59 protein-coding genes and 1 pseudogene (1 of these 60 running past the window's edge) are annotated in these 55,493 nt (G+C 72.2%); 30 read left to right on the top strand and 30 right to left on the bottom strand.

Annotation, left to right across the window (positions count from 1 at the left end; translation table 11 throughout):
* From ACFSHS_RS10730 to ACFSHS_RS10695, 8 genes are all read right to left on the bottom strand, one after another.
* Positions 1-972, bottom strand: partial view of a glycosyltransferase gene (locus ACFSHS_RS10730; RefSeq protein ID WP_376875117.1) — the 5' portion only. Its footprint begins 147 nt before the window's first position; the window shows 972 of its 1,119 coding nt (coding positions 1-972); the start codon lies at positions 970-972; its stop codon lies beyond the left edge, outside the window.
* Between the two features lie 83 nt (positions 973-1,055).
* Positions 1,056-1,499, bottom strand: coding sequence for a hypothetical protein (locus ACFSHS_RS10725; RefSeq protein ID WP_376875114.1), 444 nt, complete (start codon positions 1,497-1,499; stop codon positions 1,056-1,058).
* The gene (gene mshB / locus ACFSHS_RS10720; RefSeq protein ID WP_376875111.1) at positions 1,496-2,395 is read right to left on the bottom strand and encodes an N-acetyl-1-D-myo-inositol-2-amino-2-deoxy-alpha-D-glucopyranoside deacetylase; all 900 of its coding nucleotides are present in this window, start codon (positions 2,393-2,395) and stop codon (positions 1,496-1,498) included. The genes ACFSHS_RS10725 and mshB overlap by 4 nt, the downstream gene beginning before the upstream one ends.
* A gap of 102 nt (positions 2,396-2,497) precedes the next feature.
* Positions 2,498-3,646 carry an ABC transporter ATP-binding protein gene (locus ACFSHS_RS10715; protein WP_458199628.1) on the bottom strand — a complete coding sequence of 383 codons (1,149 nt, stop codon included), beginning with the start codon at positions 3,644-3,646 and terminating at the stop codon, positions 2,498-2,500.
* Entirely contained in the window at positions 3,639-4,691 is a 1,053-nt protein-coding gene (locus tag ACFSHS_RS10710) for an ABC transporter ATP-binding protein (RefSeq protein ID WP_376875108.1), read from the bottom strand. Before ACFSHS_RS10710 ends, ACFSHS_RS10715 begins: the two co-directional genes overlap by 8 nt.
* Complete coding sequence (locus ACFSHS_RS10705; protein WP_376875105.1) at positions 4,688-5,659, bottom strand: ABC transporter permease; 972 nt, start codon at positions 5,657-5,659, stop codon at positions 4,688-4,690. The genes ACFSHS_RS10710 and ACFSHS_RS10705 overlap by 4 nt, the downstream gene beginning before the upstream one ends.
* Complete coding sequence (locus tag ACFSHS_RS10700; protein WP_376875102.1) at positions 5,652-6,575, bottom strand: ABC transporter permease; 924 nt, start codon at positions 6,573-6,575, stop codon at positions 5,652-5,654. The genes ACFSHS_RS10705 and ACFSHS_RS10700 overlap by 8 nt, the downstream gene beginning before the upstream one ends.
* A gap of 143 nt (positions 6,576-6,718) precedes the next feature.
* Positions 6,719-8,377 (bottom strand): peptide ABC transporter substrate-binding protein, encoded by a 1,659-nt coding sequence (locus ACFSHS_RS10695; RefSeq protein ID WP_376875099.1) that lies wholly within the window; start codon positions 8,375-8,377, stop codon positions 6,719-6,721.
* A gap of 378 nt (positions 8,378-8,755) precedes the next feature.
* Between ACFSHS_RS10695 and ACFSHS_RS10690 the strand changes: the two genes are divergently transcribed.
* Positions 8,756-8,926, top strand: coding sequence for a CsbD family protein (locus ACFSHS_RS10690; protein ID WP_376875096.1), 171 nt, complete (start codon positions 8,756-8,758; stop codon positions 8,924-8,926).
* Positions 8,927-8,999: 73 nt separating this feature from the next.
* Here the strand turns inward: ACFSHS_RS10690 and ACFSHS_RS10685 are convergent, their stop codons facing one another.
* Together ACFSHS_RS10685 and ACFSHS_RS10680 are read right to left on the bottom strand one after the other, a co-directional pair.
* Positions 9,000-9,893, bottom strand: a complete 894-nt coding sequence (locus tag ACFSHS_RS10685; protein ID WP_376875093.1) for an endonuclease domain-containing protein — start codon at positions 9,891-9,893, stop codon at positions 9,000-9,002.
* Positions 9,894-10,014: 121 nt separating this feature from the next.
* Complete coding sequence (locus tag ACFSHS_RS10680; RefSeq protein ID WP_376875090.1) at positions 10,015-10,767, bottom strand: (deoxy)nucleoside triphosphate pyrophosphohydrolase; 753 nt, start codon at positions 10,765-10,767, stop codon at positions 10,015-10,017.
* A 27-nt stretch (positions 10,768-10,794) separates the two neighbouring features.
* Between ACFSHS_RS10680 and ACFSHS_RS10675 the strand changes: the two genes are divergently transcribed.
* The 6 genes from ACFSHS_RS10675 to ACFSHS_RS10650 all read left to right on the top strand — a co-directional run bounded on the left by ACFSHS_RS10675 (position 10,795) and on the right by ACFSHS_RS10650 (position 15,104).
* Positions 10,795-11,277: an RrF2 family transcriptional regulator gene (locus tag ACFSHS_RS10675; protein WP_376875087.1), complete on the top strand. Its 483-nt coding sequence runs from the start codon at positions 10,795-10,797 to the stop codon at positions 11,275-11,277.
* A gap of 50 nt (positions 11,278-11,327) precedes the next feature.
* A complete protein-coding gene (gene cysC, locus ACFSHS_RS10670; RefSeq protein ID WP_376875084.1) occupies positions 11,328-11,873 on the top strand; it encodes an adenylyl-sulfate kinase in 546 nt (181 codons plus the stop codon).
* A gap of 237 nt (positions 11,874-12,110) precedes the next feature.
* The gene (locus tag ACFSHS_RS10665) at positions 12,111-13,784 is read left to right on the top strand and encodes a nitrite/sulfite reductase (protein ID WP_376875081.1); all 1,674 of its coding nucleotides are present in this window, start codon (positions 12,111-12,113) and stop codon (positions 13,782-13,784) included.
* A gap of 127 nt (positions 13,785-13,911) precedes the next feature.
* Entirely contained in the window at positions 13,912-14,079 is a 168-nt protein-coding gene (locus ACFSHS_RS10660; protein WP_376875078.1) for a hypothetical protein, read from the top strand.
* Positions 14,076-14,786 carry a phosphoadenylyl-sulfate reductase gene (locus ACFSHS_RS10655; RefSeq protein ID WP_376875075.1) on the top strand — a complete coding sequence of 237 codons (711 nt, stop codon included), beginning with the start codon at positions 14,076-14,078 and terminating at the stop codon, positions 14,784-14,786. Before ACFSHS_RS10660 ends, ACFSHS_RS10655 begins: the two co-directional genes overlap by 4 nt.
* Positions 14,787-14,810: 24 nt before the next feature.
* Entirely contained in the window at positions 14,811-15,104 is a 294-nt protein-coding gene (locus ACFSHS_RS10650; protein ID WP_376875072.1) for a 4a-hydroxytetrahydrobiopterin dehydratase, read from the top strand.
* A 70-nt stretch (positions 15,105-15,174) separates the two neighbouring features.
* Here ACFSHS_RS10650 and ACFSHS_RS10645 read toward each other — a convergent pair whose 3' ends face one another.
* From ACFSHS_RS10645 to ACFSHS_RS10630, 4 genes are all read right to left on the bottom strand, one after another.
* On the bottom strand, positions 15,175-17,157 hold the full coding sequence (locus tag ACFSHS_RS10645; protein ID WP_376875069.1) for a PhoX family protein: 1,983 nt from the start codon (positions 17,155-17,157) through the stop codon (positions 15,175-15,177).
* A 206-nt stretch (positions 17,158-17,363) separates the two neighbouring features.
* Positions 17,364-17,768, bottom strand: coding sequence for a DUF3037 domain-containing protein (locus ACFSHS_RS10640; RefSeq protein ID WP_376875066.1), 405 nt, complete (start codon positions 17,766-17,768; stop codon positions 17,364-17,366).
* The gene (locus ACFSHS_RS10635) at positions 17,765-18,607 is read right to left on the bottom strand and encodes a HipA family kinase (protein ID WP_376875063.1); all 843 of its coding nucleotides are present in this window, start codon (positions 18,605-18,607) and stop codon (positions 17,765-17,767) included. The genes ACFSHS_RS10640 and ACFSHS_RS10635 overlap by 4 nt, the downstream gene beginning before the upstream one ends.
* A 391-nt stretch (positions 18,608-18,998) precedes the next feature.
* Positions 18,999-19,631 (bottom strand): hypothetical protein, encoded by a 633-nt coding sequence (locus tag ACFSHS_RS10630; protein ID WP_376875060.1) that lies wholly within the window; start codon positions 19,629-19,631, stop codon positions 18,999-19,001.
* A 194-nt stretch (positions 19,632-19,825) separates the two neighbouring features.
* On the opposite strand from ACFSHS_RS10630, the gene ACFSHS_RS10625 reads away from it, so the two are divergent.
* Positions 19,826-20,371, top strand: a complete 546-nt coding sequence (locus tag ACFSHS_RS10625) for a DUF1990 family protein (RefSeq protein ID WP_376875057.1) — start codon at positions 19,826-19,828, stop codon at positions 20,369-20,371.
* Between the two features lie 14 nt (positions 20,372-20,385).
* Here the strand turns inward: ACFSHS_RS10625 and ACFSHS_RS10620 are convergent, their stop codons facing one another.
* The 4 genes from ACFSHS_RS10620 to ACFSHS_RS10605 form a co-directional block, all read right to left on the bottom strand.
* Positions 20,386-21,207, bottom strand: a complete 822-nt coding sequence (locus ACFSHS_RS10620; protein ID WP_376875054.1) for a formate/nitrite transporter family protein — start codon at positions 21,205-21,207, stop codon at positions 20,386-20,388.
* Between the two features lie 96 nt (positions 21,208-21,303).
* Positions 21,304-21,909, bottom strand: a complete 606-nt coding sequence (locus ACFSHS_RS10615; RefSeq protein WP_376875051.1) for a hypothetical protein — start codon at positions 21,907-21,909, stop codon at positions 21,304-21,306.
* 261 nt (positions 21,910-22,170) lie between these two features.
* On the bottom strand, positions 22,171-22,965 hold the full coding sequence (locus ACFSHS_RS10610; protein ID WP_376875048.1) for an FAD-binding oxidoreductase: 795 nt from the start codon (positions 22,963-22,965) through the stop codon (positions 22,171-22,173).
* A gap of 4 nt (positions 22,966-22,969) precedes the next feature.
* Complete coding sequence (locus tag ACFSHS_RS10605) at positions 22,970-23,578, bottom strand: sulfite oxidase-like oxidoreductase (RefSeq protein ID WP_376875045.1); 609 nt, start codon at positions 23,576-23,578, stop codon at positions 22,970-22,972.
* 155 nt (positions 23,579-23,733) lie between these two features.
* Here ACFSHS_RS10605 and ACFSHS_RS10600 point away from each other — a divergent pair, with 155 nt between their 5' ends.
* From ACFSHS_RS10600 to ACFSHS_RS10575, 6 genes are all read left to right on the top strand, one after another.
* Positions 23,734-24,435 (top strand): succinate dehydrogenase cytochrome b subunit, encoded by a 702-nt coding sequence (locus ACFSHS_RS10600; protein WP_376875042.1) that lies wholly within the window; start codon positions 23,734-23,736, stop codon positions 24,433-24,435.
* A gap of 11 nt (positions 24,436-24,446) precedes the next feature.
* Positions 24,447-26,393, top strand: coding sequence for a fumarate reductase/succinate dehydrogenase flavoprotein subunit (locus ACFSHS_RS10595; RefSeq protein ID WP_376875039.1), 1,947 nt, complete (start codon positions 24,447-24,449; stop codon positions 26,391-26,393).
* Positions 26,390-27,211, top strand: coding sequence for a succinate dehydrogenase/fumarate reductase iron-sulfur subunit (locus ACFSHS_RS10590; RefSeq protein WP_458199630.1), 822 nt, complete (start codon positions 26,390-26,392; stop codon positions 27,209-27,211). The genes ACFSHS_RS10595 and ACFSHS_RS10590 overlap by 4 nt, the downstream gene beginning before the upstream one ends.
* 485 nt (positions 27,212-27,696) lie before the next feature.
* Entirely contained in the window at positions 27,697-27,876 is a 180-nt protein-coding gene (locus ACFSHS_RS10585; protein ID WP_376875036.1) for a hypothetical protein, read from the top strand.
* A 205-nt stretch (positions 27,877-28,081) separates the two neighbouring features.
* A complete protein-coding gene (locus tag ACFSHS_RS10580; protein ID WP_376875033.1) occupies positions 28,082-30,634 on the top strand; it encodes a putative bifunctional diguanylate cyclase/phosphodiesterase in 2,553 nt (850 codons plus the stop codon).
* 68 nt (positions 30,635-30,702) lie between these two features.
* Entirely contained in the window at positions 30,703-31,104 is a 402-nt protein-coding gene (locus ACFSHS_RS10575) for an MmcQ/YjbR family DNA-binding protein (RefSeq protein ID WP_376875030.1), read from the top strand.
* A 1-nt stretch (position 31,105) separates the two neighbouring features.
* Here ACFSHS_RS10575 and ACFSHS_RS10570 read toward each other — a convergent pair whose 3' ends face one another.
* The 6 genes from ACFSHS_RS10570 to ACFSHS_RS10545 form a co-directional block, all read right to left on the bottom strand.
* Positions 31,106-32,005, bottom strand: coding sequence for a DUF1028 domain-containing protein (locus tag ACFSHS_RS10570; RefSeq protein ID WP_376875028.1), 900 nt, complete (start codon positions 32,003-32,005; stop codon positions 31,106-31,108).
* Positions 32,006-32,051: 46 nt separating this feature from the next.
* Positions 32,052-32,210, bottom strand: coding sequence for a hypothetical protein (locus ACFSHS_RS10565; RefSeq protein WP_376875025.1), 159 nt, complete (start codon positions 32,208-32,210; stop codon positions 32,052-32,054).
* An 81-nt stretch (positions 32,211-32,291) separates the two neighbouring features.
* A complete protein-coding gene (locus ACFSHS_RS10560) occupies positions 32,292-33,281 on the bottom strand; it encodes an LLM class flavin-dependent oxidoreductase (protein ID WP_376875022.1) in 990 nt (329 codons plus the stop codon).
* Between the two features lie 93 nt (positions 33,282-33,374).
* Positions 33,375-33,992, bottom strand: a complete 618-nt coding sequence (locus ACFSHS_RS10555; protein WP_376875189.1) for an LURP-one-related family protein — start codon at positions 33,990-33,992, stop codon at positions 33,375-33,377.
* 101 nt (positions 33,993-34,093) lie between these two features.
* On the bottom strand, positions 34,094-34,441 hold the full coding sequence (locus tag ACFSHS_RS10550) for a PspC domain-containing protein (RefSeq protein ID WP_376875019.1): 348 nt from the start codon (positions 34,439-34,441) through the stop codon (positions 34,094-34,096).
* A 121-nt stretch (positions 34,442-34,562) separates the two neighbouring features.
* Positions 34,563-35,750, bottom strand: a complete 1,188-nt coding sequence (locus ACFSHS_RS10545; protein ID WP_376875016.1) for a flagellin N-terminal helical domain-containing protein — start codon at positions 35,748-35,750, stop codon at positions 34,563-34,565.
* Positions 35,751-36,293: 543 nt separating this feature from the next.
* Here ACFSHS_RS10545 and ACFSHS_RS10540 point away from each other — a divergent pair.
* From ACFSHS_RS10540 to ACFSHS_RS10525, 4 genes are all read left to right on the top strand, one after another.
* Entirely contained in the window at positions 36,294-36,437 is a 144-nt protein-coding gene (locus ACFSHS_RS10540; protein WP_376875013.1) for a hypothetical protein, read from the top strand.
* Between the two features lie 221 nt (positions 36,438-36,658).
* Positions 36,659-37,489 carry a hypothetical protein gene (locus ACFSHS_RS10535; RefSeq protein WP_376875010.1) on the top strand — a complete coding sequence of 277 codons (831 nt, stop codon included), beginning with the start codon at positions 36,659-36,661 and terminating at the stop codon, positions 37,487-37,489.
* Between the two features lie 15 nt (positions 37,490-37,504).
* Positions 37,505-39,295: a fumarate reductase/succinate dehydrogenase flavoprotein subunit gene (locus ACFSHS_RS10530; RefSeq protein WP_376875007.1), complete on the top strand. Its 1,791-nt coding sequence runs from the start codon at positions 37,505-37,507 to the stop codon at positions 39,293-39,295.
* Between the two features lie 102 nt (positions 39,296-39,397).
* The gene (locus ACFSHS_RS10525; protein ID WP_376875004.1) at positions 39,398-40,150 is read left to right on the top strand and encodes a succinate dehydrogenase/fumarate reductase iron-sulfur subunit; all 753 of its coding nucleotides are present in this window, start codon (positions 39,398-39,400) and stop codon (positions 40,148-40,150) included.
* An 81-nt stretch (positions 40,151-40,231) separates the two neighbouring features.
* On the opposite strand, the gene ACFSHS_RS10520 is transcribed toward ACFSHS_RS10525, so the two are convergent.
* Positions 40,232-40,456, bottom strand: a complete 225-nt coding sequence (locus ACFSHS_RS10520) for a hypothetical protein (RefSeq protein WP_376875001.1) — start codon at positions 40,454-40,456, stop codon at positions 40,232-40,234.
* Between the two features lie 245 nt (positions 40,457-40,701).
* On the opposite strand from ACFSHS_RS10520, the gene ACFSHS_RS10515 reads away from it, so the two are divergent.
* The gene (locus ACFSHS_RS10515) at positions 40,702-41,844 is read left to right on the top strand and encodes a hypothetical protein (RefSeq protein WP_376874998.1); all 1,143 of its coding nucleotides are present in this window, start codon (positions 40,702-40,704) and stop codon (positions 41,842-41,844) included.
* Positions 41,845-41,848: 4 nt separating this feature from the next.
* Here ACFSHS_RS10515 and ACFSHS_RS10510 read toward each other — a convergent pair whose 3' ends face one another.
* On the bottom strand, positions 41,849-42,427 hold the full coding sequence (locus tag ACFSHS_RS10510) for a gamma carbonic anhydrase family protein (protein ID WP_376874995.1): 579 nt from the start codon (positions 42,425-42,427) through the stop codon (positions 41,849-41,851).
* A gap of 453 nt (positions 42,428-42,880) precedes the next feature.
* On the opposite strand from ACFSHS_RS10510, the gene ACFSHS_RS10505 reads away from it, so the two are divergent.
* The 8 genes and pseudogenes from ACFSHS_RS10505 to ACFSHS_RS10470 all read left to right on the top strand — a co-directional run bounded on the left by ACFSHS_RS10505 (position 42,881) and on the right by ACFSHS_RS10470 (position 49,875).
* Complete coding sequence (locus tag ACFSHS_RS10505) at positions 42,881-44,041, top strand: CapA family protein (RefSeq protein ID WP_376874992.1); 1,161 nt, start codon at positions 42,881-42,883, stop codon at positions 44,039-44,041.
* A 114-nt stretch (positions 44,042-44,155) separates the two neighbouring features.
* Positions 44,156-44,667, top strand: a pseudogene (locus ACFSHS_RS10500) (inorganic diphosphatase).
* Positions 44,668-44,840: 173 nt separating this feature from the next.
* Positions 44,841-45,593 (top strand): SDR family oxidoreductase, encoded by a 753-nt coding sequence (locus tag ACFSHS_RS10495; protein ID WP_376874989.1) that lies wholly within the window; start codon positions 44,841-44,843, stop codon positions 45,591-45,593.
* 111 nt (positions 45,594-45,704) lie between these two features.
* Complete coding sequence (locus tag ACFSHS_RS10490; protein ID WP_376874986.1) at positions 45,705-46,217, top strand: inorganic diphosphatase; 513 nt, start codon at positions 45,705-45,707, stop codon at positions 46,215-46,217.
* 124 nt (positions 46,218-46,341) lie between these two features.
* Positions 46,342-47,244 (top strand): glycerophosphodiester phosphodiesterase, encoded by a 903-nt coding sequence (locus ACFSHS_RS10485; protein WP_376874983.1) that lies wholly within the window; start codon positions 46,342-46,344, stop codon positions 47,242-47,244.
* The gene (locus ACFSHS_RS10480; protein ID WP_376874980.1) at positions 47,184-47,780 is read left to right on the top strand and encodes a carboxymuconolactone decarboxylase family protein; all 597 of its coding nucleotides are present in this window, start codon (positions 47,184-47,186) and stop codon (positions 47,778-47,780) included. The genes ACFSHS_RS10485 and ACFSHS_RS10480 overlap by 61 nt, the downstream gene beginning before the upstream one ends.
* A complete protein-coding gene (locus tag ACFSHS_RS10475) occupies positions 47,777-48,658 on the top strand; it encodes an RNA polymerase sigma-70 factor (protein ID WP_376874977.1) in 882 nt (293 codons plus the stop codon). The genes ACFSHS_RS10480 and ACFSHS_RS10475 overlap by 4 nt, the downstream gene beginning before the upstream one ends.
* Positions 48,659-48,690: 32 nt before the next feature.
* Entirely contained in the window at positions 48,691-49,875 is a 1,185-nt protein-coding gene (locus ACFSHS_RS10470; RefSeq protein ID WP_376874974.1) for an NAD(P)/FAD-dependent oxidoreductase, read from the top strand.
* 94 nt (positions 49,876-49,969) lie between these two features.
* Here the strand turns inward: ACFSHS_RS10470 and ACFSHS_RS10465 are convergent, their stop codons facing one another.
* Positions 49,970-51,496 (bottom strand): hypothetical protein, encoded by a 1,527-nt coding sequence (locus tag ACFSHS_RS10465; RefSeq protein WP_376874971.1) that lies wholly within the window; start codon positions 51,494-51,496, stop codon positions 49,970-49,972.
* A 65-nt stretch (positions 51,497-51,561) separates the two neighbouring features.
* Here ACFSHS_RS10465 and ACFSHS_RS10460 point away from each other — a divergent pair, with 65 nt between their 5' ends.
* Positions 51,562-51,924 carry a DUF2784 domain-containing protein gene (locus tag ACFSHS_RS10460; RefSeq protein WP_376874968.1) on the top strand — a complete coding sequence of 121 codons (363 nt, stop codon included), beginning with the start codon at positions 51,562-51,564 and terminating at the stop codon, positions 51,922-51,924.
* A gap of 173 nt (positions 51,925-52,097) precedes the next feature.
* Here ACFSHS_RS10460 and ACFSHS_RS10455 read toward each other — a convergent pair whose 3' ends face one another.
* Both ACFSHS_RS10455 and ychF read right to left on the bottom strand, forming a co-directional pair.
* Entirely contained in the window at positions 52,098-52,655 is a 558-nt protein-coding gene (locus ACFSHS_RS10455) for a dihydrofolate reductase family protein (protein WP_376874965.1), read from the bottom strand.
* A 233-nt stretch (positions 52,656-52,888) separates the two neighbouring features.
* Positions 52,889-53,962: a redox-regulated ATPase YchF gene (ychF, locus tag ACFSHS_RS10450; RefSeq protein ID WP_376874962.1), complete on the bottom strand. Its 1,074-nt coding sequence runs from the start codon at positions 53,960-53,962 to the stop codon at positions 52,889-52,891.
* A 63-nt stretch (positions 53,963-54,025) separates the two neighbouring features.
* Here ychF and ACFSHS_RS10445 point away from each other — a divergent pair, with 63 nt between their 5' ends.
* Positions 54,026-54,658 (top strand): GDSL-type esterase/lipase family protein, encoded by a 633-nt coding sequence (locus tag ACFSHS_RS10445; protein WP_376874959.1) that lies wholly within the window; start codon positions 54,026-54,028, stop codon positions 54,656-54,658.
* A gap of 10 nt (positions 54,659-54,668) precedes the next feature.
* Positions 54,669-55,028, top strand: coding sequence for a cupin domain-containing protein (locus ACFSHS_RS10440; RefSeq protein WP_376874956.1), 360 nt, complete (start codon positions 54,669-54,671; stop codon positions 55,026-55,028).
* 87 nt (positions 55,029-55,115) lie between these two features.
* On the opposite strand, the gene ACFSHS_RS10435 is transcribed toward ACFSHS_RS10440, so the two are convergent.
* Positions 55,116-55,451: a DUF6616 family protein gene (locus tag ACFSHS_RS10435; RefSeq protein WP_376874953.1), complete on the bottom strand. Its 336-nt coding sequence runs from the start codon at positions 55,449-55,451 to the stop codon at positions 55,116-55,118.
* Positions 55,452-55,493 lie beyond the last annotated feature (42 nt).

The raw sequence follows: 55,493 nt of genomic DNA, 5'->3' as shown, positions 1-55,493 counted from the left end.
CGGCAGCGGCACGCCCAGTCCGGCGCCACGGGCGGCCACCAGCTCGGCGTTGACCCGCCGGTCGCCGGCGCCCGGCACGACCAGCTGCGGCACCCCGGCGGCGAGGGCGGTGAGCAGGGTGCCCGCTCCGCCGTGGTGGACGACGGCCGCGGCAGCGGGCAGCACGGCGGGGAACGGCACCCAGCCGGTCGTGCGCACGTTCGCCGGGAGCGACCGGCGGGCCACCCACCGGTCGGGCCGCACCAGCACCACCTCGAGATCCATGCCGGCGGCGGCGGCCACCACGGTGCTCATCAGCCGGTCGCGGCGCGGGTCGGCGGCCACGGTGCTCCTGCTCACCAGCACCCGCGGGTGCTCCCCAGGGCGCCCGAGGTCGTCGGGGGCCGGCTCGCCGGTCCCCGGCGGCACGAACCGCATCGGCCGGCCGCGGCGGCGCCCGACGAGGCTGGGCGGGGCGGTGGTCACGACCTCGGCCGGGTCGGGGATGCGGCCCAACACCCGGCGCCGCGCATAGGCGTCAGCCGCGACGGCGAACTGCTCGCCGGCGTCGAACAGGCTGTTCTCGACGACGACCGCCGGCACCCCGCGTCGCGCGGCGGCGTGGGCGGCTGCCGCCGCGAAGGGCTCGTGCACGATCAGGTTCGGTGCCTGCCGGTCGGCCAGCCGAGTCACGCCGTCCGCCATGCGCTCGTTCACCGGAGCCCACAGCAGCCCGGCGGCCCGCCCCTCGTCCCGGCCGGCGGCGGCCGTCCGCGCCAGGCGCGGGTGCCGGAACGCGAACCGCACGAACAGCGGCGGCAGGCGCAGCCTCGGCGCGACGTCGACCGGATCGAGGTCGCCCGGGCAGGTCGTCAGCGCGTCACCGGCAGTCGCGACGGTCACCTCGTGGCCGGCGTCGCGCAGTGCACGGGCCAGGGGCACCAGCGGCAGCACGTGGCCGGGCAGCGGCGTGGCGACGACGAGAACGCGCACGCGGCCAGGGTGGCCCGGGATGAGGGGCCGCGACAAGCTCCCGGGCGGGTCCCGCCCCCTGATCCGCTAGGGGCTTCCGGTGCTCACGGAGGACCGCCGGTACCACTACCGGCCGGGTCCCGGGTCGGCACGACCTCCGGCCTGACGGCGGGTCGGCGCGCACCTCCCAGGACCCGGCCGACGGAGAACGCGGCGGCCAGGACGCCGAGCATCAGGAACACCAGGTTCACCACGCCGACGGCGCCGACCCCGCTCATGATGAGGTCCCCCTCGGGCCGCCGGATCATCGCCGCGACCACGACCACCGACCAGGTGACGGCCGGCAGGACGGCGACGAGGCGGCTGCCGGAGTACCGCAGGGCTGCGGCGGGCAGCAGCAGGTTGCCGACGACGGCGACCGGGACCGACAGCGGGACGAGGACGCCGCCCAGGCGCAGGGGCAGCCAGAAGACCTCCACCAGGGCCAGCCATCCGGCGGCGACGACGGCGGTCAGGGCCCAGCAGCCCTGTTCGCCCCATCGCCTCATCCGGGCACGCCCGCGAACAGGTCGTCCTCCCAGCCCTCCGGGCCCGGGCCCGCCGGGCCGCGCTCACCCTGCACCAGCCGGTAGTACTCCACGCCGAGGACCTCCAGGCCCAGGTTGTTGGAGAGGGCGAAGAAGGGCCCGTCGACCTGGATCTGCGTCGGGTGGGCCCGCATCGCGGCGTCCTTCCGGGCCACGAACACGCGCCCGTCGACGGCGGCGGTGACCTCTGCGTCGTCCACGGCGAATGGGATGTCGTCGGCGCTCTCCACGCCCGCGAAGAACGACGCGTCGCCGGCGGCCGCGAGGGCGTCGATGCCCTGCTGCAGCACCGACCGCGGCACGCAGCACCAGTACACCTTGGCCACCGACCACGCCTTCCCCAGCTCCGGCCGGTACGCGGGATCCGCGGCGGCGGCCACCGCCCCCATGGCCACCCGGTGGGCCTGGATGTGGTCGGGGTGGCCGTAGCCGCCGTTCTCGTCGTAGGTGACGACCACCTGCGGGCGGACCTCGCGGACGACCGCCACGGCGTGCGCGACGGCCTCGTCCAGGTCGGCCCGCCAGAAGGCTCGCGGCTTGTCGTTGGCCGGCGTCCCCATCATCCCGGAGTCGCGGTAGCGGCCGGCTCCCCCGAGGAACCGCATGTCGGTGACGCCGAGCGCCGCCATCGCCGCCCGGAGTTCCCAGATGCGGTAGCCGCCGAGCTGGTCGGCCTGGTCGGCGGCCAGCTGCGACAGCTCCGGCACCAGGACCTCCCCCTCCTCACCCAGCGTGCAGGTGAGGAGGGTGACCTGCGACCCCTCCGCGACGTACCGGGCCATGGTGACGCCGTTGTTGATCGTCTCGTCGTCCGGATGGGCGTGCACCAGCAGCAAGCGGCGGGAGGGGGCGTTCACACCGCGATCCTGCCGGATCGCACCGCGGCCACGTGCCGTCGCCTACGGAGCCGAGCCGGTGGGTCGGGCTGCGCGGACCGGTCGACCCCGGTCAGGCCTTCCTCACTCCGCGTCGACCGGCACCACGGTCCGGGCCTCGGCGAAGTGGCAGGCGGACGGGTGTCCCTGGCCCCGGTCGACGAGCGCCGGCGCCTCGACGGCGCAAATCTCCTGCGCCTTCCAGCACCGGGTGCGGAAGCGGCAGCCCGAGGGCGGGTTCGCCGGACTGGGGACGTCCCCCTGGAGCAGGATCCGGTCCTTCTGGCCGCGCAGGGCCGGCTCGTGCAGCGGCACCGACGACAGCAGCGCCTGGGTGTAGGGGTGCGACGGCGAGCCGTACACCTGCTCGTCCGTGCCCTCCTCGACGACGCTGCCGAGGTACATGACCGCGACCCGATCGGAGATGTGGCGGACCACCGACAGGTCGTGGGCGATGAACAGGTAGGAGAGCCCGAAGTCGTCCTGCAGGTCCTCGAGCAGGTTGACCACCTGCGCCTGCACCGACACGTCGAGGGCCGACACCGGCTCGTCGCAGATGATGATCTCCGGCTGCAGCGCCAGGGCGCGGGCGATGCCGATGCGCTGGCGCTGGCCGCCGGAGAACTGGTGCGGGTACCGGTTGACGAAGTCCGGGTTGAGACCGACCCGGTCCATCAGCTCCTGGGTGCGCTTGAGCCGGCCCTTCCGCGGGGCGATGTCGGCGTGCACCGACCAGCCCTCCGCGACGATGTCGCCCACGGTCATGCGCGGGTTCAGCGAGGCGTACGGGTCCTGGAAGATGATCTGGACCTCGCGGCGGTACTGCTTGAGCGCGCGCCCGCCCATCGTGGCGACGTCCCGGCCCTTGTAGAGGATGGAGCCCTCGGTGGGCTTCTCCAGCGCCACCAGCAGCTTCGAGACCGTGGACTTCCCGCAGCCGGACTCGCCGACCAGCCCCAGCGTCTCGCCGCGGCGGAGGGTGAGGTTCACGCCGTCCACGGCGCGGACGTGGCCGATGGTCCGCTTGAAGACGATCCCCTGGGTGAGCGGGAAGTGCTTCTTCAGCCCCTTGATCTCCAGGAGCGGCTCCCCGGGCGCGGGCGCCGGCGGCAGCGCCGACTCGGCGTCCGGGACGTCGGACGCCGCGGTGGCTCCGGTCGGCTCGGGCAGTGTCCTCCGGTCCGCTCCTCTCTGGTTTCTCGCTGCGATGCTCCCGGAGCTGTCCTCAGACACCGAGCACCTCCTCGCTGTAGTGGCAGGCCGCTTCACGGCCGGGGACGACGAGGCGCAGCGGCGGCACGTCACCGGCGCAGTCGCGGCCAGGGAGCGCGTCGGCGCCGAAGCGGCGGCGCGAGCAGCGCGGGTGGAAGGGGCAGCCGGACGGGATCTTCGCGAGGTTCGGCGGCTGGCCGGCGATCGGCAGCAGCCGGCCGCCCTTGGCCTCCACCTGCGGCACCGAGCTCATGAGCCCGTCGGTGTACGGGTGCGCAGGGTTGGTGAACACCTCGTCGACGGTTCCGCGCTCGACGATCCGGCCCGCGTACATGACCGCCACGTTGTCGGCCACCTCGTTGACGACGCCGAGGTCGTGGGTGATGAGCACCAGGCCCATCCCCGTCTCCCGCTGCAGGTCCTTGAGTAGGTCCATGACCTGCGCCTGGACGGTGACGTCGAGCGCCGTGGTGGGCTCGTCGGCGATGAGGATCCGCGGGTCCAGCGCGATCGCCATCGCGATCATCACCCGCTGGCGCATGCCGCCGGAGAACTGGTGCGGATAGTCGTTCACCCGCTGGGCAGCGGCCGGGATGCGCACGCGATCCATGAGCTCGATGGCGTGCTGCTTGGCCTCCTTGCGGGAGAGCCCGCGGTGGGCACGGAACATCTCGCCGATCTGGAACCCGACGCTGTACACCGGGTTCAGCGCCGACAGGGCGTCCTGGAAGATCATCGAGATTCCGGGGCCCCGGACCTTGCGCTGCTCCTCCGCGGGCAGGGTCAGGAGGTTGCGGCCCTCGAACCAGATCTCACCGTGGGGGATCTGCGCGGGGGGCGTGTCGAGGATGCCCATGATCGCCTGCGCCGACACCGACTTGCCGGAGCCGGACTCGCCCAGGATGGCGAGTGTCTCACCCTCGGACACCGTGTAACTGATGCCGTTCACGGCGTTGACGACGTTCTCCCGGGTGCGGAACTCGACGTGGAGATCCTCGACCGAAAGGATCGGCGCGGTGCCACCGCCACCCCGGACGGCTGGCGTGGGGCTGGGCAGGATGGTCATGAGCGCTGCCTCGGGTCGAGGGCGTCGCGCAGGGCGTCGCCCATCATGATGAAGGCCATCACGGTCAGGGTCAGGATCAGGCTGGGGAACAGGACCAGGTGCGGCGCGGTGCGCAGGAGGTCCTGTCCGGCGTCGATCTGCAGGCCCCAGGAGATGGCTGGGCGCTGCAGTCCCACGCCCAAGTAGGTCAGGGTCGCTTCGGCGGCGATGAGCACGCCGATGGTGATGGTCGCGTAGACGAGCACCGGCGCGACGGCGTTCGGCAGGATGTGGCGCACGAGGATACGCGGGCTGGAGGCACCCATCGCCCGTGCGGCAGCCACGTAGTCCGAGCTCTTGACGGCGATGACCTGGGAGCGGACCAGGCGCATGGCGGTCATCCAGCCGAACAGCGCGAGGGCCAGCGCGACGGCACCAGGCCCGCGGCTGCTGATGACGGGCAGGTCCGTCGACGGACCCACCCGCAGGAGCACCAGTGCGCCGAGGATCAGCGGCAGGCCGTAGAAGATGTCGGCCACGCGGGAGAGCAGCCCGTCGGTGAAGCCTCCGACGTAGCCGGCGATGGCGCCGACGACGACGCCCAGCAGCAGCACGACGAGGACGGCGACGATGCCGATGATCAGGGAGCTGCGGGCGCCGTAGACGACGTTGGCCAGGTAGTCGCACCCCTGCTGGTCGTAGCCGAACCAGTGCTCAGCGGAGGGCAGGTCACGTGAGTTCGCCAGGTCGCAGTCGCGCGGATCGGCGCCGCGGGCGAACCACTGCGGGGCGATCGCCATGAGCGTGAAGATGGCGCCCAGGAAGGCGCCGATCCAGAACAGCGGGTTCCGCTTGAGCGTCTTCCAGGCATCGCTCCAGAGGCTGTTCTGCCGCTCGCTGGTGACATCGACCGAGGGCGTGCCGAGGCCCGTCGTCGTCCCGGCCTCGACCTCGTCGCGCCGCAGATCCTGCTGCTGCTGCTCAGTCATAACGGATCCTCGGGTCGAGGACGGCGTAGAGCACGTCGACGACCAGGTTGAAGAAGATGAAGAAGAAGACCATCAGCGTCACGATGCCGACGACGACCGCGCCCTCCTGCTGGCGCACGGCGTTGTAGACCTCGCGCCCCATCCCGGGCAGGTTGAACACCGACTCGGTGACGATGGCGCCGCCCAGCAGCGTGCCGATGTCGGCGCCGATGAAGGTCACCACCGGGATCAGGCTGTTGCGCAAGGTGTGGCGGAGGATGACCGTCCGACTGGGCAGGCCCTTCGCCCGCGCCGTCCGGACGTAGTCGGCCCGCATGTTCTCGGCCACGCTGGTCCGCGTGAGCCGGGCGACGTACGCCAGCGAGCCGGAGGCGAGGATGAGCCCGGGCAGGAGGTAGCTGTAGAGCCCCTCGCGCGTCCCCGCGATGGGGAACCAGCCCAGCTGCAGACCGAACACGAACTGGGCCACGAAGCCGAGCACCAGGATCGGGATGGAGACGATGAGCGTCGTCGAGACCAGCACGAGGTTGTCGAAGTAACCGTTGCGCCGGATGCCGGCCAAAACGCCTGCGACGATGCCGATGAGGATCTCGAACGCCACGGCGACCAGGGCCAGCCGCACCGTGACCGGCAGCGTCCGGGCGATGATGTCCGCGACCGGCTGACCGTTGAAGGCGGTGCCGAGGTCGCCCTGGACCAGGTCGCCCACGTACTTGAGGTACTGGATGCCGAGCGGGTCGTTGAGGTTGAACTCGTCGCGTAGCTGGGCCATCACGGCGGCGGGCAGTGGGCGGTCGCCGGCCAGGGCACGGATGGGGTCGCCGGGCAGCGCGTAGACCATCGCGAAGATCAGGAACGACGCGCCGAGCAGGACCGGGATCGTCAGCAAGAGGCGGCGCGCTACGTAGCGGCCCATGTTCCCCCTCAGGTATGTGCGGGACCGCGGTCAGCGGTCACGCGAGTTCCATCGTGCATCCGGTAGGGGGCACGCGCGCCGCCGGGGGCGACTGTCCTGTGAAGAACAGTGCCCCCGGCGGGTCGTGCGGTGGTACTGGGGAATCAGCCGACGACGGTGACGTCCTCGACCCGGACCCGCTGGAACAGGTCCAGCGTGACGTTCTCGACGTTCTCGGAGTGCACCGACTGGATCTCGGTGAAGAACATCGGGGCCATCGGCATGTCCTGGATCAGGATGTCCTCCGCCTCCTGATAGGCCGCGATGGCGTCCTCGGCGCTCGAGGCCTGGTCGCCCTGGACCAGCAGCTGCTCCACCTCGGGGTTGGTGTAGAAGCTGTAGTTCGAGCCCGCCGGCGGCTGAGCCGCCGTCGTGAACAGCGGGGTCAGATAGCTGTCCGCGCTCGGGTAGTCGAAGCTCCAGCCGTAGCGGTAGGGCCCGGTGAAGCCCCGGCTCTCGCCCAGCGGCAGGTACTCGGAGAAGTCCAGGTTGCCCTGCAGGACGTACTCGACGTCGAGGTTCTCCCGCAGCTGGTTGCCCACGGCCTCCATCCACGCCTCGTGACCGGCGCCGGCGTTGAACCACAGCTCGATCGGCCGGCTCCGGTCGAAGCCGGCCTCGTCGAGGAGGTCGTTGGCCGCCTCCGGGTCGAAGGTGCAGTACTCGCAGATGCCCTCGCGGTAGCCCTCGACGACCGGCGCGATGAACGAGTCGGCCGGGGTGCGGGTGCCCTCGAAGATCGCCTCCGAGATCGCCTCCCGGTCGACGGCCATCGAGATGGCCTGGCGGACCCGCGGGTCGGCGTACCGGGCGTCGTAGGTCGGGAAGCCGAGGTAGGTGATCTGGGACGACTGGGTGCGGATGAACCGGTCGCCGAACTCCTCCTCCGCCGTCGCGATGGCGTCGGGCGGGATCACGTCGACGATGTCGAGGTTGCCGTCCTGGGTGTCGGTGTAGGCGGTGCCGACCTCGGCGTAGACGCGGTACTCGACCGCCTCGGCCTGGGCCTTGTTCTCGCCGGCGTAGTCCTCGTACCGGGTCAGGGTGATGCCCTCACCGGGGACGAACTCCTCCTCGGCCTGGAAGGGGCCGTTGCCGATCGGCCGGCTGCCGAAGCCCTCCGGGTCGTCGAAGAAGGCCTGGGGCAGCGGGTAGAACGGGTTGTACCCGACGACCGCCGGCCACTGCGCGAACGGCGAGCTCAGCGTCACCGTGAAGGTGGTGTCGTCGACGACGGCGAGGCCGCTCATCTCGGTGGCGGCGGGCTGGCCGGTGGGCTCGCCGGTCGCCTCGTCGACGGGGGCCTGCAGCTCCTCGTAGCCGGCGATGCGCGAGAGGTAGCCGGAACCACCCTGGGCGTTGGGGCTGTAGGCGGTGTAGTTCCACGCGTTGACGAAGGACTCCGCGTCGACGGGCGTGCCGTCGTGGAAGGTCCAGCCGTCCTTGAGCGTGATGGTCCAGGTCGTGTTGTCCTCGGACTCGATCGACTCGGCCACGCCGGTGTACTCGACCTCACCGTCGTTCGAGTAGCCGATCAGACCCGTCCACAGGGAGTTGACGACCTGGTCGCCCTCGCTCTCGGTCGTGTTGCCGGGCACCAGCGGGTTCTGGGGCTCGCCGATGTACATGCTGAAGGTGCCGCCACCCTCGGCGGTGCCGCCCTCCTCGGCGGCCTCTTCGCCGCCGCCGCCACAGGCGGTCATCAGCAGCGCGGCGGCGATGGCCGTCGCGACGAGCGAACTACTGCGCTTGCTGGACTTCACGTGCAAGGCCTCCCTCGTCCCGCGTGAGCGGGGGGAACGGACAGGTCGAACCGCGCCCGGCAGAGGGGCCCTCGGTCGACTGATTGGTCACGATCGGGGCGCACCCGGAAGGCAGAGACCTCCCCAGTACGACGGGTGGACCCTAGGCACGCCGCGGAGGGGGTGTCCACGGACGTCATCGAGTTGTGATCTGGGCCCACGACCCGCGCCACAACCGTAACTTCCACACCATGCGCGACCGTCGCCGGGCTGAACTTTCCTCGCGTTCGGCGTCCTCACAGGAGAGCTTCCCGCGCACGATCGCATACAGGTTCGGCGGCCGTGCCGCCCGGGTATTCGTCTCCTCCGGTACGGACGTCGAGCAGAGGAGTGCGGACCATGAGCGGCACGGACAAGCTCACCAACAAGATCGAGGAGGTCTCCGGCAAGGGGAAGCAGGCGGCCGGCGACGCCACTGACAACCCCGACCTGCAGGCGGAGGGCCAGAAGGAAGAGACGAAGAGCAACCTCAAGCAGGCGGGCGAGCACATCAAGGACGCCCTCAAGTAGCCCCTCCCCGCTTTCTGTACCGAAAGCTGCGGTTCCCAGCTCAGCTTTCGGTACGGAAAGCGGAAGACGGTGCTCAACCGGCCGTCAGGGGCAGACCCAGGGCGCGAGCGATCCGAGAGACCGCGTCGGCCAGGTCCCGCAGGTCGGCCCAACTCAGTCGGATGACTCGCCAGCCGGCGGCGACCAGTCGCTCGTAACGTCGATCGTCCCGCCGGATGTGCAGCTCGTCGAAGTGATGAGCGCCCTCGTACTCCACGATCAAGCGGGCCTCCGGCCAGGCGAGGTCCACCCGGCCCAGGAACTGCCCGTTCGCCGTCACGACGAACTGCGGCACGGGTGCGGGCAGACCGGCTCGCACACACGCCACCCTGACCAGCGACTCGGGCCGGCTCTCGCTCCGTCCGTCGGCCAGCGGTACCACCCTCGCGAAGCGCCTCGAGCCCCACTGCCCGCGCCGGTCCCGCGCGATCCGCGCCAGAGATCCGTCGTCCACGTGTCCGGCGCGGATCATGGCGTCCAGCAGGGCGACGGCCGGCGCCAACGGCTCGAGCGTGGCGATCTCCCACGCGGTGCGGAGCGGGGTGGTCAGACGCACGAGGTCGTCGGAGTCGTCGAGGGTGAGGACCTCGGCGGGTCCGATGTCCGTGCGGTGCACCCGGATGCCCCGTGGGCCCCGCCATGGGCAGTCCGGCGGGACGACGACCAGGACCGGATCGGTCGAACCAGCGAAGGGCGCGTCGAACCAGGCCGCCGCGGAGCGACCGGCGAGCACAGCTGCGGGCGGCATGACCAACATGGCTCCACGTGCGTACAGGCGGTGGTCCACCGCCAGGTGCGGATCGGCGTAGACGTCCTGGAACAGACGGCGATAGAGCCCCGACTGCAGCTGGGTCCGTGTCACCAGCCCGTCGGCGACAGCGTGCGAGCCGAGGAAGACGCCGCTGAGCGCCTGCAGTGATCTGGCCACGTGCCGCAGCGTCGCGCACGGACCGTCGCCGGCGCCGCCGTCGTCCACAACCCGTGGCCCAGGTCAGCTTCCTGTACGGAAAGCTGGATCTCGGAGCGGAGCTTCCGGTGCGGAAAGCGGGTCAGAGGAGGGTGCGGACGGCGGGGAGCAGGGGGCGGTCCGCGGGGATCCAGTCCAGCGCCTCCAGCTCGTCCGCCCGTACCCACCGCAGGGCCGCGTGCTCGTGCGCCACGGGCTCCTTCCCCACCAGCCGGGCCGACCACACCCGCAGCGTCGAGGCCCCCGGGGCGCCCCCGCCGACGACGCCGTCGAGCAGCACCTCGCCGACGAACGCCCCGGGCTCGATCGCGGCGCCCAGCTCCTCGGCGCACTCGCGGACCAGCGCCGAGAGCTCCGACTCCCCCGGCTCGACCTTGCCACCGGGGAACTCCCACAGACCGTCGAACGGGCCCCCCGCCCGCTGCGCGACCAGCACCCGGCCGTCGTCGACGATCGCGGCGCCCACCACCTGCAGGACGTCGAGGGCGCGGCGCTCGGCCGCGGCGGCGTAGGCGTCCAGGTGCGACCGCATCGCGCGGCGGATGCGCCGGCGCAGCACCACCCGGTCGAGGAGCCGGCCGAGCACACCCGGCACGTCGCTCTCCCAGTCGACCTGCTCGTCCACCCGGGTGCCGGCGCCGGTGGCCGTGAAGCGCCGGGAGTGGGTCAGCCAGCGCCAGCCGGGTGCGGGGCCGACGGCGTAGACGTCGCGCTCCGGCCGGATGGACACGACCTCCTCGAGCGGCGCCCTCCACGGCCGCCCCAGCGTCCGGGCGACGTCGAACGCCACGGTCAGCGGCGCCTCCACCACGGTGGTGAAACTCAGCTGCTGCACGGCGGGTCACCCTGCCAGACGGGCAGGATGACCTCCGTGCGCATCACCGCCCGCGTCGACTACGCCGTCCGCGCCGCCCTCGAACTGGCCGCCGCGGCCCCGGAAGCGCTGACCGCCGACCGCATCGCGACGACGCAGGGCATCCCCGCCCGGTTCCTGCAGACCATCCTCGGCGACCTCCAGCACGCCCGGCTGGTCACCAGCCAGCGCGGCCGCGAGGGCGGCTACCGGCTGGCGCTCCCGCCCTCGGAGATCTCGATCGCCCGGGTCATGCGGGTCGAGCAGGGCTTCCTCGCCGACGTGCACGGGAAGCGCCCCGAGGACGTGCAGTACCCCGGCGCGGCCACGACCCTGTCCACCGTCTGGGTGGCCGCCCGCGCCGGCTACCGACGGGTGCTCGAGGAGGTCACGCTGGCCGACGTCGTCGCCGGGACCCTGCCGGCGCACGCCGCGGAACTCGTCGCCATCGAGGACGCCTGGCGCTCCTTCGGCGACCCGTCCACCTCCTGACCGCGACCCGGCGACACCGGCTCACGGCGGCCTCCGGGACACTGGTCCGCATGCCCGCCCCGCAGGCCTCCGGCGTCACCGTCTTCCTCACCGGTCTCTCCGGCGCCGGCAAGTCCACGGTCGCCGACGCCCTCGTCGCCCGGCTGGAGGCCGAGGGCCGGCCGGTCACGGTCCTGGACGGCGACGTCGTCCGGACCCATCTCTCCAGCGAGCTCACGTTCTCGCGCGAGCACCGCGACCTCAACATCCGGCGGATCGGCTGGGTCGCCGGCGAGGTGGTCAGGCACGGCGGCACGGTCGTCGTCGCGGCGATCGCGCCGTACGAGGCCGCCCGCGAGGAGGCCCGCGCGCTGGTCGAGAAGCACGGCCGCTTCGTCCTCGTCCATCTCTCCACCCCGCTCGAGGTCTGCGAGCAGCGCGACGTCAAGGGTCTGTACGCGAGAGCCCGGGCCGGCGAGATCGCCGGCTTCACGGGTGTCAGCGACCCCTACGAGCCGCCGTCCCGCGCGGAGCTGACCCTCGACACCTCGGTCACCCCGCTGGAGGAGTCCGTCGCCCGCATCCGGGACGCGATGGACCCCCCGAGTGTTCTGTGATCTGCCCCACCCCACGGAAACGCCTGTGCTGTGGCACGCTAGAGGCATGACGGACCGCGGCCTGATGCTCGTCGCGCGTCTGCACATCGACCTGGCCCTGGTCTCCAGCGCCGTCTGTCGCGCCACGCGCTGACAACGGTCCCCCGCGCGGCTGACGCCGCGCCCTCCGATCTGCAGTGCCCTTCGCCCCCGCGGCCGGTTGCCGCGTGGCCGGAGGGCGCAGGAAGAAGCCCCGCCGTGACCACCCCCACCCGTGCCAGCAGCCGTCCCCAGCGTGGGGAGGGCCAGTGGGCGCTCGGCTACCGGGAGCCGCTCAACCCGAACGAGCGGATGAAGAAGGACTCCGATGGGCTCGAGGTCCGTCAGCGGATCCTGGACATCTACCAGTACACGGGGTTCAACGGCATCGACCCCAGCGATCTGCGCGGCCGCATGCGCTGGATGGGGCTCTACACCCAGCGCGCCCAGGGCATCCCCGGCGGCAAGACCGCCGTGCTGGAGCCCGAGGAGCTCGAGGACTCGTACTTCATGCTGCGCGTCCGCATCGACGGCGGTCAGCTGTCGGCCGACCAGCTGCGGGTGATCGCGGGCATCGCCACCGAGTTCGGCCGGAACGTCGCCGACGTGACCGACCGGCAGAACGTGCAGCTGCACTGGATCCGCATCGAGGACGTCCCCACGATCTGGGAGCGGCTGGAGGCGGTCGGCCTCGGGACGACGGAGGCCTGCGGGGACACGCCCCGCGTCATGCTCAACTGCCCGCTGGCCGGGATCCTCGAGGACGAGGTCATCGACGCCACCGACGTGGTCACCGAGACGGTCGCGAAGTACGTGGGCAGCCCCGAGTTCAGCAATCTGCCGCGCAAGTGGAAGACCTCGATGTCCGGGTGCGTGGACCACTGCACCGGCCACGAGATCAACGACGTCTCGTTCGTGGGCGTCGTGAACGAGGACGGCCAGGCCGGCTACGACCTCTGGGTCGGCGGGGGCCTCTCCACCAACCCCAAGCTGGCCCAGCGGCTCGGCGTCTTCGTCCGGCCGGACGAGGTCACCGAGGTCTGGGCCGCGGTGACCTCGGTGTTCCGCGACTACGGGTACCGCCGGCAGCGCAACCGTGCCCGCATCAAGTTCCTGATGGCCGACTGGGGCCCGGAGAAGTTCCGCCAGGTGCTGCAGGACGAGTTCCTGCACCGGGCCCTGCCCGATGGCCCCGCGCCGGCCCCGGCCAGGCACGACCAGCGCGACCACGTCGGCGTCATGCGGCAGAAGGACGGCGCCAACGCCGTCGGCTTCGCGCTCCGCACGGGCCGCACCAGCGGGTCGGAACTGGCCGCCGTCGCGGAGCTCGCCGAGCGGTTCGGCGCCGGCCGCATCCGGACGACGGCCCAGCAGAAGCTGGTCATCCTCGACGTGCCGGACGAGAAGGTCGAGGACCTGGTCGCGGAGCTGGCCGTGCACGACCTTCAGGTGCGTCCCAGCGCCTTCCGCCGCGGGACGATGGCCTGCACCGGCCTGGAGTTCTGCAAGCTGGCGATCGTGGAGACCAAGCACTTCGCGCAGGAGGTCTACCGCGAGCTGGAGAAGCGGCTGCCGGACTTCGACGAGCCCGTCGCCATCAACATCAACGGCTGCCCCAACAGCTGCGCCCGCTTCCAGACCGCCGACATCGGCTTCAAGGGCTCGATGGTGCGCGACGACTCCGGCGAGATGGTCGAGGGGTTCCAGGTCCACCTGGGCGGGCACCTCGGCATCGACGCCGCCTTCGGCCGCAAGTTCCGCGGTCACAAGGTGACCAAGGACGAGACCGCCGACTACTGCGAGCGGGTGCTGCGGGGCTACCTCGACCGCCGCGAGCCCGGTGAGCGCTTCGCCGCCTACGTCTCCCGCGCGGAGGAGGAGTGGCTCCTGTGAGGGCTCGCGACCTACCACCGGCCGGTGCCCACCTCGGCGGGCGCCGCGGAGGCGTGGCTGCCGTGAGCGCGGCGGGGTCACGTTCGCCGGGCCTCGGCCGGGCCCGCGCCGAGGAGCTCCGGTCGGTGTGAGCGAGGACGCGGGAAGCACGCGGAACCTGCCGCCGTTCCACTGCCCGTACTGCGGCGACGAGGACATCACCCCGTACGAGGACTCCCCCGACGGGTGGCGCTGTGCGTCGTGCCTGCGGGCGTTCACGGTGCGGCTGATCACGACGGGGGTGCAGCAGGGATGACGATGGCCATCCGCCCGACGCCACTGCTGGCCGAGGCCGCCGACGCGTGGTTCGACGGCATCGAGGACCCGGTCGAGCAGGCGCTGGCGGTCCTCAAGTGGGCCGGCGACACCTTCGGCGACGAGTTCGCGATCACCTCCTCCATGGCGGACGGGCTGCTCGCCCATCTGGCCAGCACCGCCATCCCCGGCGTGCACGTGATCTTCCTCGACACCGGTTACCACTTCGCCGAGACGATCGGCACCCGGGACTGGATCACCGGCGTCCTGCCGATCACGCTGGTCAACGTCACGCCGGAGCAGACCGTCGCCGAGCAGGACGCCCGGTACGGCGCGAGGCTGCACGACCGCGACCCCGACCTGTGCTGCTCGCTCCGCAAGGTGACGCCGCTCGCCGAGACCCTGTCCCGCTACGTCGCGTGGGGCTCGGGGATCCGGCGGGACGAGTCCCCCACCCGTGCGGGGACGAAGATCGTCGACTGGGACGCCAAGCGCGAGATGATCAAGTTCAACCCCATCGCCGCGTGGACCCAGGCGGACGTCGACGCCTACGTCGCCGAGCACCAGATCCCCGTGAATCCCCTCTTCGAGCTCGGCTACGGCTCGATCGGCTGCGCGCCGTGCACCCGCCCGGTCGCACCGGGCGAGGACGCCCGCGCCGGCCGCTGGGCCGGCCGCGGCAAGACCGAGTGCGGCATCCACAGCTGAGCTGAGCGCGGGCAGGATGGGCGGATGCCGCGTCCGCCGCTCCTCTCCCCCGCCGACGTCGCCGCCGCGCTGGCGGAGCTCCCGCACTGGACGGGGGACGGCGACGGCCTCCACCGCAAGGTGCAGCTGCCCACGTTCCGCGACGCCGTCGCCGCGATCGTCGCCATCGCCGACGTCGCCGAGGAGATGGACCACCACCCGGACGTCGACCTGCGCTGGCGCACCCTGCACCTGCACCTCGCCACGCACTCGGCCGGCGGCGTCACCGACCTCGACGTGCAGCTGGCCCGCCGGATCGACGCCCTGCTGCCGACCTGAGGGCACCGAGGAGCCGGCCTCTCCTCCGGGCTGCCGGTCGCACCGGCCCCGGAGGAGGGACCGGGCGCCCTCAGGTGCCGATGACGCCGCCGTCTTCCTTGGTGACGATCACGGTCGCCGACCGCGGCGTCTCGATGCCGTCCAGGCGCGGCCACGTGCTGCCGCCGTCCTCACCGGGGTGCTGGAGGTTGACGAACAGGGTCCGCCGGTCGGGCGTCGTCGCGATGCCGGTGACCTCGCACCCGACCACGCCGGTGAGGAAGCGGCGCACCTCGGGCTCGGCGCGGTACGGCGCCCGTGCATCGGCAGCCAGCATCTGGTTGTTGGCGCCGTTCGGCTGCGTGCCGTCGGTCTGGATCCAGGCCCGGCGGTCGGGATCCACCCACAGCCCGTCCGGCGACCCGAAGGCGTCCTCCGGCTCGACCGTCGACCCGTCGATCCCGTCCCCTGGGCCGGCCAGCAGGAACAGGTCCCAGCGGAAGCCGGTGGCGGTGTGGTCACCGCCGTCCTCGTCCCAGCGGACGATGTGGCCCCACTTGTTGCCGACCCTCCTGCCGTCGGCGTCCGGCGGGAAGGCGCGCGGGTTCGGGCCGTTCGGGGCGGTGCGGTCGGCGTTGTTGGTCAGCGTCAGGTAGACGGTCCCGCTGTCCGGGTCGACGGCGGTCCACTCGGGGCGGTCCATGGGCGTCGCACCCACCTCGTCGGCCGCCAGCCGGGTCTTGACCAGCACCTCACCCTGATCGGCGAACCCGTTCTCCGGGGTCAGGCCGCGCTCACCGTGCACCAGGGGGATCCACTCGCCGCGCCCGTCGTCCGAGAAGCGCGCCACGTAGAGGGTGCCCTCGTCCAGGGGGCTCTGCGCACGGCCCCGGAACCGGGGGTGGTCCCACCGGTGCGCGCTGACGAACTTGTAGACGTACTCGTTGACCTGGTCGTCACCCATGTAGACGACGACCCGCCCGTCCCGTGCGATCTGCACGGTCGCGTCCTCGTGCTTGAGCCGCCCGAGAGCGGTCCGCTTGACCGGCGTGGAATCCGGCTCGAACGGGTCGATCTCGACCACCCAGCCGAAGCGGTTGGCCTCGTTGGGGTCCTCCGGCGTGACGACGAAGCGGGGGTCGTGCGCCGCCCAGCCGTTGCGGTCGCCTCCGACCCCGTACCGCTTCACCAGCGCGGCGCTGTCGCCGTCCAGGGTGCCGTCCACCCGGAAGTACCCGTTGAAGTTCTCCTCGCAGGTGAGGTAGGTGCCCCAGGGCGTCTCCCCGTTGCCGCAGTTGTTGAGCGTGCCGAGCGGGCGGCGCCCGGCCCGGTCCGCAGTGGTGCGGACCAGCTCGTGGCCCGTGGCCGGGCCGGAAAAGGCCATCGGCGTCGAGGCGGTGATCCGGCGGTTGCGCGTCGAGCGGACCACCTGCCACTCCCCGGACGCGGCGCACGCGATCTCGACGACGGAGACGCCGTGCGCGTTCTGCGACTTGCGCACCCCTTCGGCCGTCCGGGGCTCGTAGCCGGCCACGAACGTGCCCTGGTGCAGGTAGTACTCGTCGGTGTACTCGTGGTTGAGCACGAGCAGCCCGTGCCGGTTGCCGCGGTCGCCGGAGGCCAGCGGGAAGTAGGTCATGCCGTCGTGGTGCATGCCGACCTGCTGGGCCTGCTCGTCGGCGGTGTTCCCGGTCGGGACGCCTTCGCTCGGCGTGCCCGGGCGGAACGCCGGGAAGAACCCGAGGATCGGCGTGCCCCACGGGATGAACGGACGGGCGGAGTAGCCGTCGGGGACGACGACCTCGTCGAGGCCGCTCGGCGGGATCGCTTCGAACCCGAGCAGTGAACCGGCGGTGGTCCCCGTGGACCCACCGCCGGTGAAGGCGCGGGCCGGCGGTGCGCCGACCACGCTGGTGGTGAGGAAGCCGGCTGCGGCCAGCATGCCCCCGGCCAGCACCGAGCGACGGGACAGCCGGGCCTCGGCGATCTCCATGAAGGGCCGGGCGGTCGAGGGGTTGCTGCTTCGGTCGTCCGGGTCCGGTGACTCGGTAACGGGCGGTTCGGTCAGGGTCATCGAATCTCCTGGGACGGCGGGAAGGTCAGCCGTCCCCGACGCTAGGAAGCGTCTGCGACCTCTCCATGACCGCTCGAGGGACGGTCGGTGAAGGCGGCGTTCACCGGCCGTTCACCCACGGTGGTGACGTGGCGACCGGTGGACGAGGCCCCGGCGCGAGTTCACTGCGCACCTGCCATGCCCCTGGACCGCACACCGGCGCGAGCTCAGGCTTCGACCGGGAGGACCAGCAGGCGGAGCAGACGGTCGGCCTCGGCGTCCGGGTCCTCGGTGAGCCCGGTGTGCACCGGGCCGGGCTGGATGACCGTGCTGCGGGGTGCGGTCAGCCAGCGGAACCGCGAGCCGAGCGCCTCGCGCCCCGCCGCGCCCGCACCGGGAGCCGCCGCGCAGACGTCGGTGGCCGCCTGGAGCGCCCGGCGGATCGCCTCCGCATCCGCTGTCGGGTCCAGCGCGTGCAGGCGGTCGACGTCCAGGTGCACGCGCGAGCCCAGGTAGTCGCGCTGGCGGCAGTACACGAGGACGCCGGCGTTGAACGCCTCCCCCCGCTCGACCCGCGGAACGACCCTCAGCACGGCGTACTCGAACGTGTCCCTGGTCCCGGAGCGGCTCATCGCTGGGTCACCCCCTCCGGCGGGGGCGGGCCGAGCCAGGCCGGCCGGTTCTCCCCCCGTGGCGCACGGCGCCGAGCGCCACCGCCCGCCTCGGCCGCGGCCACCAGCGGCGGTAGCCACGCGTTGCGGGCGGCCAGCCGGGCCAGCAACTGCTCGACGTAACGGATCCGGAGCGCGTCGGGCTCCTCCTCCAGCCACTCGTCGGGCACCTGGGCGAGGACTTCCTCCAGCAGCGGGCGGGTGACCCGGCCGGCCAGCGCGGCGTCGGCGGCGGCCACCTGGGGGTCGCATTCGAGGAGGGCGTGGGCGGACGCGTCGTAGGGGCGCGTGATCGCCGCCTCGGCCCCCGGCCAGTGATGGTGGAAGGTCAGTGCGGCACCGTGGTCGATCAGCTGCAGCCGGCCGTGCCAGAACAGCATGTTCGGATTGCGCCAGGAACGGTCGACGTTGCCGATCAGCGCGTCGAACCACAGCACGCGCCCGGCGAGCTCGGGAGGGACTCCGTCGGCCCCGGCCTCGAAGTCCAGCGCCCCGGGCAAGTAGTCGAGACCGAGGTTGCGCCCGGCCGAGCGCTGGAGCAGCTCCTGCACCTCGAAGTCCGGCTCGCCGACCGCGAGCTCCGGCACGACGTCGACCGTGACCAGCGCGGGCACCGGCAGGTCCAGCGCCCGGGCCAGCTCGGCGCAGATCACCTCGGCGACAAGCACCTCGACGCCCTGTCCGGCGGCCCGCCACTTGACCACGTACGTGCCCAGGTCGTCGGCTTCCATGAGGCCCGGCAGCGAGCCACCCTCGCGCAGCGGGGTGACGTAGCGGGTGGCGGTGACGGCGGTGAGCACAGTGCCGATCAACCTACGTGGTGGGACGTCGCGAGGTGGGAGCAGAAGGCGGCCTGCCCGAGGGCGCGGCCCGCTTCACCACTGTGCGCTCCCCTCCGGTGCCGTCTGGGTGGCAACTCGCCGCACGAGTACCGATCCTGCCGCGGCAGCGCCGCCTCGACGCCCCGCCGGGCGCCTGCCGTTGGGGAGAGTCCGCGCCGGAGCGCTCATCCGTGCCGAACTCCGGAGGACCCGTGCCGACGACGCCTACGGACCCGGGACCCCCCGACGCGAGGGACGGCGGGGGGACGGGATCAGGCGATCCGTTCCCTGAGGACGGCCGTGAACCGTTCGATGCACTGTTCCTCCTCGCCCTGGCCTGCGCGGCCGCCCTGGTCGCCCTCGTGGTGATCTACGTGGGCATGACCGGAGGCGGTCCCGGCGCCCTCGGCCGGCAGGCCGCGATCGGTACTACCGGGGCGACCGCGGCCGGCGGAGCGGCGCCCTTCTCGGGGGATGTCGCCGGCCCGATCGGCGTGCCGGCGCTGGCCAACGACGACCGACCCATTCTTCCCGGCGGGCGGTCGACGGCCGGTCCGGTCGGTGACGCATCGGCCGGCTCGGGGAGCGGGATCAGCGGCGCCCGGCAGCCGACCCGGGCCGACACATCGTCCACGGCGGCCGCACCCGGCGGGCCGGCAGGGGCGGCGCCGGCTCTCGCCGCGTTCCCCGCGCCGGGGGCTCCCACGACGGGGGACCGGGCGAGCACGCCGCCATCGGCCGGGCGGACCACGTCGGAGGCCCCGCCGACGACCGAGGCACCGCCACCCAGGACCGAGGCACCACCACCGACCACCGAGGCACCACCACCGACCACCGAGGCACCACCACCGACCACCGAGGCACCACCACCGACCACCGAGGCACCACCACCGACCACCGAGGCACCACCACCCACGACCGAGGCACCACCACCCACGACCGAGGCACCGCCGCCGATCACCGAGGCACCGCCGCCGATCACCGAGGCACCGCCGCCGATCACCGAGGCACCGCCGCTGCCCTGACCACGCGGGGCGGTCCCCTGGCCGGTGATCCGACGCCGTCGGCCGGTGTTCCGTGGCCGGGCGTGCCACGGCCGGAGCGCCGCAGGTCCTGGGTCACCGGTGGAGTGAGCGCCGTGTCTCGCGCCCCGCAGACTGGGTGCATGCCCTACCTGCTGCGTGCCGGGCGGTCGTGATGGGCTTGCTGCGTGCGACCGACCCCGCCCGGCTCCTCGACGCGCCGTTGACCTACGCCTCGGTGGGTGCGGCACGGACGGGCGACGTGCCCGAGGGATTCCACGGATCCCACCGCCGGGCCGTCGTCGGATCCGGCCGGGACGACTTCGAGCGGGCGGCTGCCGCCGTCTTCGGCTGGCGAGCGCAGCGCGGCGTGGGCCTGCGGGTGCGGGCCACCGGCCCGGCCGGCCGGCCCGGAACGGTCGTCGTCCTGACCGCGGGTCTGCCCCGGTTCGGCTACGACATCCCCTGCCGCGTGGTGTGGGCCGAGACCGGGGGCGACGAGCGCGGATTCGCCTACGGCACCCTGCCCGGGCATCCCGAGAGCGGGGAGGAGTGCTTCCTCGTCCGGCTGACCCCGGCGGGCGAGGTCGTCTACGAGATCCGCGTTTTCTTCCGGCTGGCGTCACCGCTGGCCCGGCTGGGCGGACCGGTCAGCCTGCTGCTCCAGCGGCTGGCCACCGATCGGTACGTTGCCGCGATCCGGCGCGCAGCACGCGGTTGACCGTCCCGGCGGCGTCAGCGACCGGCGTCGGCCTCGGCCCGCTCGCGCTGGATGAGCTGCTTGCTCCGGAGCAGCCGCAGGACGGTGACCACCAGCAGTCCGCCGGCCATGTTGAGCAGCGCGGTGTACCAGAACCAGGCCAGCCAGTCGCCGTAGCCGAGCGGGCCACCGGCGTGGATCCCGGCGAAGATGACCAGCGAGTCGAGGATCGAGTGGAACATCTGCAACCCGGCGAGCAGGAACGCACCCGCGACCGCGGCCACGACCTTGGCCGGATCCGAGGTGGTGCCGTGCTGCATGCGGGTCATCAGGGTCAGCGAACTGCCGGCCAGCAGTGCGAGACAGACCGCCTGCCGGTCGAGGGGCGCGTCGGCGAAGTGGGTCGCCGACTCCACGGCCGTCGCCCGCAGCCGTGGGAACGCCGTCACCACCAGCCACATGAACAGCCAGCCCCCCACGAGGTTGGCGACCAGGGTGCCGCCCCACAGCTTGCCGAGCTGGCCGACCCCGGCCCGGCCGGCGACGACGGCGGTGACCGGCACGAGGAAGCCCTCCGTGAAGAGCTCGCTGCGCGCCAGCAGGAGGGCGATGAAGCCGATGCTGAATGCGATCCCGGCCAGCAGGTGGTTCTGCGTCTCGTGGTACACCGCGAACATCGCCAGCACGCCGGTCCCGACCTCCAGGCCTCCGGCGAAGCCCGTGGAGAGGACCTCACGCCACGAGCGGTGCAGGCGCTGCGCCCCCTCGCTGACGATCGTCTCGAACGCCTCGGTGAGCTCGTCCTCGACGGGGGCGTCGCGCTCACCGAGCTCCGTGCGCTTCTGGTCCAGGTCCACGGCGTCTCCTCGAGTGCGGTGACGCCGAGGCCGCAACCGGCGACGCGTCCTGGCTGCGCTACCCCCACCCACCGGGCGGCCACACCTGGCCCGCGGTCAGCGCCCCGGGGGCGGCGGCGGTCGGTACCCCGCCGGAGGCGGAGGCGGTGGGCGGTAGGCAGCGGGCGGCGGGGGCCCGGTGCCGGGGGGCGGCAGGGGGCCGGCGCCCGAGGGGAGTCCGTAGCCGGGCGCACCCACGGCGGCGGGCACGTCGTCGATGAAGGGGATCTTGGTGCTGTACTGCTGGTACAGCTTGACTGCGTCCTCCATCGCCAGGTGCCCGTACCGGATAAGCGTGGCCAGCCCCTCGAGCTCGGCGTTGGCCGCCTCGGCGGTGCTGATCCTGGCGACGTCGTCATGCGCCTTGCCGATGTTGGTGAGGATCGCGGCCGACACCGACACGAGCAGGGCGAGCAGGCACAGCACCCGCCACACGTAGGACTCGCTGACCAGTCCGAGGGCACCCTGGACGCCCTCCGCGAACGTCTCGCCGCCGATCGCGGGGCCGGCGGTGAAGAGCGCGGCCAGCGAGCTGAGCACGATCGTGGCGGTGGTCCGCCGGCGGGTGCGCGGGCGCTGGTGGCGCAGGAAGGCCTGGATCGACGCGCGCCGCGCGTCGATGCGCCACAGGAGGTCCCGGCGGAGGTCGTCGCCATCGGCCATGAGCCGTCTCCCCCTCGCGTTCCCGCTGTGTCGAGCCTAGCGACGACGGTGCCCGGCCAGTGGTCGCGCGAGCGCCCGACCTGAGCCCACGTCGGGTCCTCGGGGCTCCCGGGCGACGAGCAGGTCCGGTCAAGGACGCCGTGGCTCCCGGTCCCCCGCTCCCCCGTCGTCCCGCCGCAACTCCACGACGCCGTCCCACCGGTGGAGCACGGCCTCCCGGCTCCGGTCGCTGGGCGATGACGTCGAAGCGCCCGGGCGTGGTCAGGGGCCGGAGCGGCGGGCCGTCGGGGTCGGCCGTGGCGGGCCGTTCCGGCGGATCAGCCGCTGGGCCCGAACCGCTCCACCCGGATGCCCGCCGGGGGGGACGCCCATGCCCACCAGGAGCTGGCCGGCCGCCTCGGCGAACGCCGCCGATCCGCACACGTACGCCGTCTGGCCCGGCTCCCACAGCGGCACGAGATCCGCGGCGGTGAGCCGCCCGGGGGGGCGGATGCCGTGCGGCTCCCGCGTGAGGACCAGCAGCGCGCCGGCCGCGACCAGCTCGTCGGCGTAGGGCAGCCGGTCCAGCGTCCGGGCGGACACCGCGATGCGCAGCAGGCCCGTCCGGCCGAGCGCCCGCGCGTGCCGGAGCATCCCGATGAACGGGACGACGCCGAACCCCCCGGCGACCAGCAGCGCGGGCGTCTCGCCGTCCCAGACGAACCAGCCGCCGATCGGCCCACGGACCTCGAGCTCGTCGCCGGGTTCGACGACGTCGGCCAGGTGGGTGGAGACCTCCCCGTCGTCCAGCCGCTCCACGAACAGCTCGACCAGCGGGTCGCCGGGCGCCGAGGCGATCGAGTAGGACCGCTGGGCGGTGTAGCCGTCCTCGGCGGTCAGCCGGACGACGTAGTGCTGGCCGGGCAGGTGGTCGATCCGGTCGTGCACGTCCAGCCGCAGCTCGACCGAGCGCCGGATCGGGCGGCGCACGCGGGCGACGGTCGCCGTCCGCCAGCCCCCGGTGGGCGCGCCGACGACGCCCGGACCGAGCACGGCCGCGTCCGGTCCCCCACCCACGCCCTCAATCACCCTGGTACCGCTGCTGCCGCCACGGGTCCCCGAGGTCGTGGTAGCCGTTCTGCTCCCAGAAGCCCGGCTGGTCACGGGTCAGCAGCGTCAGCCGGCTGATCCACTTGGCGCTCTTCCAGAAGTAGAGGTGCGGCACCAGCAGCCGGACCGGGCCGCCGTGCTCGATGGGGAGGGGCTTCCCGCCGAACTCCCAGACCACCCACGCCTTCCCGCCGGTGACGTGCTCGAGCGGCAGGTTGGTCGTGTAGCCGGTCTTCGAGGTCGCCATGACGAAGTGCGCCTCGGCAGTGGGCCGGACGACATCGAGGAGCGTGTCGACGCTGACCCCGGCGAAGTAGGTGTCAAACTTCGACCAGGTGGTGACGCAGTGGATGTCGCCGCGGTACTCCGAGCGGGGCAGCGCGTGGGCCTCGTCCCAGGTCCAGGTCGTCGGCGACTCCACCCTCCCGTCGACGGTGATGCTCCACGTCTCGGGGGCGATCCGCGGTGTCGGCTCGGCCGTGAGCACCGGCCAGTCGCTGCCGACGTCGTACTGGCCGGGCGGCAGCCGCGGATCCCGCTGGCGTCGACGGCCGAGGAAGCCTCGGGTGGGTCCGGGCACGTGGCGTCCTCCCGTCGGGGCCCGCGGCTCGCCGACCTCCGCCGGGGCAACAGCAGACCCTAACCGCCCGAGCAGGGGTGAGGGCACCCTTACGAGAGCTGAGTCACCCCGCGTTTACCTGGCCGCAACCACGCCAGGGACCTAGCTTTGTCCCCGTGGTGACGGTGACGGATCAGGTCCAGCGCAGGACCCCCAAGGAAGCGAAGACCAGCTCGGTCTTCAAGAAGATCGTCATGGCGGTCAGCGGCATCATCTTGGTGCTGTACCTGATCGCGCACATGATCGGGAACCTCAAGGCCTTCTCGGGCCGGGACGAGTTCAACCACTACTCCGAGTGGCTGCGCACCATCGGCAACCCGGCCCTGCCGGGCGCGACCGCGCTGTGGATCATCCGGATCGTCCTGCTGGTCGCCGTGGCCGCCCACATCTGGGCCGCGGTGTCGCTGTGGCGCCAGGCGAAGCGGGCCCGCCCCCAGGGCTACGTCAAGAAGAAGTCCGTGGCCCAGAGCTACGCCTCCCGGACGATGCGCTGGGGCGGCGTGATCATCGCCGCCTTCGTCATCTGGCACCTCCTCGACCTCACCTGGGGCACGGTGAACAGCGCGGGTGACGCCTCGCCGTACGACCGCCTGGTCGCGAGCTTCTCCAACCCGGTGTCCACCGCCTTCTACGCGATCGCGGTGATCCTGGTGGGCATGCACCTGCGGCACGGCATCTGGAGCGCCACGCAGACGCTGGGGCAGAGCAACCGGCGTCGCGAGGTGACGGTGAACTATGCCGCGACCGCGATCGCCACGGTCCTGACGCTCGGGTTCCTGCTCGTGCCCTTTTCCGTCCTCTTCGGTCTGATCGACTAAGGATCCCAGGCATGCCTCTCGACCTGTTCACCGTCGGCGAACCGATCGCCGACACCAAGGCCCCCATGGACGTGCCGATCGGCGAGCGCTGGAGCACCCGACGGTTCCGCGGCCGTCTCGTCAACCCGGCCAACCGCCGCAAGATGACGATCATCGTCGTCGGCACCGGACTGGCCGGCGGTTCGGCCGCTGCCACGCTCGGCGAGGCCGGCTACAAGGTCAAGTCCTTCTGGTACCAGGACAGCCCCCGTCGCGCGCACAGCGTCGCCGCGCAGGGCGGCATCAACGCCGCCAAGAACTACCGCAACGACGGCGACAGCGTGCACCGCCTCTTCTACGACACGGTGAAGGGCGGCGACTTCCGCTCCCGCGAGAGCAACGTCCACCGCCTCGCCGAGGTCAGCGTCAACATCATCGACCAGTGCGTCGCCCAGGGCGTGCCCTTCGCTCGCGAGTACGGCGGCCTGCTGGACAACCGCTCCTTCGGCGGCACCCAGGTCTCGCGCACGTTCTACGCGCGGGGCCAGACGGGCCAGCAGCTGCTGTACGGCGCCTACCAGGCCCTGGAGCGGCAGGTCGCGGCCGGCAACGTCGAGGAGCACGCGCGGACCGAGATGCTCGACCTGATCGTGGTCGACGGCCGGGCCCGCGGCATCGTCGCCCGCGACCTGGTCACCGGCGAGATCAGCACGCACTTCGCCGACGCGGTGGTGCTGGCCACCGGTGGCTACGGGAACGTCTTCTACCTCTCGACCAACGCCAAGGGTTCCAACGCCACGGCGATCTGGCGGGCGCACAAGCGCGGCGCCTACTTCGGCAACCCCTGCTACACGCAGATCCACCCGACCTGCATCCCGGTCAAGGGCGACTACCAGTCCAAACTCACGCTGATGAGCGAGTCGCTGCGCAACGACGGCCGCGTGTGGGTGCCCAAGGAGCGCGGCGACACCCGCGACCCCCGGGACATCCCCGAGGACGAGCGCGACTACTACCTCGAGCGGATCTACCCCTCGTTCGGCAACCTGGTCCCCCGCGACATCGCCTCGCGGCAGGCCAAGAACGTCTGCGACGAGGGCCGTGGCGTCGGCCCCGGCGGTCTCGGTGTGTACCTCGACTTCGCCGAGGCGATCCAGCGGCTGGGCCGCCCGGCGGTCGAGGCCAAGTACGGCAACCTCTTCGACATGTACGCCCAGATCACCGGCGAGAACCCGTACGAGGTCCCGATGCGGATCTACCCGGCGGTCCACTACACGATGGGTGGCCTCTGGGTCGACTACGACCTGCAGTCGACCATCCCGGGCATGTTCGTGATCGGTGAGGCCAACTTCTCCGACCACGGCGCCAACCGGCTGGGCGCCAGCGCGCTCATGCAGGGGCTGGCCGACGGCTACTTCGTGCTGCCGGCCACGATCACCGAGTACCTCGCCGACGGCCCCTTCCCCACGGTCGACGACTCGCACCCGGCGACCGTCGAGGCGCTGCAGGGCGTCCAGGCGCAGGTGCAGAAGCTGCTCACCATCAACGGCACCCGCAGCCCGGCGTCCTTCCACCGGGAGCTGGGCCGGCTGATGTGGGACCTCTGCGGCATGGAGCGCTCCGAGGAGAGCCTGCGCAAGGCCCTGGACCGCATCCCCGAGATCCGTCAGGAGTTCTGGACCAACCTGCGGGTCACCGGCGACGAGGGGTCGTTCAACCAGACCCTGGAGCACGCCGGCCGGGTCGCCGACTTCATCGAGCTCGCCGAGCTCATGTGCATCGACGCCCTGCACCGGAACGAGAGCTGCGGCGGCCACTTCCGCGCCGAGAGCCAGACCCCCGACGGCGAGGCCCTGCGCGACGACGAGAACTTCGCCTACGTCGCCGCCTGGGAGTGGACGCCGGAGGGCCAGCCCCCGGTCCTGCACAAGGAAGACCTCGAGTACGAGTACGTCCATCTCGCCCAGCGGAGCTACAAGTGACAGCAACACGTGAGGTCGACCGGCACACGAGCGTCGGAACGACCCCGTCGGACAAGCGCGGCATGAGCCTGACCCTGCGCATCTGGCGGCAGAACGGCCCGGCGGCCAAGGGCAAGATGGTCACCTACAAGGTCACCGACATCTCGCCGGACATGTCCTTCCTCGAGATGCTCGACGTGCTCAACGAGCAGCTGATCGTGCAGGGCGAGGACCCGGTCGCCTTCGACCACGACTGCCGCGAGGGCATCTGCGGTATGTGCGGCGTCATGATCAACGGCGAGGCGCACGGTCCCCAGCAGACCACCACCTGCCAGCTGCACATGCGCTCGTTCAAGGACGGCGACCGGATCGACATCGAGCCGTGGCGGGCCAGCGCGTTCCCGGTGATCAAGGACCTCGCCGTCGACCGGCGGGCCCTGGACCGGATCATCCAGGCCGGCGGCTACATCTCCGTCCCGACCGGGACCGCGCCGGAGGCGCACTCCACGCCGGTGCCGAAGAAGGACTCCGACGCCGCGTTCGACGCCGCCACCTGCATCGGTTGCGGCGCCTGCGTGGCGGCCTGCCCGAACGCCTCCTCGATGCTGTTCACCGCCGCGAAGGTGACCCACCTCGGGCTCCTGCCGCAGGGTCAGCCCGAGCGCAACGACCGGGTGGTCAACATGGTCGCCCAGCAGGACCGCGAGGGCTTCGGCGGCTGCACGAACATCGGCGAGTGCTCGCACGCCTGCCCGAAGGGCATCTCGATGGAGACCATCTCCCGGCTCAACCACGACCTGCTCGGCGCGCTCCGGGCCGGGGCGCGGCCCAAGAGCTGACAGAGGAGCGTCCCCGGCTCCCTCACCCCCCCGCGGAAGACCCCTTTCCCCCACCGCTCGCGAGCTCGCGGCGGTGCCCGGACGGGGCCGAGCCTCTGGCCGGGGGCCTACCGCCGAACGGGCGGGGATCCCACTCCGGGGTCCCCGCCCGTTCCGCACGACGGGACGGTCCCCGTCGCTGTCAGATGCAGGACCGGCGGGGTTGCCGGTGTCCACGTACAGCGGGACGTCGTCGTGCGGTGCCGCCGGTCGACTGCGCCGCCACTCCAGCTGGGGGCCAGGCAGGGATCGGTCGTGACCGCCGAGCCGCCGTTGACCCCGACGGTGGCGAACGCCGGCCCGGTCGGCAGTGACCGCCGCACTGCGGATACGACACGTCGACCGCGACCAGCCGACCGACCGAGGGTTCGGCCTGCGCCGGACCGATCGCCCAGTCGATGGGGAACCGACGCCGGCCTGGCGCAGCCGGGCGCCCTTGAGTGGGGGTGGCGTGGGCCGCGGCCATCGCCGACGAGACCGTCTGGGACGGTGGCAACTGGCCCGGGATCCCCGTGCCGGGGAGCGGCTGGAGCGGCCGGGTCCAGGGCTCGGCCGACTGGTCCGGCGACAGCTGGTCGGGAGCCGGCTGGCGCAGCGCCGACCTCGCCGGCGCGGGGTGGTGGTGACCTCGGTGGCCGACGGACCTCGCCTCCCGGGTCCGGTGCCCCGCGCTCGCCCGGCAATCAGCTGGGCCCACCACCACGGCGGAACGGCGAAACCCGAGGGCTGCCGGTACTGCCCCCTCCGGGGGAGGCCACTGCGGTCCGGCTGCATCGCCGGGTCGACCCGGCCGAGACCGGACGCAGGAAGTCTTCGCAGGGGAGGTGAGGGATGTCGGCCGACAGCACCGAGGATCAGGTGCCCGAAGACGCCGGGCGGGTCAGGCAGCGCCTGACGGTGCTCGGCCTCACCGCGGTCCTCCTCGGGCTCGCCGGCGCGCTGAGCCCCTACCTCTCCCGCGGCGATGCCTTCCTCCCCGGGCCCACGCTGCCGTGGTGGGCCCTGGCCATCGCGTTCGCCGCCACCGAGGTCAACGTCCTCCACATCCAGCACCAGCGCGAGGCGCGCACCATCTCGCTGAGCGAGCTGCCCCTGGTCCTGGGGCTCTTCTTCGCCTCCCCGGTGTCACTGGTGCTGGGGCGGCTGGTGGGCTCGGTCGCGGTGCTCGTCCTGTACCGGCGGTCCCCCGCGCTGAAGACGACGTTCAACCTGGGCCTGTTCGCGGCCGAGACCGCGGTCGCCGTCGCCGTCTTCTCCGCGATCACGACGTGGACCGATGGCCACGTGCTCGGCACCTGGCTCGGCGCCTACGCGGCCGCTCTGACCACCGGCTCCATGGGCGCCCTCGCGATCAGTCTGGTGATCGCCGCGCACGAGGGCGGCCTCCGCCTGATGTCGCTGCTGCGCGGGACGATCACGGGGCTGGCCGTGGCGCCGATGGTGGTCACGCTCGCCCTCGTCGCCGTCACCAGCCTCGGGGCCTCGCCGCAGAGCACGTGGCTGCTCGTCGCCTTCGGCATCTTGTTGCTGCTGGCCTACCGCGCCTACGCGTCCCTGGCCCACCGGCACCTCAACCTCGAGCGTCTCTACCGGTTCAGCCAGGCGGTCAGCAGCGCCCCGGAGGTCGACGAGGTCCTGCGGCGGGTGCTGAGCGAGGCCAAGGAACTGCTGCGCTCCGAGCGCGCCTCGATCGGCTTCGTCGTCGGCGACGGCGGACTGGTCGGCCGTGTCCGGCTCGGGGTCACCGACCGCCTGTCCCGGGCGGAGGAACCACCCGGCCCCGAGGACCGGTGGCTGCTCCAGCAGGTGGTCGGCGAGCGCGCTCCGCTCCTCCTGCCGCGGAACACCCGCGACCCTGCTTCCCGCCGGCTGCTGGACAAGCACGCCATGCGGGAGGCGGTGGCCGTACCGCTGCGGGGAACCGCGGGCGTTCTCGGCGTCCTCGTCGTCGCTGACCGGATGGGGGACATCCGCACCTACGACGAGAACGACGTGCTGCTCCTCGAGACGGTGGCCAACCACGCCAGCGTGGCCCTGCAGAACGGCGAGCTCATCGGCCGGCTGCGGCACGAGGCCCTGCACGACGCGCTGACCGGGCTGCCGAACCGGGTGCAGCTGCAGCGCCGGCTCGGCGAGGCCATCGACGACATCTTCCTGCGCCGGTCCGAGGGCGCGGCCGTCATGCTGCTGGACCTGGACCAGTTCAAGGAGATCAACGACACGCTCGGTCACCAGGAGGGCGACCTCCTCCTGATCGAGATCGGTGCCCGCCTCACCACCGCGGTCGGGAACGCCGGCGTCGTCGCCCGCCTCGGTGGCGACGAGTTCGCCATCCTCGTGCCCGGGACCGGCGACGAGGACAGGGTGCGGCACGTCGGGCGTCGCCTGCTGCGCGCGCTGGAGCAGCCGGTCGCCCTCGACGGCCTGGAGGTGGAGGTGCGTGCCTCCATCGGCGTGGCCCTCGCCCCCGCCCATGCGCAGGATCCGGCGGGCCTGCTCAAGCGTGCCGACCTGGCGATGCACGACGCGAAGGTCTCGGCGAAGGGCCTGCGCATCTACGAGCCGGAGCTGGAGACCAGCCCGCGCCGGGTCACCCTCGTCGCGGAACTGCGCGCCGCGCTGAACAACGGCGAGATCGCGGTGCACGTGCAGCCCAAGGCGGGACTGGCCGACGGAACGGTGACCGGCGCCGAGGCGCTCGTCCGCTGGGAGCACCCGGAGCTGGGCCGCGTCTCCCCCGACGAGTTCATCCCCGTCGCCGAGCGCAGCGGCCTGATCGGCCCGCTGACCACGCGCGTGCTCGATCTGTCGCTGGCCGCGGTCGCCGGGTGGCGTTCGGCCGGACACGATCTGGGCATCGCCGTCAACCTCTCCACCCGGAGCCTGCACGACGCCGATCTCGTCGACGAGGTGGCCCGGCTCCTGCGCCGCCACGACGTCCCGGCGGACCGGCTGACCCTCGAGGTCACCGAGGGTTCGGTCATGGCCGACCCGGCACGGGCCGTGGCGCTGCTGCACCAGCTGCGCGACCTCGGGGTGCGGCTCTCGGTCGACGACTTCGGGACCGGTTACTCGTCGCTGTCCTACCTCAAGCGACTGCCGGTGCAGGAGGTCAAGATCGACCGGAGCTTCGTCACGGGGCTCACGGAGGACGGCGAGGACGTCGCCATCGTCCGTACGATCGTCGACCTCGGCCGGCACCTGGGCCTGCAGGTGGTCGCCGAAGGCGTCGAGGAGCGGTCGACGTGGGAACTCCTCGCCTCGATGGGGTGCGACCTGGCCCAGGGCTGGTACCTCGGCCGGCCGATGCCGATCGGCGAGCTCGTCCCGTGGCTGCGGACCCGCGAGCGGGCCGAGGGCCGAGGCGGCCTGCGGGTCGTGTGAGCCCCGCCGCCCGCACCCCTGGACCGCGGACCGGGCGGGTGCCACGCTCCTCCGGCGGAGGAGGTGTGATGGCCACCTGGGCCGACGTGGCGCGGATCTGCCTGGCGCTGCCCGGGACCACCGAGGTGAGCTCCCGCGGTGGGCGGCAGTGGCGGGTGCGCGACAAGGGCTTCGTCTGGGAACGGCCGCTGCGGAAGAAGGACCTGGCCGAGCTGGGACCCCGCGCACCCACCGGTACGCCGCTGGCCGCGTACGTCCCCGACGAGGGGGCCAAGGCCGCGCTGATCGCCGAGGAACCGGACGTCTACTTCACGACGTCGCACTTCGACGGCCATCCGTCGGTGCTGTGCCGGCTGGAGGCCCTGGACGTCGAGTCGCTGACCGAACTCGCCGGTGAGGCGTGGGCCTGCCGGGCACCTCGGCGGTTGGTCGCGGAGCACCGGCTGGTCGAGGAGCGGGGCCCGCGCTGAGTCACGAGTGCTCGGGCACGATCCGCTCGACGATCTCGGCCGGCATGAGCCCGGCCCGGCCGAACCGGCGGGCGGCCTCGAGGAACTGGGGCGCGCAGGAGGCGAGCTGCTCCAGCATCTTCCTGGCCGCGTCCTCGCGGCCGGCGAGGGCCGCGACGACCGCCCGCCACAGCAGCTGGTCGGGCTCGGTGTGCGCGTCCATGGGCCGCAGCAGTTCCAGCTCTCGGTCGGCGGTCACCGGGTCACCGTCGATGGCCTGCTGGAAGGCCCGCACGACGTCCTGGTAGCGGGCGCGGGTGACCAGCAGGTCGGCCAGCGCGGTCACCGGGTCCGGGGAGTCGTCGACCCGCAGGTCCACCGCCATGTCGTGCCAGGGACGGCCGGTGGTGGACGGGCTGATGACCATGATCGCGGCCGACCGCCGGCCGCGGAAGTCGCCGCCGGCGTCCTCGGCGGCCTGCAGGGCGTTCAGCAGCCGCTGGGCCAGCGGGCCGCCGGAGTGCTCGAACCGCTCGACCATGGCGATCCAGACCGCCGCGGAGGCCGCCATGTTGGCCAGCGCCACGCAGTCGTGGCCGATCAGGTGGCCGGCGGCCTCGACGCACTGCGACCCGGTGTAGGCCGCGAGGTCGCCGGTGACCCCCAGGACGGCGACCTGACGACGCTCGGGCTGCGGGTCGACGCTGCTGAGCGCGGTCAGCACCTCCTGGGCGGTGAACCCGCCCTGCAGGAGGTCCAGGCCGATCGACCCGTACATCGGCTCGGCCATCGACTGGGTGGCGATGACGCCGTGGCCCGGGAGGGCGAACGGGACGCTGTTGCCGACGGCGAAGGCCTGCGACTGGGTCGCGACGCCCATTTCGCCGGTCGCGGCATCACGGGCGACGATCGAGTAGGTCACGAGGCAGGCCTACCCCGCCCTCCCCCCGGGGGCAAACCCCGGCGCGTCAGTCGTCCTCGTCCTCGTCGTCCTCCTCGACGTCGTTGCCGCTGTCCTCCTCGACGGTGTCGTCGTTACCGCCGCCACAGGCGGTCAGGGTCGCCCCACCCCCGGAGAACAGGGCGGTGATGGTGACCAGCGTCGCGATGGAACGTCGGATGCGCATGCGCCGACCGTAGGCGCGCCGGCCGGGAGCCGCCTTCCGGAGCAGCGCCCTCCACGCGACCACCGTCCCTGGTCGCGACAACTAGGCGCTGATCGACTCCATGGCCTCGGCCAGCAGGGTCACCGAGCGCAGCCGGGCCTCGGGGGTGGGCCCCTGGTGGGCGACGATGAGCTCGTCGGCGTCGGCGGTCTTGAGGAACCCGTCGAGGTACTCCCCCGCCTCGGCGCGGGTGCCGACGGCGGTGTGCGTCAGCATCGACCTCACGTGGGCACCGGCGCCCTGGGCGAGCAGCTGGTCGGCCTGCTCGTCGCTGAGCTGCTGTCCCCGACCGAACAGCCCGATCGCGAGGTTGCGCCGGACGGCCGCCAGGTTCCGCTGCGCCTCGTCGGTGGTGTCGGCGGCGACCACGTTCACCCCGGCGATGACGTAGGGCTCGGCCAGCTGCTCCGAGGGCCGGAACTCGCGCCGGTAGGCGGCGACGGCCGGCTCGAGCATCTGCGGCGCGAAGTGCGAGGCGAACGCGTACGGCAGGCCCAGCGCGGCGGCCAGGGTCGCGCCGAACATCGACGAGCCGAGGATGTAGAGCGGCACGTTCGAGCCCTTGCCGGGGATCGCGTCGACGCCGGGCACCCGGGTCTGCCCGGTCAGGTAGCCCTGCAGCTCCAGGACGTCCTGGGGGAAACGGTCGGCGGAGTTCGGGTCGCGGCGCAGGGCGTACATCGTGTTCTGGTCCGACCCGGGCGCGCGACCCAGACCGAGGTCGATCCGCCCCGGGTACATCGCCTCGAGGGTGCCGAACTGCTCGGCGACGGTCAGCGGCGAGTGGTTGGGCAGCATGACGCCGCCGGCGCCGAGCCGGATCGTCCGCGTCTGCGCACCGACGTGCGCGATGAGCACGCTGGTGGCGGACGAGGCGATCGACGGCATGTTGTGGTGCTCGGCGTACCAGACCCTCCGGTAGCCGTGCTCCTCCGCGCGCTGGGCGAGGGCGACGCTGGCGGCGATGCTGCTGGCCGCGGTCTCGCCGCGGGCGATGGGAGCCAGGTCGAGGACGGACAGCGGGATGCGCATGGAGAAGAGCCCTTCACGTCGGTTGCCCGGTGCAACACCCGTCTCCCCGGACGGCTTCCCGCGGTTCCTCCCGGCGCCGGTTGGCACCCCGGCTCAGCGGCTCTGCAGGGCGTCCAGTGCCACGGCCATGGACGCCGCGACGCGGAAGTCGAGGCGGGGGTCGGGAACGGTCACCTCGTAGCGGTCGCGGATGGCCTTCTGCCGTTCGCTGATCAGGACCGTGGCGCCGGTGGCGGTGTCGACGAAGTCGAAGTGGAAGACGAACGGGACCCAGATGTCACCGACCACGGGGAGGAAGTCCCAGACCCGGCGCAGGATGGCGATGACCGGGCGGCGCTCGCGGCCGACGGCCTCGATCCCCGGCGCGGACAGGTTCCAGGTGGAGCGCAGCAGGCTCGCGCCGAACTGCTTGCTGAAGTAGCCCAGCGGGTTCCCGTACTCGTCGAAGACGTCGTGTTCCGCCCCGACGTCGAGCCGCTGCCGTGCCTTGAAGGAGAACACCCGGCGGTTCTTCGACTCGTCGGCGAAGAACACGACCTCTTCCTTGAGCTTCATGCGCTTCTGCTCGGCCAGGGCCAGCAGGTGGCCCTCGCTGCCGTCGGGGTTGGCGGCGAGGACCTCGTACCGGTTCACCATCACCGTGATGCGCTGCTTGACGAAGAACTTCGGCACCACCATGGGAGCCGACGGGGGCTGCTGGCCTGAGGGCATGGTCACGGGAGCTCCTGGTTCGATCGGCGTCGGCGGGGGCCCATCCTGGCCCATGGGCGCCGGGGGCAGGGGCGTCGAGCCCCCGGCACCGCGCCCGGCGGTCAGCCCTGCGGGGGTGTGGCGCGGGATCCGTTGATCGCCGCGTGCAGGCGACCGACCAGCTGCTCGAGCGGGCTCGGTGCCCGGTCGGGGTGGGCCGGGGCGGGCGGCATGAGCACCCACAGCAGCAGGTAGAGGACGACACCCGCGCCACCGGCGAGGGTGAGGCCGACGAAGCCGACCCGCCAGAGGACGGCGTCGATGCCGCTGTACTCGGCGAGGCCGCCGGAGACGCCGCCGAGCATGCTGTCGGTGCTGCTGCGGCGAAGCTGCGGGCGGTCGATCGGCGGGGGCGGCTGCTGCCACGTCGGCTGGTCGGTGGGCGGGGTGGGCGGGACTGCGTTCGTCATGGCCGGAAGCCTGCCGGGAGACGAGTGCCCGCGACCATCGGGGAACCCCCGGATCCGACCCCGGTTCCCGACTCGGGGTGTCCATACCCGCGCCGGGGTCCGTCGCGGATCGGGACTGCCGTCAGGAAAGCAGCGCGAGAACGGTCTGCGGGCGGCGGTTGGCCTGGGCCAGCATCGCGGTCCCGGCCTCGGACAGGATCTGACCACGGGTGAACCGGGTCATCTCCCAGGCCAGGTCGGCGTCGCTGATCCGCGAGACCGACGCCGTGGTGTTCTCCAGGGTCACGGCCAGGCTGCTGCTGATGTGCTCGAAGCGGTTCTCCATCGCGCCCAGGTACGCCCGGAGCGACGAGACGCTCTGGACCGCGTCATCGATCAGGGAGATGGCCCGGCTGGCGCCGGACCGCCCGGCATAGGTGGGGGTCAGCGTGACGGCATCCGCGGCCGTCGATCCCACGCCGGGCGTCGCACCCGTGAACGTGAGTCCCGTGGCGGCTCCGGTGAAGGGGGTGTGCGAGGTCCCGAAGAAGGGCAGCGCGGCGAGGTTCAGCCTGGTGATGTAGTCGGTCGCCGTCACCGCGCCCGTGTAGTCGACGCTGCCCAGGTCGAAGGTCTTGCCGTCGTAGGTGATCGAACCGGTGAGGCCGGCGAAGCTGGCCTCGTACACACCGGAGGTCGTGAAGTCACCTCCCAGCACGACCCGGCCCGCGGTGGGGACACCCTCCGCGTCGGAGATCGCTGCGATGACGGTCGACGTCGAACTCGCCGCCTCGGTGACGTCCACCGACTCCAGGCCCAGACCGGCGGCGTCGATGCCCAGGCCGGTCGAGCCGATGACGACGGTCACCGCCTCCCCTGCATTCGCTCCCACCTGGAACGTGCCCCGGTAGGTGCCGTCCAGGAGCGGCCTGCCGTTGAAGGTGGTGGTGGTGCCGATGCGGTCCAGCTCGTTCTTGAGCTGGGCGATCTCCTTCTGGATCGCGTCTTCCGCCGAATCGGTCAGGCCACCGTCGTTGGCAGCCTGCACCGACAGGTCCCGCATCCGCTGTAGGACGGAGGTGGCCGCGTCCAGGGCGCCCTCCGCCGTCCGGACGACGCTGATGCCGTCCTGTGTGTTGCGGATAGCCTGACCCATACCGGTGACCTGGGCATGCAGGTTCCGCGAGATGGCCAAGCCGGCGGCGTCGTCGGCGGCCCGGTTGATGCGGTGACCGGAGGAGAGCCGCTCGATCGACCTGCTCATGGAGTCGGTCGCCCGGGTGACGGCGCGATGCGCGACGAGGGCCGACACGTTGGTGACGACGCTCATCCCCATTCGGACCTCCGTGGTGTCAGGACGCATCGGCGCACTTGTCGCATCCTCGCGGCAGGGCCTCCCGGACCATAACGGCGACCGAGGGTGGGCATTGAGCCGAAATGGTCGACCGCCGACGGGCAACGTGGAATCGGCGCCCCGGCGGGCCACTGGACACGCGGGCGTCGCTCGCGTCCGGAGCCGGGCGGCGGCCGGTGCGAGCGACTGAACGGCGCGGTGGCCACGACGGCGGCGCACGGGAGCAGGGTGGTGACCCCTGGGCGGGTCCTGCGTGCTCCCGCCGCGACGGGCGTGATCTCGGCGCAGACGCTGCGCACCGACCGCGACTGCTGCAGACCGCGCTCACCGTCGCGGCGCTACCCGCTCCTCAATCGCCGGTCATGGGATTGCGCTCCAGGAACTCAGCCATCGCGACGGCGACGGGCGCGGGGCTCTGGATCGGAACGTGACTTCCTCGTCCAGGAGCTCGCACGCGCCTTCGGCCTGGGTGGTCGTGGCCGGCGAGCCGCATCCGCGTCCGAGCGTGCCCGGGCCGGCGTGACCCGCGCCGTCCGCCAGGCGATCGCGCGGATCGGTGAGCACCATCCCAGGCTTGCCGAGCATCTGGGCCGCACGATCCGTACCGGTACGTACTGCGTCTACCTTCCCGACGCCCGCGTGACCGACGGCTGGCGGTTCTGACCGTGCCACTGCCCGGCCGATCCGCGCGCCGCGTGGCCGGCGCGGAGGAATCGCCGTCAAGCCCCTTTCCCCTACGGGGCGTCCATGGTCGACTGCGCTCCACGCCCTGCGGGTGGAGTTCCCAGCGAGGAGGCAGCGATGTCGTTCGTGCATGACGGGGGGCCGGGTCACCGGGCCGACGACGGCGAGGACGGCAGCGAGGCGCACAACCGGACGGAGCGATGACCGCCACCGCACCACGTGGGACGGGGGCGGTCACCCCAGGACGAGGCGATGGCGGGCCCCCGCCGCGGCGGGCGTGGATCGCAGCGCGGACGCTGCGCACCGACCGCTGGTGGCTGCAGCCCCTGCTGACCGCCGTCGCGCTCGTGCTGTTCATCATCTACGCGACGTTCCGGGCGTTCCAGAACGCCTACTACTTCTCCGAGCCCTACATCTCGCCGTTCTACTCGCCCTGCATCACCACGGCGTGCGAGGGCGACACCTTCCCGGAGCTGTTCACGGGACCGACCTGGATCTCCCCCGCCCTGTACATCCTGGTCTTCCCGCTGGGCATCCGGCTGACCTGCTACTACTACCGGAAGGCCTACTACCGGTCGTTCTGGCTGTCGCCGCCGGCGTGCGCGGTCGCCGAGCCGCACCGCCGGTACACCGGTGAGACGCGGCTGCCGCTGCTCGGCCAGAACATCCACCGGTACGCGCTCTACGCCGCGCTGGTCATCAACGTCATCCTCTTCTACGACGCCGTCCTGGCCTTCCGCGACGAGACCGGCGAGTGGGGTCACATGGGCCTCGGCACGCTGATCCTGCTCGTCAACGCGGTGCTGCTCTTCCTGTACTCGCTGTCGTGCCACTCCTGCCGGCACATCGTCGGCGGCCGGATCAACAACTTCTCGAAGCATCCGCTGCGCTACAAGGCCTGGGGCCTGGTGTCCCGGCTGAACGGCCGGCACATGCAGTTCGCGTGGGCCTCGCTGTTCACCGTCGCCTTCGCCGACTTCTACGTCTTCCTCCTCGCCACCGGCACGATCTCGGATTTCCGGTTCTTCTGACATGGAGTTCTTCTGATGGAGCTCGAACGGCACGAGTACGACGTCGTCGTCGTCGGGGCGGGAGGTGCGGGCCTGCGGGCCGCGATCGAGGCCCACGAGTCCGGCGCCCGCACCGCCGTGGTGTGCAAGTCGCTGCTGGGCAAGGCGCACACGGTCATGGCGGAGGGCGGCATCGCCGCCGCGATGGCCAACCTCTATCCCGAGGACAACTGGCGGGTGCACTTCCGCGACACCATGCGCGGCGGGAAGATGCTCAACCACTGGCGCATGGCGCAGCTGCACGCGCAGGAGGCGCCCGACCGGGTCCGCGAGCTCGAGGACTGGGGCGCGCTGTTCGACCGCACCCCCGACGGCCTGATCAGCCAGCGCGACTTCGGCGGTCACCGGTACGCCCGCCTGGCCCACGTCGGCGACCGGACCGGCCTGGAGCTGATCCGCACCCTGCAGCAGCGCACCGTCGCCCTCGGCATCGACGTCTACATGGAGTGCACGGTCACCCGGCTGCTCACCGACGATCAGGGGATCACCGGGGCGTTCGGCTACTGGCGGGAGTCCGGGCGGTTCATCGCCTGGCGGGCGCCCTCGGTGGTGCTGGCCACCGGCGGGATCGGCAAGTCGTACAAGGTGACCTCCAACTCGTGGGAGTACACCGGCGACGGGCACTCCCTGGCGCTCCAGGCCGGCGCGACGCTCGTCAACATGGAGTTCGTCCAGTTCCACCCCACGGGGATGGTCTGGCCGCCGTCGGTGCGCGGGATCCTGGTGACCGAGAGCGTGCGCGGCGACGGCGGCGTCCTGCGGAACTCGGCGGGCAACCGCTTCATGTTCGACTACATCCCCGACTTCTTCCGCAAGGAGACGGCGGAGACCGAGGACGAGGCCGACCGCTGGTACGAGGACAAGAAGAACAACCGGCGCCCGCCCGAGCTGCTGCCGCGCGACGAGGTGGCCCGCGCGATCAACAGCGAGGTGAAGGCCGGCCGGGGGTCGCCGCACGGCGGGGTCTTCCTCGACATCGCCTCCCGCCGCCCCGCCGAGTACATCCGCAAGCGGCTGCCCTCGATGTACCACCAGTTCAAGGAGCTGGCCGAGGTCGACATCACCGCCGAAGCCATGGAGGTCGGCCCCACCTGCCACTACGTGATGGGCGGGGTGGAGGTCGATCCCGACACCGAGGCCGCCCGCGTGCCGGGACTGTTCGCGGCCGGTGAGGTCGCCGGCGGGATGCACGGATCCAACCGGCTCGGCGGGAACTCGCTGTCGGACCTGCTGGTGTTCGGCCGGCGTGCCGGAGCCGCGGCCGCGGAGCACGCCCGTGGGCACGCGGACCGGATCGAGCTGCCGGACGAGGCGCTGGCCGACGCGGCGCGGGCCGCACTGGCGCCGTTCGATCGGGAGGGCGGCGAGAACCCGTACACCGTGCAGCACGACCTGCAGCAGACGATGCACGACCTGGTCGGCATCATCCGCACCGCGGCGGAGATGGAGCAGGCGCTCGACCGCATCGCCGCCCTCAAGAAGCGGGTCGCGAACCTGTCGGTCGAAGGGCACCGGCAGTACAACCCCGGCTGGCACCTGGCGCTGGACCTCCCGCACATGCTGCTGGTCAGCGAGTGCATCGCGCGGGCGGCGCTCGAACGGCAGGAGAGCCGCGGCGGGCACACCCGGGACGACTTCCCGGCGACCGATGCGGAGTGGGCGAGGACCAACCTCGTCTGCTCGCGGGCACCGGACGGATCGGTCGAGCTCACCCGCCAGCCGCTGCCGCAGATGCCGTCCGAGCTCGCGGAGATCTTCGAGTCGTGAACGAGCTCGCGAGTTCACGGATGTGCGCAGCGCCCACGCGGACGACGACCGGCGGCGAGGAGGAAGCGTGAGCGAGCTCGCGGGTTTCGGGAGGGACGAGGCATGACCTACGACGCGACGTTCCGGGTCTGGCGCGGGGACGCAGCCGGCGGGGACCTGCAGACCTTCACCGTGGAGGTGAACGAGGGCGAGGTGGTCCTCGACGTCATCCACCGGCTGCAGGCGACCCAGGCCGGCGATCTCGCCGTCCGCTGGAATTGCAAGGCCGGCAAGTGCGGGTCCTGCAGCGCCGAGATCAACGGGCGGCCGCGGCTGATGTGCATGACGCGCATGAGCACCTTCGGCGAGGCCGAGACCGTGACCGTCACGCCGCTGCGCACGTTCCCCGTCGTCCGCGACCTGGTCACCGACGTGTCCTTCAACTACGACAAGGCCGCGCAGATCCCGGCGTTCACGCCCCGGCCGCGGGAGGCCGACGGCAGCCACCGGATGCAGCAGATCGACGTCGAGCGCCCGCAGGAGTTCCGCAAGTGCATCGAGTGCTGGCTCTGCCAGGACACCTGCCATGTCATCCGTGACCACGAGGAGAACAAGGCCGTCTTCGCCGGTCCCCGGTTCCTCATCCGGCTGGCCGAGCTGGACATGCACCCGCTGGACGTCGTCGACCGGCGGGACGCCGCGCAGGACACCTTCGGCCTGGGCTACTGCAACATCACCAAGTGCTGCAGCGAGGTGTGCCCCGAAGGCATCCACCTCACCGACAACGGCATCATCCCGCTCAAGGAGCGGGTCGTGGACCGCAAGTACGACCCGCTCACCTTCCTGGGGTCGGTGATCCGGCGACGCAGGAAGTAGAAGGACCTCCCCGCCCCCCTCCGCTCGCAGGCTGGCGGGGGGGCCCTGCAGGGAAGCCGCAGCGGGAGCCGACCCGGGCCGTCAGCCGTCCCCCTGCTCGGCCGCGGCTCGCCGCTCGGCGCCGGTCTCTCCCGCGTAGCCGACGTCCTGACCGGCCACCCGGCCGACGAACGTGTCCGACTCCCCGGTGCCCGTGGTGGCTGCCCCGTCGGGCTGGTCGCTCGGGCCGCCGCCGGTCGCGCGGGACAGCGCCGCGGCGTCGTCGCGATCGACGTCCTCCTCGCCCGGCCGGGGATCGCGGTCCATGGTCGTCCTCCATCTCGCGCCGCCGCGGCGACGTCGCGCTCGAGCTGACGGGTCGCTGCGGCCATGGGTGCCCGCGACCGGCAGCCGGTCAAACGCCGCCGTCCGCGGGCTCGCCCGCACGTCCCCGGTGGGACACGCCGGGCCGGGCCCGGCCGGTCCACGAAACCCTTGCGAGCCCAGGACGGGGTCCCGATAGTTCCGATGTCACCGTTCGGCTGCTGCACCCGGTGGTGACGAGCCTGTCGATGTCCGCCGGGACGGAAGGCCTCGTGACGAACAACGAGAAGCCGAGGACCATCCGGCGGATCTGGGTTCCGCAGGTCGCCGTCGACGTCGAGGCCCTGCGGATCCGGCTGGACGTGGCCGAGGCCCGTGGCCTGGACCCGCCGGGCAGGGCGGTGGCGGGCGGCGTCCGCGGGCACCTGGAGAAGGCCAGAGCCGCCGCCTTCCGCCTGGACCCGCTCCCGAGGCGCCTGGCGAACTGGTGGCGGGGCACCCTCGTCGAGACGGCGTACCGGCACATGCACGCGGCCGAGGCGCACATCGTGGACCTCTACGACGAGCAGGACCTCCAGGCGGAGATCCCGCTGGCCGTGGCGCGCGCGCAGACGGCGCTCCATCGCGAGGACCTGCGGCAGTGGACGGTCGAGGGGCTGAGAGCGCTGCCACCGGCACAGCTGCGCCCGCAACTGCGCCGCATCCTGACCGACAGCTTCTCCGCCCTCGACGCCAAGCACGGCCAGCTCCGCAACTTCCGCAACATCCTGCTGCTCGCGGCGCTGCTGATCTCGGTGCTGGTGATCGCCACCCTGGCCGCCGTGTCGACCTGGCCCCATGTGATGCCGCTCTGCTTCCCCAACGAGATCGTGGTCGGCACCGATCCCCTCGTGAAGGAGCAGGACGGGCTGAACTGCCCCACCCGGTCGGACACCGAGTCCCCCAGTCGTGGTGACGTCCTCGTCGTCGCGCTGCTCGGCCTGCTCGGCGGGGCACTCGCCGCGTCGGTCTCCATCCGCAACCTGAAGGGCACGATGTCGCCGTACGACGTGCCGGTGGCGCTCGCCCTGCTCAAGGTCCCGCTGGGCGCGTTCACGGCGGTGCTGGCCCTGGTCGCCATCCGGGCCGACTTCGTGCCGGGCCTGTCGTCCCTCGATTCGCAGGAGCAGATCCTCGCGTACGCCCTCGTCTTCGGCTTCGCGCAGCAGCTCTTCACCCGGCTGCTCGACCAGCGGGCCCAGACCCTGCTCGAGCACCTGCCCAGCAAGGACGCGGCGGACGAGCCACCTCGCCCACCCCCGCCGCCGACCCCGGCCGTCCCCACGCCGGAGCCCGCGGAGACGCCCGCCGACCAGGAGAGGACGAGCCGGCCACGCTGGCGGCGCCGATGACGGCTCAGGGCATGCCGTCGTCGAAGAAGGGACCGGCCGGGGGCAGCGGACGGCGGATCACCGGGCGGACCTTCCGCGCGGCGGGCAGCCGGACGGTGTAGCTCTCGGCATTGCCGCGGATGTGCGCGAGGTCGTCGTCCGTCGCCTGCCGGACCACCCTGGCCGGCACCCCCGCGACCACCGACCGCGGCGGCACGGTCGTGTTCGGGACGACGACGGCGCCGGCCGCCACGATCGACCCGGCTCCGATGTGCGCGCCGTTCATGACGACGCTGCCCATCCCGACCAGGACGTCGTCGTCGATCCGCGCGCCGTGCAGGACGACCCGGTGCCCGACGGTGACGCCGCGGCCGATCGTCAACGGGAAGCCCGGATCGGAGTGGAGGGAACAGCCGTCCTGCACGTTGGAGTCGGGGCCGATGACGATGACCTCCTCGTCGGCCCGGGTGACGGCCCCGTACCAGATGCTCGACCGGGACCCCAGCGTCACGGCTCCGACCACCACCGCCGTGGGGGCGACGAAGGCGTCCTCGTCGATCTTCGGCGCACCGAACTGCAGCTCGGCGATGTAGTTGTCGGCCATCCCGCGCCCTCCCCGTCGTCCGGTCGGGAGTCTCGCGGATCGGCCGGTGTTCGTGGAGGGGATCCGTCGCGCCGGAGTCGACCTCGGCGTCGGGCCCGTGCCCGTCGGACGGCCATCCGGCCGGAGCTCCCCCGCGCGTTCGCGAGCTCCCACACCATCCTGGGCGGAGGTTCTAGCAGGGCATCGTCGTGTACGCCAGCAGCTCGCGCACCCGCCAGCACGGGGCTCGACGACCTTCCGCAGGGAAGGCTGCGCCCGCGCTCCGGACTCATCGGGGAGGCGCCGCCGAGCACGGCCGCGCGCCACCGCCTCGCCGTCCGGGTGGGTGGCAGAGCGGAACGCGGTGAGGCCCCGGCTGCGGCCGGTGCTCGCCACGCGGTGACGACATGCGCCACTCGCTCACGACGCGGCAGCGGCGGGGCCTAGCAGCCCGGCTGCCCGACCATTCCGGTCATGCGCCGTACAGGAACCGCGGCGACGTCCGCGGACCGGCACGGCGGGATGTCGTACGGCACGCGATGGTCGTCGCTGCGTCTGATCCGATTCCTGCTGACCGTGATGGTCACCTTCGTGGCCGCCGCGTGTTCGGACGCCCCGGTGGACCAGGCCGCGGCAGAGCCGGCGCCGTCCAGCGCCCCCTCGCCGCCACCCGACACGAGCGTGAGGATCAGCGCCGTCGGCGACGTCATCATGGGATCGACGCCGGAGCTGCCTCCCGACGACGGTCGCCACCTGTTCGACGGCGTTGCCGGGCAGCTCGCCGGGGACGTCGTGCTGGGCAACCTGGACCAGGCGCTCACCGACGTCACGGACTCGCCCAAGTGCGGCGGGAACAGCAGTGGCTGCTACGCGTTCCGGACGCCGCCGTCGTACGCGCACTCGCTGCGGGCGGCCGGCTTCACGGTGATCAATCTGGCGAACAACCATTCCCACGACTTCGGTGACCTGGGCCTCCGCGACACCCAGGCGGCACTGACGTCGGCTGGGCTGCAGCACACGGGCATGCCCGGCCAGGTGACGACGCAGGAGGTCGGATCGCTGCGGGTAGCCATCCTCGGCTTCGCGCCGTACCGATGGGCGCAGAGTCTGCTGGACATCGCCGCCGCCGAGCAGCTGGTCGGCCAGGCCGCCCAGCGGGCGGACGTCGTCGTGGTGACGATTCACGCCGGCGCGGAAGGATCGGACCGGGGCCACGTCCGCCCCGGGTCCGAGATCTTCCTCGGTGAGGACCGTGGTGACCCCATGGCCTTCTCGCGTGCGGTGATCGACGCGGGTGCGGACGTGGTGCTGGGTGCCGGTCCGCACGTACTCCGGGGGATGGAGTGGTACCGCGGCCGGCTGATCGCCTACAGCATGGGCAACTTCACCGGGTACCGGACGCTCTCGAACGACGGCCCCAACGGCATCGGGGCGATCGTCACGCTGGAGCTGGCACCGGATGGGAGCTGGCGCGCCGGCCGGCTGGTCGGCACGCACATGGTCGACCCGGGACTGCCGCAGATCGATCCCGACCAGCGCGCCCTGGACCTGGTGCGTGAGCTGTCCCGCGCCGACTTCGGCGACTGCGGGGTCACCATCTCCCCCGCCGGAGACCTGGGCGCGCCGACCTGCTGACGGCCGTGGGGTGACCGTCCCGGGAGGTTGCCGGCGGCCCGGCCTGACGCGGGACGTCCCCCGGGTCACGGTTCCTCCGCCGTCGAGAGATCAGCCCTGGCGCCCGGGAGGGGCGTGGCCGTGGACGTCATCGTCGAGATCCCCAAGAGGTCACGGAACACGTACGAGTACGTCCAGCAGCTCGGTCGCATCCGGCTGGACCGGATGCTGTTCACCTCCACCGGCTATCCCGGCGACTACGGGTTCGTGCCCGACACCCTGGCCGAGGACGGGGACCCGATCGACGTGGTGGTGCTGCTCGACGAGCCGACGTTCCCCGGCTGTGCATCCGCGCACGGGTCATCGCCGTGTTCTGGATGCGCGACGAGGAGCGGGCGGACGCCAAGCTGCTCTGCGTCTCGGCCAACGACCCCCGGAAGGCGCACCTCCAGGAGCCGGAGGACGTGCCGATGCACCTGATCGCGGAGATCTGGCACTTCTTCGAGACCTACGAGGCCCTCGAGCCCGGCAAGTCGCTCGCCGGCACGCGTGGCTGGGAGCGCCGGAAGGAAGCCGTCGAGGCGCTGGAGGATGCGCGACGCGGGTTCGCCGAGCAGCGCCCGATGGAGGCCACTGCGCAGGCCTGACAGCGGCCGCGCTCGCGCCGCTCGGACCGTGGAGCGGAGCGCTCGCGGACGGGTGGCCCCGCCGCGAGCACGTACGCGTTCGGCCGTCCGGTGGCCCGGGTGAGTGCACCCACGATGCGCGGCCGCGGCGGTGCGGCGAGGATGCCCCGGACGACGCAACGGAGGTGGGCGACATGGGCAGCCTGGACGGCCAGGTGGCCATCGTGACCGGTGGCGGGTCCGGGATCGGCGAGGCGACCGCGATCGCCCTCGCCCGCGAGGGCGCACGGGTGGCCGTGGCGGGGCGGCGTCCGCAGCCGCTGGAGGAGGTCGTGGACCGCGTGACCGCGGCCGGTGGCACGGCCGTCGCGACGCCGCTCGACGTGGCCGACCCCGAGGCGGTGTCGGCGGTCACCCGGGACGTCGTCGACCGATGGGGCCGGGTGGACCTGCTGGTCAACAACGCCGGGATCAACGTCCCGCGCCGGGGCCTCGAGAACATGACCGTCGGCGACTGGAACGTGGTCGTGCAGATCAACCTGACCGGCACGTTCCTGATGACCCAGGCGGTGCTGCCCTTCATGCGCAGCCAGCAGGCGGGCACGGTCGTGAACGTCTCCTCCATCGCGGGCTACCGGCCCAGCGCGCTCAGCGGCGTCGCGTACAACGCCACCAAGGCGGGGGTGAACGCCTTCACCGAGTCCATCAACCTCACCGAGCGGCGCCACGGGATCCGGGCCTGCGCGCTGTGTCCGGGGGAGGTCGCCACTCCCATCCTGGACAGGCGCCCGAAGCCACCCACGGCGGAGTCCCGGGAGGCCATGCTGCAGCCGGAGGATCTCGCCGCGACCATCCTGTTCGTCGCGGCGCTTCCCCAGCGGGCCACCGTGGAGCTGCTGACCATCCAGCCGACCGTGCAGCGGGACGTGAGCGCGGAGCTGGCCTGACCGGGCACCGGGACGGCTGGGTCGCGAGCCCGGCTTGACGCCGGAGCGCTCCCGGGTCAGGGTTCCCCCGCCGGTACGGGAGGGGCCCTGGCGCCGAGAGGGGTCGTGTCAGTGGACGTCGACGTGATCGTCGAGATCCCCAAGGGGTCGCGGAACAAGTACGAGTACGACCAGCAGCTCGGTCGCATCCGGCTGGACCGGATGCTGTTCACCGCCACCGGCTACCCGGGCGACTACGGGTTCGTGCCCGACACCCTGGCCGAGGACGGCGACCCCATCGACGTCGTCGTGCTCCTCGACGAGCCGACCTTCCCCGGGTGCATGATCCGGGCCCGGGTCATCGCCGTGTTCTGGATGCGCGACGAGGAGCGGGCGGACGCCAAGCTGCTCTGCGTCTCGGCCAACGACCCCCGGAAGGCGCATCTGCAGGAGCTCGAGGACGTGCCGATGCACCAGATCGCCGAGATCTGGCACTTCTTCGAGACCTACGAGGCCCTCGAGCCCGGCAAGTCGCTCGCCGGCAGCCGGGGCTGGGAGCGCCGCAAGGAAGCCATCCAGGCCCTCGAGGACGCCCGGCGCCGGTTCGCCGAGCGGCAGCCCGTGGACGCTGCCGCACCCGTCTGACGGCTACCGGCCGTGGCCGGCGGCGCTCCCCGTGCCCGGCGTCACCGGTGGGTTCACGGACGAGCCACCGGCAGCACGTGCCGGCGTCACCGGGCGGCCGTGAGCGCGGACCAGCGTCAGGGCCATGCGCATCGTCGGCCACCGCGGCACCCCGAGCTGCCCGCAGCATCCCGAGAACAGCCTCCAGTCCATCCGCGCCGCGCTCCAGGCGGGCGCGGACGGGGTCGAGGTCGACGTCCAGGCCACCGTCGACGGCGTCCTCGTGCTCGCCCACGACGCGGACCTGGGCCGCGTCCTGGGAACGGGGCCCGGAACCGGCCCGGTCGTCGCCCGGAGCACGTTCGCGGCGCTCCGGGCCCATCGGCTCCCGAACGGCACGCGCATCACCGCTCTCACCGAGGCCCTCGACGTCGCCGCCGACAGGCACGCCTTCGTCGTCACCGAGGTGAAGCCCGAGACCGGCGGCCTGGCAGGCTCGCGCACCGCCCGTCTCCTGGCGGCCCTGCTGGACGCCCGAAGACTGCGACGTCCCGGCGCTGACCGGATCAGCACCTCGTCGTCCGACCTGCGCACTGCTGCCGCCCTCGCGGGGCACGGCACCGTCTCGGGAGCTGTGATCGTCCGGCCCCATGTCGATCCCGGTCCCGTCGCCCGGCGCGCCAGGGACCACGGCCTGACCGACGTCCACCTGCACGTCGCACACGTCCGTCGGGACCCCGAGGTCGTGGGCCGGGTGCACGCCCTCGGCATGTCGGTCGCCGTGGGGATCGTCGACGACCCTGACGAGGCGCGGCTCATGGCCCGGTCGGGCGTCGACATGCTCTGCACCGACGACCCGGCCGGGCTCGCGCGCCGCCGCGCCGGACGGACCCGCACAGGGTCAGCCGGCTGGGCCCGCGCCGAGGTGTCACACCCGGATCGCGGGCGGTGTCTCCATGTCGACGCGACCAGACACCAGGAGGAGACATGGCGAGCAGCACCCGGGTCCCGGCAGCCGAGATCACCGGCGTCTACGGGACCCTGCTGAAGACGATCAGCCGCAGGATGTTCGGCCAGGTGCCGGAGGGCGCCGGGGTGATGTGGCACCACCCGGCCGTGCTCAAGGACTCGATGTCGTTCGGCCGCAAGGTCGACTCGTGGAACCGGCTGGACCCGAACCTGGCGTCGTTCGCGTCCATGGCCGCGGCCGCCACCATCGGGTGCAGCTTCTGCCTCGATCTGCACTACTTCCTGACGCACAACCGCGGCCTGGACGAGGCGAAGGCGCGGGAGGTGCCGCGGTGGCGGGAATCCACGGCCTTCACTCCCCTGGAGCGGCAGGTGATGGAGTATGCCGAGGCGATGAGCCAGACCCCGCCGGCCGTGACCGACGAGATGTCGGCCGCCCTGCTCGCGGAGCTGGGGGCACCGGCCCTCGTCGAGCTGACCGCGAGGATCGGCTTCATGAACTCCAGCGCTCGGGGCAACGTGGCACTCGGCATCCGCTCGCAGGAGTTCTCGGCGTCCTGCGGGCTGCCCCCGCTCGCGGCCGCCTCGCCGGCGGACGGCGTCGCGTCGGCATGACCGACGATCCCTCCCACGACCCCTTCACGGACCACCGCAGCCTGCTGTTCACCGTCGCCTACGAGATGCTCGGCTCGGCCGCCGACGCCGACGACGTGGTGCAGGAGACCTGGCTGCGGTGGGCGGAGGCGGACCGGGAGGCCGTGCGGGACCCGCGGGCCTACCTGGTCCGGATCGTCACCCGCCAGGCGCTCAACCGGCTGCGCACGGTGTCCCGCCGGCGCGAGGAGTACGTCGGGGAGTGGCTGCCCGAGCCGCTGCTGACCAGCCCCGACATCGCCGAGGACGTCGAGCTGGCCGAGAGCGTCTCGATCGCGATGCTGACCGTGCTCGAGACGCTGGCACCCACCGAGCGCGTGGTCCTGGTGCTGCACGAGGTCTTCGACGTGCCGTACGACGAGATCGCCGAGGCCGTGGGCAAGACGACCGCAGCGGTGCGGCAGATCGCGCACCGCGCGCGCGAGCACGTGGCCGCGCGGCGCCCGCGGATGGCGGTGAGCCGGACCGAGCAGCAGCGGGTCGTGGAGCGGTTCCTCGCCGCGCTGACCGCCGGGGACCTGCAGGGCCTGCTCGACGTGCTGGCGCCCGACGTCGTCGTGGTCGCCGACGGCGGCGGCCTTGCGCCCGCCGTGAAGCGCCCGCTCGCGGGCAGGAAACGGGTGGCCGCGGCCCTCTCGCACTTCGCCTCGCTGGTGCCTGCCGTGGAGATCACCACGCCGCTGGTCAACGGCGCGGTCGCTGCGCGGATCGACCCGGGCGGCGAGTTCGACACCGCGATCACCTTCGTCGTCGAGGACGGCCGGATCACGCACATGTACGCCATGCGCAATCCGCACAAGCTGGGCAGGCTGGGCTCGGTGGCCGAGCTGCGGCGGTGACGGAGTCCGTGGCCCTCGATCGGGGAGAGCGCGTGGACCGTTCCGGGGTGCTGATCGTCGGGGGCGGCAACGCCGGCATCTCGCTGGCGGCGCGGCTGATCCGGAACGGCACCCCGAACGTGACCGTCGTGGCCCCGCAGCCGGTGCACCGTTACAAGCCGCTGCTCAACTACGTCGGCGCGGGACAGGCCACGATGGCCGACCTCGAACGTCGGATGGCGGACGTCGTCCCCGACGGCTGCAGATGGATCCGGGACAGCGTCGAAGCGGTCGATCCGACGGCCATGACCGTACGCACGCGCGGAGGGCGGACGCTGCACGGCTCGACCCTCGTGCTCTGCCCCGGGCTGGTGGAGGACTGGGACGCCATCCCGGGGCTGCAATCGGCGTACGCCGACGGATGGGCCGCCTCGACGTACGTCCCGGGCAGTGCACCGCAGGTCTGGCCGAGGCTGACCTCGTTGCGCGGTGGCTCGGTGGTGTTCACCGTGCCACCGGAGCCGGCGTCCTGCGGTCCGACCGCGCTCAAGCCGCTGCTCATGGCGTGCGACCACTGGCGGCGCGCCGGTTGCCTGCCGGACCTCGAGGTCCGGCTGGTCCTGCCCGGCCCGACCGCGACGGGTGTGCCGAAGGCCGACGAGATCCTGGAGGGCACCTTCGCGGGCTACGGCGTCGAGGTGCTGCGCGAGGCCCGCATCGAGCGCGTGGACTGGGACGTCCACGCCATCACGGTCGCCTCACCGACGGGCCGGCGGGTGCTCGAGGACGTCGCCTTCACCCACGCCGTCCCGCACTACCGGGCTCCGCGGTGGATCGCGGACGGCGGTCTCGCCGCCGACCCGGCGCCGGGCCTGGTCGACATCGATCCGTTCACCCTGCGCCATCGCCGGCACGGGTCGGTCTGGGCGATCGGTGACGCCGCGGACGTCGCGACCCGGCCCTTGGGTGGGGCCCTCCGGCATCAGGTCGACGTCCTGGCCCGCAACATCGCAGCCGCCCGGAACGGGCGGGCGATGCAGCGGTACGACGGGTACACGGTCATGCCGATCACCGTGGGCCGCCGGAAGCTGATGCTCAACGAGGTCGATCGCGACGGCCGACCGGCTCCGTCGGTGCCGTTCCTCGACCCGTTCACGCCGCGCCGCTGGACGTGGCTGGTCGACCGGTACGTGCTCCCGCGGATCTACTTCCGCCGCATCCTCCGGGGACGGCTCTGACCGGCCATCTGAGGGGCGTCGGCAACGGGTGGCCCCATCTGTCGACGTGCGGCCGGGCGCGGACTGCCGGCCGGCCGCAGCCTCCGCGGGACGATCAGCAGCGTGGCGGAGCTGCCGGTTCCCGCGTGACGTCCTGCCGGAGCCATACCCGGTACCCGCAGATCTCGGCGACGACGCGGTACCGCCGGGAGACCAGGTCGCGCAGCTTGGACCCGTCGTCGATGCCCCAGGCGTCGAAGCCGTTGATCTGGACGATCCACGCCGGTGCTGCGGGCCCCGCCAGCGTCGCCCGCAGCCGGTGCTGTTCGGGGTCGAGCGTGCGCATCGCCGCGCTCCACACGTGCGGGTACGGCGACGGCATGTCCGCGGCCTCCAGGACGGAGGGAAGGCCGTACACCACGAAACCCGTATCGCCCGCCGCCTTGGATCCGGCCAGCCACTCGCCGATCCGCTGGCTGGACCAGACCGACGGCACGGTCGCGTGGACCACACCCGAGGCCAGGGCGCCCACGATCGCGGCGCCCGCCACCATCCTGCTGAAGCCGCGCATCCAGGCCCCGGGAACGGTGAGCGACGGAGCCATCGCGCCGGCGGCGAGCACGGCCGCCGGCGCGAGCTGCAGCAGGTAGGGGGGCCAGTAGGCACCACCCGATGCGATGCCGACGATCCCGAACACGAGGAGCGGGGTGATCAGCCTCGCTCCGACCGACGTCCGCCCGGGAGAGCGACGCGCGGTGAGCAGCCAGGTGACCACGACCGGCAGGAGACCGGTGACCGTGCCCAGGACCAGGAGCTGGCCTGCCCTGCGGAGGGAGTCGTCGGGACTGGTCGACCAGATGGCGTCGAAGGCGACCCCACGGGAAGCGACGAGGTCGTGCCATGCGTCACCCGGCGGGATCTGGGCAGCGGCCAGCCACAGCACGAGGAGCGCACACGGGATCAGCGCACCCAGGAGGCTCGCGGCGCCGAGGCCGACAGCGCGGCGACGGGCCGCACCGTGGCTCCGGTACCCGAGGACGACGAGGCCGGCGAGGAGGAGCAGGCCTTCCAACAGGCTCTGCTTGATCAGCGGAGCGGCCGCAGCGACCACACCGGCGGCTGCCGCCCAGCGCAGCTGGCTCCTGCGGGAGTCGGCGTGCCAGGCGGACAGACCCAGCGCGAGGGCCGCCATCACCAGCGCGGCACCGAACAGCTCGCCGTCCGCCTGTTCCGCCGCCAGACCCGGTGAGCACATGATCCCCGCGGCCACCACGGCTGCCCATCGCCCGCCGGCAGGACCCGCGAGGAGCGTGCCCGCACGCCAGCCGGCGAGGACGGACACCAGGACGAACGGGATGGCGAGGACGCGGATGGCCTGGTCCCACTCGGTGAGGGACGCGACCTTGTAGATGAGCATGAGGAGGGGCGGGCGGTCGACGAAGTAGTCGCCGTACATGAACTCGCCGCCGGTGTGCCACTGCCTGGCGATGAGCAGGTAGCCGCCCTCGTCGTTCCGCAAGGGCCTCGGCACGTACGTCGCGCGGACGAGCACCACGAACCCGCAGAGCAGGACGAGGAACCGCCACGACGTGCTCCTGGCGGGTTCGACGGGCGCGACGTCCACGGTCGCGGGCGTTGCCACGCCGCATTGAACCCCGAGGATCCGCTCCGGGACGAGCTCCGACGCGAGGACCTATAGTCCGCGTCGTGCTGGCGTCGGTCGCTGCGGGTCTCGTGGTCGCCGTGCACATGGGCTATCTGGCCTACATGGTGTTCGGCGGATTGCTGGCTCTGCGCTGGTTCGCCTGGATCTGGCCGCACATGGTGGCGACCGTCTGGGCGGCCTACGTCACGCTCACCGGCTCCACGTGCCCGCTCACCACCCTGGAGAAGTGGCTCCTGGAACGGGGCGGGGCCGTGCCCTACGAGGGCAGCTTCATCGGGCACTACCTGCGCGGCACCCTCTACCCGGCGGGCTACGAGACCGTCGCGTGCCTGTGCGCGATAGGGCTGGCCCTCGCGACCTACGTCGTCGCGCTGAGGCGGCGGGGACGCCTGGCGGTTCCCTAGCCCGGCGGTCCCCCGCACTTCTCCCCGCAACGCTCCGACCGATGGCTGGCCGAGCGCCGACGAACGCACCCGTGCGTCAACGGACCATCGACGTCGAATCCCCGTAGACGGCCGGCAGCCAGTCCCGCCCGCCCGCGCGGTCGCTGCCGACCCACTGGAAGCCAGGTCCCGGCTCAGCGGGTCCGGTAGCGCGCGTAGATCAAACCGCTGGCGAAGGCACGCTCCTCGACCAGTTCCAGAGCAAGGCGGACGCCGTCGGGGAAGAACCGCTTGCCGCCACCGACAACGCTGGTCGTCATGAAGAGGTGGTACTCGTCCACCAGGCCCGCGGCGATCGCCTGGGCGGCGAGGTTCGGGCCGTCGACGGTCAGGTCGTGATCAGCCTCGGCCTTGAGCCGGCGCACCGCGTCCGGGTCGAACGTCCGCTCGATCCTGGTCCTCGCGCTCGACACCGAGTCCAGCGTCGTGGAGTAGACGATCTTCTCGGCGGCCTGCCAGTCGCGGGCGTACTGCAGCATGTACGGAGGCAGGTCGGGCTCGGTGTGCGCGGTCTCCCAGTAGACCATCGTCTCGTACATCCGTCGGCCGTAGAGGTATGTGCCGACCGGGCGGAAGACGTCGCCGATGAAGGTGTGCACCTCCTCGTCGTCGGCCTGGAAGCCCAGGTCGCCCTCCGCCGCCTCGGCGTAGCCGTCCAGTGAGGTGATCATCGAGTAGATCAGCTTGGCCATGCGACTCCTTCGCGTACGGGCGCGTCAGTCTCCCGACAGACCCCGGAAGCTTTGACCGCACGCGGGCCCGGACCTCATCGATCAGCCGGCGAAGCCGCCGCGCCGACCGCCCCCAGCGCCAGCTACCAGGCAAGCCGACGGCGGACTCATCCGAAACGGAACGAGCATGGGCACGGCACCCATGCCGCCGGCTGGCCATAGATCAGGAATCAATCTGCCGCTGGCCACGGAGGTCAGACGTTGAAGCGGAACTCCACGACGTCGCCGTCCTGCATGACGTAGTCCTTGCCCTCCATGCGCACCCAGCCCCGGGCCTTGGCCTCGGCCATGGAGCCGGCCTCGACCAGCTGGTCGAAGGAGACGATCTCGGCCTTGATGAAGCCGCGCTGGAAGTCGGTGTGGATGACCCCGGCGGCCTGCGGGGCGGTGGCGCCGATGGGGATCGTCCAGGCGCGCGCCTCCTTCGGGCCGGCGGTCAGGTACGTCTGCAGGCCGAGGGTCGCGAACCCGACGCGGGCCAGCTGGTCGAGCCCGGGCTCCTCCTGGCCGATGCCGGCCAGCAGCTCGGCGGCCTCCTCGGCCGGCAGCTCCGCCAGCTCGGACTCGATCTTGGCGTCCATGAGGATCGCTTCGGCGGGCGCGACGAGTCCGCGCAGCTCGGCGATCAGCTCCTCGTTGGCGAGCTCCTCCTCGTCGACGTTGAACACGTAGAGGAACGGCTTGGTCGTGAGCAGGGTCAGCTCGCGCAGCGCCTCGCGGTCGACCCCGGCCGCGAACAACGTCTGGCCGCCGTCGAGCACCTTCTGCGCCTCCTGGGCGGCGGCGAGCAGGGCGGCGCGCTCCTTGTCCTTCTTCGCCTCCTTCTCCAGCCGCGGGATCGCCTTCTCCAGCGTCTGCAGGTCGGCCAGGATCAGCTCGGTGTTGATGGTCTCGATGTCGTCGGCCGGGCTGACCTTGCCCTCGACGTGCACGACGTCGGGGTCGGTGAAGACACGGATCACCTGGCAGATGGCGTCGCTCTCGCGGATGTTGGCCAGGAACTTGTTGCCCAGGCCCTGCCCCTCGCTGGCACCCCGGACGATGCCGGCGATGTCGACGAAGGACACCGTCGCCGGGATGATCTTCTGCGAGCCGAAGATCTCCGCGAGCTCGTCCAGCCGCGGGTCGGGCACACCCACCACGCCGACGTTGGGCTCGATGGTCGCGAACGGGTAGTTCGCGGCCAGCACGTCGTTCTTGGTCAGGGCGTTGAAGAGCGTCGACTTGCCGACGTTGGGCAAACCGACGATCCCGATGGTGAGGCTCACGGGAGTCCAGCCTAGGCGTCGTGAACCGCCCGGCCGCCACGCGTCGCCGATAGGTTGCCCCGCATGCCGCCCGACGTCCGCGTCTGCTTCTTCGGCGACTCCCTGACCGCCGGCGTCGGGGACGACGCCGCCCTGGGCTGGGTCGGCCGCGTCGTCGCCGCGGCCCGACGGGCCGGCGCGGACCTCACCGGCTACAACCTCGGCGTGCGCGGCGAGACCGGGCCGGAGGTCGAGGCCCGGTGGCGGCGCGAGGCCGAGCCCCGGTTCCGTGGCGGCGCGGTGCACGGTGTGGTGGTGTCGTTCGGGGTCAACGACACCACCGTGGACGAGGGACAGCGGCGGGTCGCTGAGTTCGACACGGTGGCCGCGCTGGGGCGGATCGCGGAGCGGGCCGAGGCCGACGGATGGCCGCTGCTGGTCGTCGGGCCCACGCTGGTCGACGATCCGGAGCAGAACCGGCGCATCGTCGAACTGTCGGCGGCGATGAGAGGGTGGTCCGCCGACTCGGGAGTCCCCTACGTCGAGGTCGCCGCCGGCCTGGACGACGCCGAGTGGCTGACCGACGTCGCCTCGGGGGACGGCGCCCATCCGTCCGAGCGCGGCTACGACCGGCTGAGCTCCCTGATCGACCCGATGTTCGCAGCCTGGCTCCACGAGCTGGCGGAACGCTCTGGTGCCGCGTCTGCCCGCCGATGAGGATGGCGGCATGCCCGCACCCGTCGACCTCGCCGCAGTCCTCGCGCAGATCGATCAGCCCTGGCAGCCCCGGACCGTCGCCGTCCTGAACGACTACGACCTGCGGGTGGTGCACACCAAGGGTGAGTTCACCCGGCACAGCCACCCGGAGACCGACGAGGTGTTCCTCGTGCTCTCCGGGTCGCTGACCATCCGGATGGACGACGGCGACGTCACCCTCGGGCCCGGTCAGCTCTGCGTCGTGCCCAGGGGCACGCCGCACCAGCCGTGCTCACCGGACGGCGCCCAGGTGCTCCTGGTCGAGCCGAGCGCGACGGTCAACACCGGGGACACCCCCAGCGAGCTGACCGCGCAGCGCCGGCTCGCCTGACCGCGCCGCGAGCACGTCCCGCACCGACCGTTCCGGCGGGGCGACCGGCCGGTGCAAGGACGGTGCTCGGCCGAGGGTCTGCCGGCGTCAGGCCTCGACGAGCCGCTCGACGAGAGCCTCGAACGGGATGGCCTGCCCGCCGAGGTTGACCTGCTCGAAGTAGTCGTACCAGCCGGCCGCCTCGATCCCTCGCTCGAACTCCCGCGCCAGCTCCAGGCTCGGGAAGCTCCAGACCGCGAAGTAGTCCTTTCCGACGTGGTGCGCCGTCGTCGGGTCGGCCGCGCCGAGGGCGAGGATCTCGGCCCCCTGCTCCAGCACTCCCTGGAGGTCCGGCCCCACCTGCGCCATGAACTTGCCGCGCTGCTCGCTGTCGAGCTCCAGCCAGGCCGGCGTCGGCCTCCACTGCTCGACGTAGATCCTCATTCCGCTCTCCTTCCGACCGCCCGGCGCCGATGCGCCGGGGTG

The organism is Blastococcus deserti (assembly GCF_042682525.1).
Lineage (GTDB): Bacteria > Actinomycetota > Actinomycetes > Mycobacteriales > Geodermatophilaceae > Blastococcus_B > Blastococcus_B deserti.
The sequence above is the reverse complement of the archived record's forward strand: the minus strand, read 5'-3'. Positions and strand labels throughout refer to the sequence as shown.

Bases quoted from the DNA above. Each gene is read 5' to 3' on its own strand.
- ACFSHS_RS10725 (WP_376875114.1), bottom strand. From the start codon at position 1,499: ATGAGGCGATGGGGCGAACAGGGCTGCTGGGCCCTGACCGCCGTCGTC.
- ACFSHS_RS10710 (WP_376875108.1), bottom strand. From the start codon at position 4,691: ATGACCATCCTGCCCAGCCCCACGCCAGCCGTCCGGGGTGGCGGTGGC.
- ACFSHS_RS10705 (WP_376875105.1), bottom strand. From the start codon at position 5,659: ATGACTGAGCAGCAGCAGCAGGATCTGCGGCGCGACGAGGTCGAGGCC.
- ACFSHS_RS10700 (WP_376875102.1), bottom strand. From the start codon at position 6,575: ATGGGCCGCTACGTAGCGCGCCGCCTCTTGCTGACGATCCCGGTCCTG.
- ACFSHS_RS10690 (WP_376875096.1), top strand. From the start codon at position 8,756: ATGAGCGGCACGGACAAGCTCACCAACAAGATCGAGGAGGTCTCCGGC.
- ACFSHS_RS10675 (WP_376875087.1), top strand. From the start codon at position 10,795: ATGACCTCCGTGCGCATCACCGCCCGCGTCGACTACGCCGTCCGCGCC.
- cysC (WP_376875084.1), top strand. From the start codon at position 11,328: ATGCCCGCCCCGCAGGCCTCCGGCGTCACCGTCTTCCTCACCGGTCTC.
- ACFSHS_RS10655 (WP_376875075.1), top strand. From the start codon at position 14,076: ATGACGATGGCCATCCGCCCGACGCCACTGCTGGCCGAGGCCGCCGAC.
- ACFSHS_RS10650 (WP_376875072.1), top strand. From the start codon at position 14,811: ATGCCGCGTCCGCCGCTCCTCTCCCCCGCCGACGTCGCCGCCGCGCTG.
- ACFSHS_RS10645 (WP_376875069.1), bottom strand. From the start codon at position 17,157: ATGACCCTGACCGAACCGCCCGTTACCGAGTCACCGGACCCGGACGAC.
- ACFSHS_RS10640 (WP_376875066.1), bottom strand. From the start codon at position 17,768: ATGAGCCGCTCCGGGACCAGGGACACGTTCGAGTACGCCGTGCTGAGG.
- ACFSHS_RS10625 (WP_376875057.1), top strand. From the start codon at position 19,826: ATGGGCTTGCTGCGTGCGACCGACCCCGCCCGGCTCCTCGACGCGCCG.
- ACFSHS_RS10615 (WP_376875051.1), bottom strand. From the start codon at position 21,909: ATGGCCGATGGCGACGACCTCCGCCGGGACCTCCTGTGGCGCATCGAC.
- ACFSHS_RS10595 (WP_376875039.1), top strand. From the start codon at position 24,447: ATGCCTCTCGACCTGTTCACCGTCGGCGAACCGATCGCCGACACCAAG.
- ACFSHS_RS10580 (WP_376875033.1), top strand. From the start codon at position 28,082: ATGTCGGCCGACAGCACCGAGGATCAGGTGCCCGAAGACGCCGGGCGG.
- ACFSHS_RS10575 (WP_376875030.1), top strand. From the start codon at position 30,703: ATGGCCACCTGGGCCGACGTGGCGCGGATCTGCCTGGCGCTGCCCGGG.
- ACFSHS_RS10565 (WP_376875025.1), bottom strand. From the start codon at position 32,210: ATGCGCATCCGACGTTCCATCGCGACGCTGGTCACCATCACCGCCCTG.
- ACFSHS_RS10560 (WP_376875022.1), bottom strand. From the start codon at position 33,281: ATGCGCATCCCGCTGTCCGTCCTCGACCTGGCTCCCATCGCCCGCGGC.
- ACFSHS_RS10555 (WP_376875189.1), bottom strand. From the start codon at position 33,992: ATGCCCTCAGGCCAGCAGCCCCCGTCGGCTCCCATGGTGGTGCCGAAG.
- ACFSHS_RS10550 (WP_376875019.1), bottom strand. From the start codon at position 34,441: ATGACGAACGCAGTCCCGCCCACCCCGCCCACCGACCAGCCGACGTGG.
- ACFSHS_RS10545 (WP_376875016.1), bottom strand. From the start codon at position 35,750: ATGAGCGTCGTCACCAACGTGTCGGCCCTCGTCGCGCATCGCGCCGTC.
- ACFSHS_RS10535 (WP_376875010.1), top strand. From the start codon at position 36,659: ATGACCGCCACCGCACCACGTGGGACGGGGGCGGTCACCCCAGGACGA.
- ACFSHS_RS10530 (WP_376875007.1), top strand. From the start codon at position 37,505: ATGGAGCTCGAACGGCACGAGTACGACGTCGTCGTCGTCGGGGCGGGA.
- ACFSHS_RS10525 (WP_376875004.1), top strand. From the start codon at position 39,398: ATGACCTACGACGCGACGTTCCGGGTCTGGCGCGGGGACGCAGCCGGC.
- ACFSHS_RS10520 (WP_376875001.1), bottom strand. From the start codon at position 40,456: ATGGACCGCGATCCCCGGCCGGGCGAGGAGGACGTCGATCGCGACGAC.
- ACFSHS_RS10515 (WP_376874998.1), top strand. From the start codon at position 40,702: ATGTCCGCCGGGACGGAAGGCCTCGTGACGAACAACGAGAAGCCGAGG.
- ACFSHS_RS10510 (WP_376874995.1), bottom strand. From the start codon at position 42,427: ATGGCCGACAACTACATCGCCGAGCTGCAGTTCGGTGCGCCGAAGATC.
- ACFSHS_RS10505 (WP_376874992.1), top strand. From the start codon at position 42,881: ATGCGCCGTACAGGAACCGCGGCGACGTCCGCGGACCGGCACGGCGGG.
- ACFSHS_RS10495 (WP_376874989.1), top strand. From the start codon at position 44,841: ATGGGCAGCCTGGACGGCCAGGTGGCCATCGTGACCGGTGGCGGGTCC.
- ACFSHS_RS10485 (WP_376874983.1), top strand. From the start codon at position 46,342: ATGCGCATCGTCGGCCACCGCGGCACCCCGAGCTGCCCGCAGCATCCC.
- ACFSHS_RS10480 (WP_376874980.1), top strand. From the start codon at position 47,184: ATGGCGAGCAGCACCCGGGTCCCGGCAGCCGAGATCACCGGCGTCTAC.
- ACFSHS_RS10475 (WP_376874977.1), top strand. From the start codon at position 47,777: ATGACCGACGATCCCTCCCACGACCCCTTCACGGACCACCGCAGCCTG.
- ACFSHS_RS10455 (WP_376874965.1), bottom strand. From the start codon at position 52,655: ATGGCCAAGCTGATCTACTCGATGATCACCTCACTGGACGGCTACGCC.
- ACFSHS_RS10445 (WP_376874959.1), top strand. From the start codon at position 54,026: ATGCCGCCCGACGTCCGCGTCTGCTTCTTCGGCGACTCCCTGACCGCC.
- ACFSHS_RS10440 (WP_376874956.1), top strand. From the start codon at position 54,669: ATGCCCGCACCCGTCGACCTCGCCGCAGTCCTCGCGCAGATCGATCAG.
- ACFSHS_RS10435 (WP_376874953.1), bottom strand. From the start codon at position 55,451: ATGAGGATCTACGTCGAGCAGTGGAGGCCGACGCCGGCCTGGCTGGAG.